Source organism: Pseudomonas medicaginis (assembly GCF_965119365.1).
Classification (GTDB): domain Bacteria; phylum Pseudomonadota; class Gammaproteobacteria; order Pseudomonadales; family Pseudomonadaceae; genus Aquipseudomonas.
Genome location: NZ_OZ221631.1, coordinates 339,283 through 395,000, shown reverse-complemented (window position 1 = coordinate 395,000; position 55,718 = coordinate 339,283). Strand labels below are relative to the sequence as shown.

53 protein-coding genes and 2 pseudogenes (1 of these 55 running past the window's edge) are annotated in these 55,718 nt (G+C 58.2%); 30 read left to right on the top strand and 25 right to left on the bottom strand.

Annotated elements, in window-relative coordinates; genetic code table 11:
• Nucleotides 1-27: 27 nt before the first annotated feature.
• Together ACMTA2_RS01815 and ACMTA2_RS01810 are read right to left on the bottom strand one after the other, a co-directional pair.
• Nucleotides 28-1,248: a CaiB/BaiF CoA transferase family protein gene (locus tag ACMTA2_RS01815; protein WP_413795764.1), complete on the bottom strand. Its 1,221-nt coding sequence runs from the start codon at nucleotides 1,246-1,248 to the stop codon at nucleotides 28-30.
• Between the two features lie 13 nt (nucleotides 1,249-1,261).
• Nucleotides 1,262-2,443: an acyl-CoA dehydrogenase gene (locus tag ACMTA2_RS01810; RefSeq protein WP_014335919.1), complete on the bottom strand. Its 1,182-nt coding sequence runs from the start codon at nucleotides 2,441-2,443 to the stop codon at nucleotides 1,262-1,264.
• A gap of 156 nt (nucleotides 2,444-2,599) precedes the next feature.
• Here ACMTA2_RS01810 and ACMTA2_RS01805 point away from each other — a divergent pair, with 156 nt between their 5' ends.
• From ACMTA2_RS01805 to ACMTA2_RS01745, 13 genes are all read left to right on the top strand, one after another.
• Nucleotides 2,600-3,496 (top strand): LysR family transcriptional regulator, encoded by an 897-nt coding sequence (locus ACMTA2_RS01805; protein WP_413793467.1) that lies wholly within the window; start codon nucleotides 2,600-2,602, stop codon nucleotides 3,494-3,496.
• Between the two features lie 434 nt (nucleotides 3,497-3,930).
• A complete protein-coding gene (locus ACMTA2_RS01800; protein WP_413793466.1) occupies nucleotides 3,931-5,052 on the top strand; it encodes a Re/Si-specific NAD(P)(+) transhydrogenase subunit alpha in 1,122 nt (373 codons plus the stop codon).
• 15 nt (nucleotides 5,053-5,067) lie between these two features.
• Nucleotides 5,068-5,391 carry an NAD(P) transhydrogenase subunit alpha part 2 gene (locus tag ACMTA2_RS01795; protein WP_003187010.1) on the top strand — a complete coding sequence of 108 codons (324 nt, stop codon included), beginning with the start codon at nucleotides 5,068-5,070 and terminating at the stop codon, nucleotides 5,389-5,391.
• A complete protein-coding gene (locus ACMTA2_RS01790) occupies nucleotides 5,391-6,827 on the top strand; it encodes an NAD(P)(+) transhydrogenase (Re/Si-specific) subunit beta (protein WP_047230081.1) in 1,437 nt (478 codons plus the stop codon). Before ACMTA2_RS01795 ends, ACMTA2_RS01790 begins: the two co-directional genes overlap by 1 nt.
• A gap of 200 nt (nucleotides 6,828-7,027) precedes the next feature.
• Nucleotides 7,028-8,521 carry a succinyl-CoA:acetate CoA-transferase ScpC gene (gene scpC, locus ACMTA2_RS01785; protein WP_413793465.1) on the top strand — a complete coding sequence of 498 codons (1,494 nt, stop codon included), beginning with the start codon at nucleotides 7,028-7,030 and terminating at the stop codon, nucleotides 8,519-8,521.
• 319 nt (nucleotides 8,522-8,840) lie between these two features.
• A complete protein-coding gene (locus ACMTA2_RS01780) occupies nucleotides 8,841-9,056 on the top strand; it encodes a DUF1127 domain-containing protein (protein WP_003187014.1) in 216 nt (71 codons plus the stop codon).
• A 334-nt stretch (nucleotides 9,057-9,390) separates the two neighbouring features.
• Entirely contained in the window at nucleotides 9,391-9,708 is a 318-nt protein-coding gene (locus tag ACMTA2_RS01775; RefSeq protein WP_413793464.1) for a DUF2388 domain-containing protein, read from the top strand.
• A gap of 106 nt (nucleotides 9,709-9,814) precedes the next feature.
• Nucleotides 9,815-10,123, top strand: a complete 309-nt coding sequence (locus ACMTA2_RS01770; protein ID WP_413793463.1) for a DUF2388 domain-containing protein — start codon at nucleotides 9,815-9,817, stop codon at nucleotides 10,121-10,123.
• A 27-nt stretch (nucleotides 10,124-10,150) separates the two neighbouring features.
• Nucleotides 10,151-10,471 (top strand): DUF2388 domain-containing protein, encoded by a 321-nt coding sequence (locus ACMTA2_RS01765; RefSeq protein WP_003187020.1) that lies wholly within the window; start codon nucleotides 10,151-10,153, stop codon nucleotides 10,469-10,471.
• Complete coding sequence (locus ACMTA2_RS01760) at nucleotides 10,468-12,429, top strand: DUF7844 domain-containing protein (protein ID WP_413793462.1); 1,962 nt, start codon at nucleotides 10,468-10,470, stop codon at nucleotides 12,427-12,429. Before ACMTA2_RS01765 ends, ACMTA2_RS01760 begins: the two co-directional genes overlap by 4 nt.
• A 485-nt stretch (nucleotides 12,430-12,914) precedes the next feature.
• A complete protein-coding gene (locus ACMTA2_RS01755) occupies nucleotides 12,915-13,274 on the top strand; it encodes a DUF6124 family protein (RefSeq protein ID WP_413793461.1) in 360 nt (119 codons plus the stop codon).
• A gap of 294 nt (nucleotides 13,275-13,568) precedes the next feature.
• Nucleotides 13,569-14,285, top strand: a complete 717-nt coding sequence (locus tag ACMTA2_RS01750) for a hypothetical protein (RefSeq protein ID WP_413793460.1) — start codon at nucleotides 13,569-13,571, stop codon at nucleotides 14,283-14,285.
• Between the two features lie 410 nt (nucleotides 14,286-14,695).
• Nucleotides 14,696-15,469 (top strand): hypothetical protein, encoded by a 774-nt coding sequence (locus ACMTA2_RS01745; RefSeq protein ID WP_413793459.1) that lies wholly within the window; start codon nucleotides 14,696-14,698, stop codon nucleotides 15,467-15,469.
• A 284-nt stretch (nucleotides 15,470-15,753) separates the two neighbouring features.
• Here ACMTA2_RS01745 and ACMTA2_RS01740 read toward each other — a convergent pair whose 3' ends face one another.
• The 3 genes from ACMTA2_RS01740 to ACMTA2_RS01730 all read right to left on the bottom strand — a co-directional run bounded on the left by ACMTA2_RS01740 (nucleotide 15,754) and on the right by ACMTA2_RS01730 (nucleotide 17,264).
• Complete coding sequence (locus tag ACMTA2_RS01740; protein WP_413793458.1) at nucleotides 15,754-16,305, bottom strand: hypothetical protein; 552 nt, start codon at nucleotides 16,303-16,305, stop codon at nucleotides 15,754-15,756.
• 416 nt (nucleotides 16,306-16,721) lie between these two features.
• Complete coding sequence (locus tag ACMTA2_RS01735; RefSeq protein ID WP_413795763.1) at nucleotides 16,722-17,063, bottom strand: DUF1353 domain-containing protein; 342 nt, start codon at nucleotides 17,061-17,063, stop codon at nucleotides 16,722-16,724.
• Between the two features lie 57 nt (nucleotides 17,064-17,120).
• A complete protein-coding gene (locus tag ACMTA2_RS01730) occupies nucleotides 17,121-17,264 on the bottom strand; it encodes a hypothetical protein (protein ID WP_413793457.1) in 144 nt (47 codons plus the stop codon).
• Nucleotides 17,265-17,639: 375 nt separating this feature from the next.
• Between ACMTA2_RS01730 and ACMTA2_RS01725 the strand changes: the two genes are divergently transcribed.
• Nucleotides 17,640-18,416, top strand: coding sequence for a nucleotidyltransferase domain-containing protein (locus ACMTA2_RS01725; RefSeq protein ID WP_413793456.1), 777 nt, complete (start codon nucleotides 17,640-17,642; stop codon nucleotides 18,414-18,416).
• Nucleotides 18,417-18,469: 53 nt separating this feature from the next.
• Here the strand turns inward: ACMTA2_RS01725 and ACMTA2_RS01720 are convergent, their stop codons facing one another.
• Nucleotides 18,470-19,090 carry a tyrosine-type recombinase/integrase gene (locus tag ACMTA2_RS01720; RefSeq protein WP_413793455.1) on the bottom strand — a complete coding sequence of 207 codons (621 nt, stop codon included), beginning with the start codon at nucleotides 19,088-19,090 and terminating at the stop codon, nucleotides 18,470-18,472.
• 172 nt (nucleotides 19,091-19,262) lie between these two features.
• Here ACMTA2_RS01720 and ACMTA2_RS01715 point away from each other — a divergent pair.
• Nucleotides 19,263-20,692, top strand: a pseudogene (locus ACMTA2_RS01715) (IS1182 family transposase).
• Between the two features lie 318 nt (nucleotides 20,693-21,010).
• On the opposite strand, the gene ACMTA2_RS01710 reads toward ACMTA2_RS01715, so the two are convergent.
• Together ACMTA2_RS01710 and ACMTA2_RS01705 are read right to left on the bottom strand one after the other, a co-directional pair.
• Nucleotides 21,011-22,018, bottom strand: a complete 1,008-nt coding sequence (locus ACMTA2_RS01710; protein ID WP_413793454.1) for a hypothetical protein — start codon at nucleotides 22,016-22,018, stop codon at nucleotides 21,011-21,013.
• On the bottom strand, nucleotides 21,996-23,969 hold the full coding sequence (locus ACMTA2_RS01705) for an AAA family ATPase (protein ID WP_413793453.1): 1,974 nt from the start codon (nucleotides 23,967-23,969) through the stop codon (nucleotides 21,996-21,998). Before ACMTA2_RS01705 ends, ACMTA2_RS01710 begins: the two co-directional genes overlap by 23 nt.
• A 622-nt stretch (nucleotides 23,970-24,591) precedes the next feature.
• On the opposite strand from ACMTA2_RS01705, the gene ACMTA2_RS01700 reads away from it, so the two are divergent.
• Nucleotides 24,592-25,179, top strand: coding sequence for a DUF805 domain-containing protein (locus tag ACMTA2_RS01700; RefSeq protein WP_413793452.1), 588 nt, complete (start codon nucleotides 24,592-24,594; stop codon nucleotides 25,177-25,179).
• Between the two features lie 2 nt (nucleotides 25,180-25,181).
• Here ACMTA2_RS01700 and ACMTA2_RS01695 read toward each other — a convergent pair.
• From ACMTA2_RS01695 to zur, 6 genes and pseudogenes are all read right to left on the bottom strand, one after another.
• Nucleotides 25,182-25,523 (bottom strand): annotated as a pseudogene (locus ACMTA2_RS01695) (transposase); the annotation flags it as partial.
• A gap of 37 nt (nucleotides 25,524-25,560) precedes the next feature.
• Entirely contained in the window at nucleotides 25,561-25,872 is a 312-nt protein-coding gene (locus ACMTA2_RS01690; protein WP_413793451.1) for a tetratricopeptide repeat protein, read from the bottom strand.
• Between the two features lie 124 nt (nucleotides 25,873-25,996).
• Entirely contained in the window at nucleotides 25,997-26,710 is a 714-nt protein-coding gene (locus ACMTA2_RS01685) for a PA5502 family lipoprotein (protein WP_413793450.1), read from the bottom strand.
• A gap of 37 nt (nucleotides 26,711-26,747) precedes the next feature.
• Nucleotides 26,748-27,536 carry a zinc ABC transporter permease subunit ZnuB gene (znuB, locus tag ACMTA2_RS01680; RefSeq protein WP_003196213.1) on the bottom strand — a complete coding sequence of 263 codons (789 nt, stop codon included), beginning with the start codon at nucleotides 27,534-27,536 and terminating at the stop codon, nucleotides 26,748-26,750.
• Nucleotides 27,529-28,311: a zinc ABC transporter ATP-binding protein ZnuC gene (znuC, locus tag ACMTA2_RS01675; protein WP_060739886.1), complete on the bottom strand. Its 783-nt coding sequence runs from the start codon at nucleotides 28,309-28,311 to the stop codon at nucleotides 27,529-27,531. The genes znuB and znuC overlap by 8 nt, the downstream gene beginning before the upstream one ends.
• Nucleotides 28,311-28,793, bottom strand: a complete 483-nt coding sequence (zur, locus tag ACMTA2_RS01670) for a zinc uptake transcriptional repressor Zur (protein ID WP_042731209.1) — start codon at nucleotides 28,791-28,793, stop codon at nucleotides 28,311-28,313. The genes znuC and zur overlap by 1 nt, the downstream gene beginning before the upstream one ends.
• A gap of 66 nt (nucleotides 28,794-28,859) precedes the next feature.
• On the opposite strand from zur, the gene znuA reads away from it, so the two are divergent.
• A complete protein-coding gene (gene znuA / locus ACMTA2_RS01665; protein ID WP_413793449.1) occupies nucleotides 28,860-29,789 on the top strand; it encodes a zinc ABC transporter substrate-binding protein ZnuA in 930 nt (309 codons plus the stop codon).
• Between the two features lie 175 nt (nucleotides 29,790-29,964).
• Here the strand turns inward: znuA and ACMTA2_RS01660 are convergent, their stop codons facing one another.
• Together ACMTA2_RS01660 and ACMTA2_RS01655 are read right to left on the bottom strand one after the other, a co-directional pair.
• Nucleotides 29,965-30,915, bottom strand: a complete 951-nt coding sequence (locus ACMTA2_RS01660) for a homoserine kinase (RefSeq protein WP_413793448.1) — start codon at nucleotides 30,913-30,915, stop codon at nucleotides 29,965-29,967.
• Nucleotides 30,916-30,974: 59 nt separating this feature from the next.
• Entirely contained in the window at nucleotides 30,975-31,262 is a 288-nt protein-coding gene (locus tag ACMTA2_RS01655) for a DUF2782 domain-containing protein (protein ID WP_413793447.1), read from the bottom strand.
• A 74-nt stretch (nucleotides 31,263-31,336) separates the two neighbouring features.
• Between ACMTA2_RS01655 and polA the strand changes: the two genes are divergently transcribed.
• The gene (gene polA, locus ACMTA2_RS01650) at nucleotides 31,337-34,105 is read left to right on the top strand and encodes a DNA polymerase I (RefSeq protein WP_413793446.1); all 2,769 of its coding nucleotides are present in this window, start codon (nucleotides 31,337-31,339) and stop codon (nucleotides 34,103-34,105) included.
• A 422-nt stretch (nucleotides 34,106-34,527) separates the two neighbouring features.
• Here the strand turns inward: polA and yihA are convergent, their stop codons facing one another.
• Complete coding sequence (gene yihA, locus ACMTA2_RS01645) at nucleotides 34,528-35,169, bottom strand: ribosome biogenesis GTP-binding protein YihA/YsxC (RefSeq protein ID WP_186706429.1); 642 nt, start codon at nucleotides 35,167-35,169, stop codon at nucleotides 34,528-34,530.
• Nucleotides 35,170-35,360: 191 nt separating this feature from the next.
• Between yihA and ACMTA2_RS01640 the strand changes: the two genes are divergently transcribed.
• From ACMTA2_RS01640 to ACMTA2_RS01610, 7 genes are all read left to right on the top strand, one after another.
• Entirely contained in the window at nucleotides 35,361-35,651 is a 291-nt protein-coding gene (locus ACMTA2_RS01640; protein ID WP_003196231.1) for a c-type cytochrome, read from the top strand.
• 46 nt (nucleotides 35,652-35,697) lie between these two features.
• Nucleotides 35,698-36,309, top strand: a complete 612-nt coding sequence (locus ACMTA2_RS01635; protein WP_413793445.1) for a c-type cytochrome — start codon at nucleotides 35,698-35,700, stop codon at nucleotides 36,307-36,309.
• 187 nt (nucleotides 36,310-36,496) lie between these two features.
• Nucleotides 36,497-37,138 (top strand): thiol:disulfide interchange protein DsbA/DsbL, encoded by a 642-nt coding sequence (locus tag ACMTA2_RS01630; RefSeq protein ID WP_413793444.1) that lies wholly within the window; start codon nucleotides 36,497-36,499, stop codon nucleotides 37,136-37,138.
• A 14-nt stretch (nucleotides 37,139-37,152) separates the two neighbouring features.
• Nucleotides 37,153-38,031 (top strand): endonuclease/exonuclease/phosphatase family protein, encoded by an 879-nt coding sequence (locus ACMTA2_RS01625; RefSeq protein ID WP_413793443.1) that lies wholly within the window; start codon nucleotides 37,153-37,155, stop codon nucleotides 38,029-38,031.
• Entirely contained in the window at nucleotides 38,028-40,079 is a 2,052-nt protein-coding gene (locus tag ACMTA2_RS01620; protein ID WP_413793442.1) for a GGDEF domain-containing protein, read from the top strand. Before ACMTA2_RS01625 ends, ACMTA2_RS01620 begins: the two co-directional genes overlap by 4 nt.
• Before the next feature lie 104 nt (nucleotides 40,080-40,183).
• A complete protein-coding gene (locus ACMTA2_RS01615; RefSeq protein ID WP_413793441.1) occupies nucleotides 40,184-40,963 on the top strand; it encodes an N-acetylmuramoyl-L-alanine amidase in 780 nt (259 codons plus the stop codon).
• A 75-nt stretch (nucleotides 40,964-41,038) separates the two neighbouring features.
• The gene (locus ACMTA2_RS01610) at nucleotides 41,039-42,652 is read left to right on the top strand and encodes an EAL domain-containing protein (RefSeq protein WP_413795762.1); all 1,614 of its coding nucleotides are present in this window, start codon (nucleotides 41,039-41,041) and stop codon (nucleotides 42,650-42,652) included.
• A 6-nt stretch (nucleotides 42,653-42,658) separates the two neighbouring features.
• Here ACMTA2_RS01610 and ACMTA2_RS01605 read toward each other — a convergent pair whose 3' ends face one another.
• Both ACMTA2_RS01605 and algB read right to left on the bottom strand, forming a co-directional pair.
• The gene (locus ACMTA2_RS01605) at nucleotides 42,659-44,449 is read right to left on the bottom strand and encodes an ATP-binding protein (RefSeq protein ID WP_413793440.1); all 1,791 of its coding nucleotides are present in this window, start codon (nucleotides 44,447-44,449) and stop codon (nucleotides 42,659-42,661) included.
• 10 nt (nucleotides 44,450-44,459) lie between these two features.
• Nucleotides 44,460-45,806 (bottom strand): sigma-54-dependent response regulator transcription factor AlgB, encoded by a 1,347-nt coding sequence (algB, locus tag ACMTA2_RS01600; RefSeq protein WP_053126909.1) that lies wholly within the window; start codon nucleotides 45,804-45,806, stop codon nucleotides 44,460-44,462.
• A gap of 437 nt (nucleotides 45,807-46,243) precedes the next feature.
• Here algB and ACMTA2_RS01595 point away from each other — a divergent pair, with 437 nt between their 5' ends.
• The 5 genes from ACMTA2_RS01595 to ACMTA2_RS01575 all read left to right on the top strand — a co-directional run bounded on the left by ACMTA2_RS01595 (nucleotide 46,244) and on the right by ACMTA2_RS01575 (nucleotide 50,733).
• On the top strand, nucleotides 46,244-46,549 hold the full coding sequence (locus tag ACMTA2_RS01595) for a hypothetical protein (protein ID WP_413793439.1): 306 nt from the start codon (nucleotides 46,244-46,246) through the stop codon (nucleotides 46,547-46,549).
• An 80-nt stretch (nucleotides 46,550-46,629) separates the two neighbouring features.
• Nucleotides 46,630-46,794, top strand: a complete 165-nt coding sequence (locus ACMTA2_RS01590) for a DUF1328 domain-containing protein (protein WP_003177151.1) — start codon at nucleotides 46,630-46,632, stop codon at nucleotides 46,792-46,794.
• A gap of 2 nt (nucleotides 46,795-46,796) precedes the next feature.
• Nucleotides 46,797-47,261 (top strand): inhibitor of vertebrate lysozyme family protein, encoded by a 465-nt coding sequence (locus ACMTA2_RS01585; RefSeq protein WP_413793438.1) that lies wholly within the window; start codon nucleotides 46,797-46,799, stop codon nucleotides 47,259-47,261.
• A gap of 702 nt (nucleotides 47,262-47,963) precedes the next feature.
• Entirely contained in the window at nucleotides 47,964-49,295 is a 1,332-nt protein-coding gene (gltP, locus tag ACMTA2_RS01580) for a glutamate/aspartate:proton symporter GltP (protein WP_122567720.1), read from the top strand.
• A 208-nt stretch (nucleotides 49,296-49,503) separates the two neighbouring features.
• Nucleotides 49,504-50,733, top strand: coding sequence for a nucleoside recognition domain-containing protein (locus ACMTA2_RS01575; protein WP_413793437.1), 1,230 nt, complete (start codon nucleotides 49,504-49,506; stop codon nucleotides 50,731-50,733).
• Between the two features lie 20 nt (nucleotides 50,734-50,753).
• Here the strand turns inward: ACMTA2_RS01575 and ACMTA2_RS01570 are convergent, their stop codons facing one another.
• From ACMTA2_RS01570 to ACMTA2_RS01545, 6 genes are all read right to left on the bottom strand, one after another.
• A complete protein-coding gene (locus ACMTA2_RS01570) occupies nucleotides 50,754-51,389 on the bottom strand; it encodes an ABC-type transport auxiliary lipoprotein family protein (protein ID WP_413793436.1) in 636 nt (211 codons plus the stop codon).
• Complete coding sequence (locus ACMTA2_RS01565) at nucleotides 51,386-52,324, bottom strand: MlaD family protein (RefSeq protein ID WP_336072936.1); 939 nt, start codon at nucleotides 52,322-52,324, stop codon at nucleotides 51,386-51,388. Before ACMTA2_RS01565 ends, ACMTA2_RS01570 begins: the two co-directional genes overlap by 4 nt.
• A gap of 1 nt (nucleotide 52,325) precedes the next feature.
• Nucleotides 52,326-53,129: an ABC transporter ATP-binding protein gene (locus ACMTA2_RS01560; protein ID WP_413793435.1), complete on the bottom strand. Its 804-nt coding sequence runs from the start codon at nucleotides 53,127-53,129 to the stop codon at nucleotides 52,326-52,328.
• Nucleotides 53,126-54,274, bottom strand: a complete 1,149-nt coding sequence (locus tag ACMTA2_RS01555; protein WP_413793434.1) for an ABC transporter permease — start codon at nucleotides 54,272-54,274, stop codon at nucleotides 53,126-53,128. The genes ACMTA2_RS01560 and ACMTA2_RS01555 overlap by 4 nt, the downstream gene beginning before the upstream one ends.
• A 52-nt stretch (nucleotides 54,275-54,326) precedes the next feature.
• Entirely contained in the window at nucleotides 54,327-55,352 is a 1,026-nt protein-coding gene (locus tag ACMTA2_RS01550) for a DUF5924 family protein (protein ID WP_413793433.1), read from the bottom strand.
• Nucleotides 55,353-55,513: 161 nt separating this feature from the next.
• Nucleotides 55,514-55,718, bottom strand: partial view of a M16 family metallopeptidase gene (locus tag ACMTA2_RS01545; protein WP_413793432.1) — the end only. 1,187 nt of this gene lie beyond the right edge of the window; only the last 205 of its 1,392 coding nucleotides appear in the window; its start codon lies off the right edge, out of view — the gene reads right to left on this strand; the stop codon is at nucleotides 55,514-55,516.

Genomic DNA, 55,718 nt, shown 5'->3' with positions numbered 1-55,718 from the left:
AGTCTTCTTCTATATAGAAGAGAGCACTCAAAGAACCCCTGCTTCCTTGAGCCTCGCCACCGCTGCTTCATCCAGCCCCAACAATCGCTGCAGCACCTCCAGCGTATGCTCTCCTAATAAAGGGGGAGCATTGCGATATTCCACCGGTGTCTCGGACAGCCGAATCGGGCTCGCGACCTGCGGCACCTTACCGGCCAGCAGGTGAGGCAACTCCATCGCCAACCCACGCGCCTTTACCTGAGGATCGGCAAACACCTCACCCAAGTCGTTGATAGGCCCACACGGCACCCCCGCCTGCTCCAACCGGGCCACCCACTCGGCGGTCGTCTTGAACACCGTCGCCTGGCGAATCAACGGAATCAACACCGCCCGGTTCGCTACCCGCATCTTATTAGTGGCAAAACGCGGATCATCAGCCCACTGCGGTTGATCGGCAACCTCAGCGAACTTCCGGAACTGGCTGTCATTACCCACCGTCAGGATGAAATCACCATCAGCCGTAGGAAAATCCTGATAAGGCACGATGTTCGGATGCGCATTGCCCAGCCGCTTCGGCGCATTGCCCGTGGTCAGGTAGTTCATCGCCTGGTTGGCCAGGCAAGCCACTTGAACATCCAGCAAGGCCATATCGATGTGCTGCCCGCCGCCAGCATGATCACGATGCGCCAACGCCGCCAGAATGGCAGCGGTCGAATACAGCCCCGTGAGGATATCCGTCAACGCGACACCCACCTTCACCGGCCCCGCACCCTCATCGCCTTCAGGGCGACCGGTCAGACTCATCAAGCCCCCCAGCCCCTGAATCATGAAGTCATACCCGGCGCGCTTGGCATAAGGACCGGTCTGACCAAACCCGGTTATCGAGCAATAGATCAATTGCGGATTGATCGCCTTCAGCGAGTCATAGTCCAGGCCATACGCCGCCAGGCCACCCACCTTGAAATTCTCGATCAGGATATCGGACTTGGCCGCCAACTCTCGCACCAGCCGCTGCCCCTCTGGCCGCGTAAAGTCGATGGTCACCGACTGCTTGTTGCGATTGGCCGACAGATAATAAGCGGCCTCGGTCGTGTTCTCGCCACGGGCATCCTTCAGGAAGGGCGGCCCCCAGGCACGCGTGTCGTCACCGTTGCCGGGACGCTCGACCTTGATGACATCAGCCCCCAGGTCCGCCAGGATCTGTCCGGCCCACGGCCCGGCCAAGACCCTCGATAAATCCAATACCCGCAGATGCGAAAGCGCGCCCATGACCGTTCTCCTATTAATAGAACGCCTGGATACCGGTTTGCGCACGCCCCAGGATCAACGCATGAACGTCATGCGTACCTTCATAAGTGTTCACGACTTCCAGGTTCACGAGATGGCGAGCGATACCGAACTCATCAGAGATACCGTTGCCGCCCAGCATGTCCCGCGCCATGCGAGCAATATCCAGGGACTTACCGCAAGAGTTGCGCTTCATGATCGAGGTAATCTCAACCGCCGCCGTGCCTTCATCCTTCATGCGCCCCAGGCGCAGGCATCCCTGCAAGGCAAGCGTGATTTCAGTCTGCATGTCGGCCAGCTTCTTCTGGATCAACTGATTGGCAGCCAGTGGACGACCGAACTGCTGGCGGTCCAGCGTGTACTGGCGAGCGGTGTGCCAGCAGAATTCAGCCGCGCCCAGGGCGCCCCACGAGATGCCATAGCGTGCCGAGTTCAGGCACGTAAACGGCCCCTTCAGACCACGGACATCGGGAAAAATGTTCTCCTCCGGGACGAATACGTTGTCCATGACAATTTCGCCGGTAATCGAAGCGCGCAGCCCGACCTTGCCATGGATCGCCGGCGCACTCAGCCCCTTCCAGCCTTTTTCGAGAACGAAGCCACGGATATCACCGGCGTCGTCCTTGCCCCAGACGACAAATACGTCAGCGATCGGGCTGTTGGTGATCCACATCTTGCTGCCCGTCAGGCTATAGCCACCTTCGACTTTGCGCGCACGAGTAATCATCGCGCCCGGGTCAGAACCATGGTTCGGCTCAGTCAGGCCAAAGCAACCGATCCATTCACCAGACGCCAACTTCGGCAAATATTTCTGTTTTTGCGCCTCCGTCCCAAACTCATTGATCGGCACCATGACCAGCGAGGACTGCACGCTCATCATCGAGCGATAGCCAGAGTCAACGCGCTCCACTTCGCGAGCGATCAAACCATAGCTGACGTAGTTCAGCCCACTGCCACCGTACTGCTCAGGGATGGTGGCTCCCAAGAGCCCCACTTCACCCATCTCACGGAAAATCGCCGGGTCAGTCTTCTCATGGCGGAACGCTTCCAGCACCCGTGGCGCGAGCTTCTGCTGGGCGAACTGCTCGGCAGTGTCGCGGATCATGCGTTCTTCTTCAGTGAGTTGCTGATCCAGCAACAATGGATCGATCCAGTTGAAGCTCGCTTTACCGGCCATGAAAAAGTCCTCGCCAATTAAATGAAAATCGTGGATTGATCCTAGGCGCGGTTTCCTACAAGGGCAAACGAGGATTACGCACTATCCTGTGCTAATTTCTCACTCCGTAAACGCCATAAACCCCGTTTGCGCAATCATTGAGTGAGACTTACGTACATGCGCCGTAAAATCCCCAGCACCGCCGCCCTAGTCAGCTTCGAGGCTGCTGCGCGCCATGAAAGCTTCACCAAGGCCGCGCAGGAGCTTTCTCTCACGCAAGGCGCTATATGCCGACAGATCGCCAGCCTGGAGGACTTCCTCAGCGTGGAGCTCTTCCGACGCTCGCGTCGCGGCGTCAAACTGACCGAAGCAGGACTTTCGTACAGCCGTCGGGTTGCCACCCAACTGGATGCCGTTGAGCGCGACACGCTTTCCGTGATGGGGCACACCGGCGCAAACGTGATCGAGTTGGCCGTGGTTCCGACTTTCGGCACCCAATGGCTGCTGCCACGCCTCAAGGATTTCCAGCGCCAGCATCCGGAAGTCACCGTCAACCTGACCAACCGCACACGCCCTTTCCTCTTCGCGGACACGGACTTTGACGCCGCCATCTATTTTGGTGATGCGGACTGGTCCGGTACCGAATCCCACAAGCTGATGGGCGAAAATCCGATGCCGGTATGCAGCCCCGCCTTGCTGGGCAATCGCAAGAGCCTGACACCGGAGGCCATCGCGCAACTGCCCCTGCTCCAGCAGACCACTCGCCCGTATGCGTGGCGCCAGTGGTTCAACGCGCAGAACCTGAATATTGCACGGGACCTGACAGGGCCGCGTTATGAACTATTCTCCATGCTCGCCCAAGCAGCCATGCACGACATGGGCATTGCGCTGATTCCACCCTTTTTGATTCAAAGGGAGCTAGCAGAGCAACGACTGGTCGTGGCCAACCGTCACACGCTATCGAGCATCAAGGCCTACTACCTGATGATTCCGGAGCGAAAGGTCGAATCCGCCTCTCTCCGAGCATTTCGAGATTGGCTGGTGACACAAGCGACGAACTATCTTCTTGATTAATAAGGACAAGCTAATTTCCTACTTAGGTAGTCAACTAACAAAAGTCGCTACAGATGTAAGTTTATGTCGCATTCAGTCAATCTGTTATGAAACCCGTGCAGTAGTCTCCAAAGCGTTTAAATACATGGCTTGGAGCCATATCGCGTAGCGCATCAGGGCTCATTCATCTGGCCGATGGGAAAAATTGTCAATTTGGACCTGAATCCTTGGAAAGCACGGCCCACAAGGGCTGTCGATCGATAATTGCGACATTCGGTCACAGGGTGACTTGTAGTTAATTTTCCGTCACCCGTCATAATCCCTTGAAGGGCTGAATTTTCGCCTGCAAAATGCCGCGCCCCGCCTGGTTTGGCGGGATCGTGCTGATCGGCCGCCCCAGCCGCACCATCCGAAGTGCCTGGGTTTACTCAATAAGATCACGCAGGAGATTTGACGTGCACATTGGTGTTCCCCTCGAAACCCAAACGGGTGAAACACGGGTTGCTGCTACCCCGGAAACCATCAAGAAGTTGATCGGCCAAGGCCATAAAGTCACTGTCCAAAGCGGCGCCGGTATCAAGGCCAGCGTCATTGACAGTGCCTATGAGGCAGCGGGTGCAACCATTGGCAGCGCCAGTGATGCATTCGGGGCCGAGCTCATCCTCAAGGTGGTGGCCCCCAGCGACAGCGAGCTGACGCTGATCAAGAGCGGCACCGTTCTGGTGGGCATGCTCAATCCGTTCAACAACGAAACCATCGCCAAGTTGGCCGAACGCGGCATTACCGCTTTCGCCCTTGAGGCCGCACCACGTACCTCCCGTGCCCAGAGCCTGGATGTGCTGTCGTCTCAAGCGAACATTGCGGGCTACAAGGCCGTGCTGCTGGCCGCTCATCACTATCCACGCTTCATGCCGATGCTGATGACCGCCGCGGGCACCGTGAAAGCGGCGCGTGTGCTGATTCTCGGCGCGGGCGTGGCGGGGTTGCAGGCGATTGCCACCGCCAAGCGCCTGGGCGCTGTGATCGAGGCCTCGGATGTGCGTCCGGCGGTCAAGGAGCAAATCGAGTCCCTCGGCGCCAAGTTCGTCGATGTGCCTTACGAGACCGACGAAGAGCGTGAATGCGCGGTTGGCGTCGGCGGTTACGCCCGACCAATGCCAGCCAGCTGGATGCAGCGCCAGGCCCAAGCGGTGCACGAGCGCGCCAAACAGGCTGACATCGTCATCACCACCGCATTGATTCCGGGCCGCAAGGCACCGACATTGCTGAGCGCCGAAACCGTCGCGCAGATGAAGCCCGGCTCGGTGGTCATCGACCTCGCGGCAGCCCAGGGCGGTAACTGTCCGCTGACCGTGGCCGATCAGGTAGTGGTCGAGAACGGCGTCACCATCGTCGGCCCGACCAACCTGGCCGGCGAAGTCGCGGCTGATGCTTCGGCGCTGTACGCCCGCAACCTGCTGGACTTCCTGAAGCTGGTCTTCACCAAGGAAGGTCAGTTCGACGTGAACCTGGAAGACGACATCGTCGCCGCGTGCCTGATGTGCCGCGACGGCCAAGTCATCCGCAAAAACGCCTAAGCAGGGATTCAGACAATGGAAGAGCTTATCTCCCCCGGTATCTACAACCTGATCATCTTCGTGCTGGCGATTTATGTCGGTTACCACGTGGTCTGGAACGTAACGCCCGCGCTGCACACGCCGTTGATGGCAGTGACCAACGCCATTTCGGCGATCGTGATCGTCGGCGCCATGCTCGCCGCCGCCCTGACCGTGACTCCTTTGGGCAAGACCATGGGCACCCTCGCCGTGGCCCTGGCCGCGGTGAACGTGTTCGGTGGCTTCCTCGTGACGCGCCGCATGCTTGAGATGTTCAAGAAAAAAGCCCCGAAAGCCGTAAAAGAAGAGGCGCCCAAGTAATGAGCATGAACCTGGTAACGACGCTCTACCTGATCGCGTCGATCTGCTTCATCCAGGCCCTCAAAGGCCTGTCGCACCCCACCACCTCCCGCCGCGGCAACCTGTTCGGCATGCTCGGCATGGCGCTGGCGGTGCTCACCACCGTGGGTCTCATCTATAAGCTCGGGGCAGAGCTGGCCACCGCCGGCATTGGCTACGTCATCGTCGGCCTGCTGGTTGGCGGCACTGCCGGCTCGATCATGGCCAAGCGCGTCGAGATGACCAAGATGCCGGAGCTGGTGGCGTTCATGCATAGCATGATCGGCCTGGCGGCGGTGTTCATTGCCATCGCGGCCGTCGTCGAGCCGCAATCCCTGGGCATCGTCAAGCAACTGGGTGATTCGATTCCGGCCGGTAACCGCCTGGAGCTGTTCCTCGGCGCCGCCATTGGTGCAATCACCTTCTCCGGGTCGGTGATCGCGTTTGGCAAGCTCTCGGGCAAGTACAAGTTCCGCCTGTTCCAGGGCGCACCAGTACAGTTTGGTGGCCAGCACAAGCTCAACCTGATCCTGGGTCTGGCGACGCTGGGTCTGGGCCTGATGTTCATGTTCACCGGCAACCTCGGCGCGTTCGCCTTGATGTTGGCCCTGGCCTTTGTCCTGGGCGTGCTGATCATCATCCCGATTGGCGGTGCCGACATGCCGGTCGTTGTATCGATGCTCAACAGTTATTCGGGCTGGGCTGCAGCGGGTATCGGCTTCTCGCTGAACAACTCGATGCTGATCATCGCCGGTTCGTTGGTGGGTTCGAGCGGCGCAATCCTTTCGTACATCATGTGCAAGGCGATGAACCGTTCATTCTTCAACGTGCTGCTCGGCGGTTTCGGCAACACCGCGGATGCTGCTGGCCCGGCCGGTTCGAAAGAAGCCCGTCCGGTGAAATCCGGCTCGGCTGACGACGCCACCTTCCTGCTGACCAACGCCGATACCGTGATCATCGTGCCGGGCTATGGCCTGGCGGTGGCCCGGGCGCAGCACGCGCTGAAAGAACTGACCGAGAAGCTGACCCACCATGGCGTGACCGTTAAATACGCGATCCACCCGGTGGCCGGTCGCATGCCCGGGCACATGAACGTTCTGCTGGCCGAGGCCGAAGTGCCTTACGACCAGGTGTTCGAGATGGAAGACATCAACTCCGAGTTCGGCCAAGCCGACGTGGTGCTGGTCCTGGGCGCCAACGATGTGGTCAACCCGGCGGCGAAGAACGATCCGAAGTCGCCAATCGCCGGCATGCCGATCCTCGAGGCCTTCAAGGCCAAGACAATCATCGTCAACAAGCGCTCGATGGCCAGCGGCTATGCAGGCCTGGACAACGAGTTGTTCTATCTCGACAAGACCATGATGGTGTTCGGTGACGCCAAGAAAGTCATCGAAGACATGGTCAAAGCGGTGGAATGATCCATCACGGTCTCATCCAAAACGCCCCGACTTGTCGGGGCGTTTTGATTTGTATCAAGGCAAAATATTACCGATCCGGTAATGATGTTTTGCCTGAAACGCCCGTAATAGAGGCCTTAAATGCGACCTTTGTAGCGGGTCGGGCACCGCGCTAATTCACTAGACTGCGCATCTTGCTTTCCAGCCCGAGATAACCACCTATGTACCGTGATCGCATCCGCTTGCCTTCGTTATTGAATAAAGTGATGAGCGCTGCCGACGCAGCCTTGTTGATTCAGGACGGCATGACCGTCGGCATGAGCGGCTTTACCCGCGCCGGAGAAGCGAAAGCAGTGCCCCACGCCCTGGCTGAGCGCGCGAAGGTCACCCCGCTGAAAATCAGCCTGATGACCGGCGCGAGCCTGGGCAACGACCTCGACAAGGAGCTCACCGAAGCCGGTGTACTGGCCCGACGCATGCCATTCCAGGTCGATAGCACGCTGCGCAAGGCGATCAACGCAGGCGAAGTGATGTTCATCGACCAGCATCTCTCGGAAACCGTCGAGCAACTGCGCAACGGCCAGCTCAAGCTGCCCGATATTGCCGTGATCGAAGCAGTGGCCATCACCGAGCAAGGGCATATCGTACCGACGACGTCGGTAGGCAACTCGGCCAGTTTCGCCATCTTCGCCCGACAAGTGATCATCGAGATCAATCTGGCTCATAACCCGAACCTGGAGGGGTTGCACGACATTTATATCCCGACCTATCGCCCTACCCGGACACCCATCCCCCTGGTGAAAGTCGACGACCGTATTGGCAGCCCCGCCATCCCGATCCCACCGGAAAAAATCGCCGCCATTGTCATTACCAACCAAGGAGACTCGCCCTCGACCGTCGCGCCACCGGACAGCGACACCCAAGCCATTGCCGACCACCTGATCGACTTCTTCAAGCAGGAAGTTGCGGCCGGGCGCATGACCAACAAACTCGGGCCGTTGCAGGCCGGGATTGGCAACATCGCCAACGCCGTGATGTGCGGGCTGATCGATTCCCCGTTTGAAGACCTGACCATGTATTCCGAGGTCCTGCAGGACTCGACATTTGACTTGATCGACGCCGGCAAGCTGAGCTTCGCCTCCGGCAGCTCGATCACCCTGTCGGGTCGACGCAATGCCGATGTCTTCGGAAACCTGGAAAAATACAAGGACAAACTGGTCCTGCGCCCGCAGGAGATCTCCAACCATCCCGAGGTCGTACGCCGCCTGGGCATCATTGGCATCAACACCGCGCTGGAATTCGACCTATACGGCAACGTCAACTCTACCCATGTCTGCGGCACACGGATGATGAATGGCATCGGCGGCTCCGGCGATTTCGCCCGCAATGCTCACCTGGCGATTTTCGTCACCAAGTCAATTGCCAAGGGCGGTGCCATTTCCAGTGTCGTCCCCATGGTCAGCCATGTTGACCATACCGAGCACGATGTCGACATCCTGGTGACCGAGATCGGCCTGGCCGACCTGCGGGGCCTGGCGCCAAGGGAACGGGCGCGAGCGGTCATCGACAACTGTGTGCACCCGTCCTACCGCCAAGCGTTGAATGATTATTTCGAAGCAGCGTGTGTCCTGGGTGGGCATACCCCGCATATCCTGCGCGATGCACTGAATTGGCACGTCAACCTCGAAGAAACCGGGCGCATGTTGGCCGTCTGATACAGCTGGATCACCGCTATCGCAAATACAGTTTTGATTGAAGGCCGTCACTCGAGCCGGATACGACAAAAACTGTACTGCTGTACCGGTGTTTTCTTACAGCCTTTTCCCACAAAACATCAGACAACCACCAAAAACGCACCAATATCGAGCAGACAGGTACAGTTGCCTCAATATCGACCAGTACACCACTCTTTAACAGTTAACTGGTCTCTCACAATACAGGTGAACTGTATCTAGAGAGACTGGCCAAACGAGAGGATCATGGGCACCAGTTAAACCACTACCTAATCCCGCCACAAGCGGAAGGATGTCAACCATGGAACGTACACTCAGTTCCGAGCTGTTTTTCGAAGACAAAGCTGAAAAAAACCAGGCTTCCCTGCCTCTTCGCGTTATTGCCAACCTGATGTTGTGGCAGCGCCGCATTGCCAGCCGTCACCAACTGGCTCGTCTGGATTCGCGCCTGCTGGCTGACGCCGGTATCAGCGAAGCACAACGCTACGAAGAGCTGAGCAAGCCGTTCTGGCGCTAACTCAGCGTCGCTGGCCCTGACCCACCGGGTCCACCGCCAGCACCGAATTGAACAGACAAGACCCGTCGCGGGTAACCGCGACGGGTCTTGTCGTTTTCGGGGTTCGTTTTTTCAAGGAAATAACAGTTTTCAAACAAACAAAAACATACCAGTACAGTTATGCTTGAACCATAACGTCCAATGCAAGCCGCCTGCAGCCAATGATGGACGCAAGGGCTGTCAGCCAACGCGTTCCTGCCCTAATATCGAGGCCAACGTGGCGAAGCGAGTCGAGCATGCGTCTCCTCTTCCAGCTACACGCACCGGCATCACTCATCATTCAAGGAGTTTCATCATGATCCGTCTTCGCCTGCTCAGCGCAGCTGCCCTGATGGCCGTCGCCGCCCATTCCAATGCCAGCAGCTTCATCGTCACCACCGATTCCCTCGTCGGTGCACTCAAGGCCACGTCCGACGTGACTTCCGATGCAACCTCATCGCTACGTGACAACAAGATCGTTCAAGCCGCCCGTGATGACGCCGCCAGCTTCGTAGCCAGCGAAGGCGCCATTCGTGGTGTGAAACTGGAAAGTGCCCTGGATTACATCCGCCAGCAGGCACCGCAACTCAACGCCACCGATGCACAGCTGGCCCAGGCCATCCTGGTGATCTGATGCCACATGAAACATCGGGCACCAAATGGTGTTCCGGTGTTTCAGCGCTGGCTCTGGCCCGCAGGTTTGCGCTAGCCTTCAGGCTCGCCATCAACCGTCGAGTCCTATGCGTTTTTACTCAGATCTGTTCATCGCGTCTTTCTTCATCGTTTTCTGCTGGTCCGTACCGGCCCATGCCTTCGATGTGTCCACCCAGCAAGTGGTGGTCAGCGGCTATGCCACGAGCATGGTGACCTCTGCGCCCTTCGACCATAAACTGATCGTCGCCGCTCACGATGACGCTGCGGCATTTGTCGCCAGCAACGGGCAGTTGCGAGGTGCACAACTGGAGTCGGCCCTGGAATACCTGCGCCGGGCCCAGCCAAAACTTCACGTCAGCGACCTTGAACTGGCACAGGCAATTCTCGTCCAATAGTCACCTTCATTTTTCCGGAGTCATTCCATGCGTAGCCCGCTGATTGCTGCCGCCCTAGGCCTGCTGGTGTTGGCCGATGTGGCCCAGGCACATACCCTGGTAGCCACCAGTAACATCATCGTTCGCGCTTCCCAGCGCACGATTGATTTCACTTCCGACACCACCACCTCCATCCGTGATTCGAAAATCGTCCGCGAAGCCCATGACGATGCGGCCAGTTTTGTCGCCAGCAATGGTGAAATTCGCGGAGCCCATCTCGAAGCGGCCTTCGATACCCTGCGCACCCGCGTGCCGGAAGCCCGCGACGCCAGTGACCAGGTTCTCGCCGAAGCCATCCTCGCATTGTGAGGCGGTTCGCCGCCTGGCTGGCGGCGGGGGTCTTGTTGCTCACGGGCAGCATGGCCCACGCCGGCCTGCAACTGCACCTCAACGTCGAAGGACTGAGCCCGGCGCAACAGCAGGCCAGCCAGGCGCTGCTCAATGAAGCCATGCAGGCGCTACCGCCGCGTTTCATCGAGCGGCTGGACCGACGCATAAATGTCGGTTGGACCGACCAGATGCCGGCCAACGCCTACGGCCAGGCCTCCCTGGTGTCGCAACTGGACCTCAATAGCAACCTGCTCGACAGCCTTGTGGACGGCAGCGCTGCAACGCAAAAGACCCATCGCCCCCACGGCACCGTACGCCGGGAAATGCTCGCCACGGTCCTGCACGAACTGACCCACATTTATGACCGCTCGCGTCTATGGCCAGATGCCGAGCGTACGCTGATCCAGCGCTGCACTCGACGCAACGACAGCGCTGGCTTGATCGGCCTCCCCGACGAATGCCGGGGCCAGAACGGCCGTCGTTTCACCCTCAGCGATGACCCTCGCTTGCTGGACCTCGCCGGCTGGCCGCAATACGTCGGTCGTCGCGGTGAACGGGAACAGCACAACCGCCAAGTCGCCCGCAGCCCGGATCTCTATGAAACGAGCAGCCCCAAGGAGTTCGTCGCGGTCAATATGGAGTATTTTCTCCTGGACCCCAGCTACGCCTGCCGGCGCCCCGCCCTGTATCGCTATTATCAGGAACACTTCGGTTGGGCACCCGCCACCAAGGACACCTGCGCCAAATCGTTCGCCTTCCTCAACGCCGGAAACGACTTCGCCAAGACGCCCCTGGGAAAGGTCGATCCAGAGCGGGTCTACGCCATTGATTACCTGCTGGCCGAAGCCAATCAGAACTGGGTGAGCCGCTGGGGCCACAGCATGCTCCGCCTGGTGATCTGCGCTCCGGGTCGCCCGCGCGGCCCCGACTGCCGCCTGGATCTGGATCAACACCTGGTGCTGTCCTACCGCGCCTTCGTCGGCGATGTACAGTTGTCGAGCTGGGACGGGCTGGTCGGCAAATACCCCTCGCGCCTGTTCGTATTGCCATTGGCCCAGGTAATCGATGAATACACCAAGACCGAACTGCGCAGCCTGGCATCGGTGCCACTGAACCTGTCGCGTACCGAGATAGAAGAAACGGTCGAACACGCCGCTGAAATGCACTGGAGCTACGACGGCAACTATTACTTCCTGTCCAATAATTGCGCCGTAGAAAGCTTGAAGCTGCTGCGCAGCGGTAGCAATAACGAGCAACTCAAGGGCCTGGACAGCATCATGCCCAACGGCCTGTTGGAAGTACTCAAGGGCCGCGGCCTGGCGGACACCAGCGTGCTGGATGACCCCAAGGAAGCCTTGCGCCTGGGCTATCGCTTCGACTCATTCCGCGAGCGTTACCAGGCAATGTTCGATGTGCTGAAGAAGTACCTGCCTATCAAGCAACAAACGGTGGAAGACTGGCTGGCCCTGGACGCCGCCCAACGCCGCGTCTGGTTCGAACAGGCCGACCTGCGCACCAGCGCGGCGTTGTTGCTGCTTGAACAGGCCAGCTTTCGTCGGCAACTGCTATTGGCACAGGATGAAGTCAAACAGCGTTATCTCGGAGCCCGTGAGTTGCAGAACGGCGGTATGGAAAGGGCGAACGCGACACTGCAGCAGATCCTCGCCAACAGCGGTTTCCTGAGCCGTCCGGCCGAATTGCTGGGCAGCAGCGGCTACGGCTTGCCGCAACCCAGCGAGTGGCAACGCCTCGAATCGGAAAGCAGCTTGCGGCAAAAACAACTGCAAACGCTGACAGGCGACCTGGACAAGGAAGTCCGGGCCTTGCTCGAGCCAAGCCGCGCGGCTGAAATTGCTGCGAGCGAGGCGAATGTGAAAGCGATTGGCGAGCATTTGCGCAAGCTGCACAAGGCTGGGGGCGGGTTGGAGTTGCCCTGACGCACAGCGCCACTGGTGACGAGGGCGCTTGCTCCCGATGGTTGGTGCAGCCGCCCCAAAAAAGCCGGCGCATTCCTACAGAAAAACGCTGCACCACCGAGCGGGAGCAAGCGCCCTCGCTCCGAATTCCAGAGCATTACGAATGCGTGTTTATTCTCCTTCCGTAACGCTTCCGCCGAGCTACGAATCCTTGCGCCATTGCCTACAACTACGCCAGAATCCGCCCGCTTGTGCACCTTATCCCCGGGCTCTATCGTTTCCTTGCCACTGCCCATCAGTGGTCGGGTTTAGTAGCCCGGGGTTGTGTCAGTACGATGCATAAGCTCTCCATCCACGCAGGTTCCTACCTGTTTTTGATGGTGGCTGTGCGCAGGGCGCTTCGGCGCGCCGGCAATGCTGATCTCCCCGGTCTACTAACCTGCGTACAGCCGCCACCCTTCTTTTAGTAGGGAAGAGGTTGCGGCTTAACCATGGAGTATCAGCACATGTTCAAGCCTACACCGAATCCCCCAGAGACAGACCGCACTCCCCCGCACACCAAATCCGAGGCCAAAAAGCAGGACGAAGCCACCAAACGCGCCTTGGATTACTACCTGCTACCGAAACCGGAAAAGTCCGAAGATGCATCCAAACCGGACCAACTATTCACCGTGGCAAAAAACGCCGACAACGAATGCCTGCTCGCCAACCTTAGCGAAAACCTGGCATCCGCTGACGCGATGATCAGCAACCTGGCCTTCGACCTGGAAGGCCCCCGCCGCCACATCGCTCTCGGCGTCCAGCAACTGATTGAATTGAGTTCATTGCTGGCGAACCGAGTGCTCGATAACGTCGACCCGCGCTAGCAACCAGGACCTAGAAAAAAGGCATATCGGTTCAATCGATATGCCTTTTTCTATTCCGATCTTCCGAAGTCGCTCTCATAGGAAACTAGTGATAAGCAATTACTAGGTAGCATTCAACCGAAATGCTTTAAGGCTACGCGGCGAGTTTGCCTGAAACCACAGACAGCATCCGGCCAATATCGGCCCGTTTGCGGCGCATCCAACCTGGTGCCGCCTCGTCCCCCAGCGCTGCTGCTTGGTTAACGATGAGATATCGGGTATCTCTACTCCATCGGCCCCCGAATGGAGCTTCATATGGACAAGATCGACAACGAGCTAATCGACCCTATCGTTGAGCCAAGTGGCGAGAAAGCTCACCGCGTCGCCAGAATCATGATTGGTGCTGTGCCCATACTGGGCGGTGCTGGGGTCGAAATTTTCAACTCAATCATCGACACACCGATGAATGAGCGAAAGGTGCAATGGATGAATCAAGTCGGCAACGCGTTGAACGATCTGATTGAAAAGCGTGTGCTGACCGAGCAAGGCTTGCAGCACAACGAAACCTTCATCACCACAGTGTCCCAAGCCTCGATGTTAGCAATACGGAGTCATCAGCAAGAGAAGCTGGAGGCTCTCCGCAACACAGTGCTGAACGTTGCAATAGGCCATGCTCCAGAAGAAGACCTGAGACAACTGTTCCTTAATTTTATCGATGTCTGCACTGTAACCCACATTCGCCTGCTCAGCCTCATGAGCGGCCCTGAAGATTGGGGGCAGAAGCATGGAGTGGAGTTCCCGAGTGGCTGGAGCATGGGCGGCATCACTCAGGCCATTGAGCATGCCTTTCCAGATCTCCGAGGCAAAGAGCAGATTTACAAGGTCATCTGGGGTGACCTGTACCAGCGAGGCCTTATCAACACAGAAGGTCTTGGCACAACCATGTCGCGCCAAGGCATTCTGGCCCGCAGGACTACCGAGTTAGGGTCAAAGCTCATCGACTTCCTGAGCGAGCCCGTGGAGCTGAAGTGAGCGTCAGCTTCTAGTCGGACGAGTATTGTTTTGGCTAAAGCTAGCGTCTGCTTTTTGCCTCCTTTTGCGGAGTAAGGCTATGAGTCGAAAACAGCCCTTGCTGCCATTGTGCTGGGGTATGTTCTGGATTTGGGGCTGAGCCCCGTGTTTCCGGCTATAGCGACCACGTTGGTCCACTGCATAATGGGAATGGAATGGAATGGCTTGGTTTGGCGTACGGCTTTCCCATTTTTGCCCCACGAAGATCGCTGACAGTCTCAAGTCGCTTAGCGCACGAAACAATCTAAGTGGGTTGATTTATACCGCCCTGATGTAAATTTAAACTCTCAAGGGATACCCGAGAGAGATGGGCCATTAGCAATGTACATGATCAATGAGCTAACAGATTGGAGGGGTGAATGGAAGTAGGCATGCTGCAGAACATCGACGTTTTATTTGCAGCTGCGCTCGGCAGCTTAGTTACTTTATTGATAAAAAACTATTTGCCGAGCTATGCGCGGGAAAAAGGGAAAAACCTAGCCACCAAAGAAGATATTGAATGCATCACACAAAAAATCGAATCTATAAAAGTTGAATATTCAAAGCAAATAGAAACCTACAAAGTTGAATTGTGGGAGCATCAACAACGATACCTTTGGGCTCAAGAGGAAACAAAATTAAAAATCGACGCCTTTAAGAAAACAATAATAGATGTAGCTAGGCTAATTAACCTAGTAAAAAAATACCAATTCTACCTCTCTGAGCGAGAGTTAGCGCTGGCGGCGTCCGGGATATCGAAAGCCGCCGCAAATCAAGAGTTTCACAAGCTATACCTAGATAAATACGAACAATACGCAGAACTAACAGCTAAAACATACTCGGAATTTCGAGATATTCTTGCAGAAATGGGGGGAATACATGCATTATTTTCAGTTTATTTTAGCCAGGATTTATCCAAAGCCCTTATTGATATCCTCAACCTTGGAAATCAAGAGGCAGAGCAAAAGATGAGCTTTGAGGAAATTTCTGAGTGTTTACTTAAGGAGCACAAAGCTTGTGGCAGTTTAGAGTCAGCTCGATTAAAGATTGGGTCGCACTATGACAAATTATGTTCTACAAACGCTCTCAGTCTGAAATCTCAACATCTCTTCGATCTATTGAAGGCTCACGTTAACAGCGTGGCAAATCCAAAACCTCAAAAATAGCGGCGGTTGAAGAATGCCATTCTGTACTCCGTAGCGATGCGCTTGCCCCAATAATGGGTTGGGCGTAGTGTACCTTCAACGTGATCAAGCAAGGCTCGGCTCGGCTAAAAGAAATTAGACCCTAATGAGCGACAATATCCGGTCCAAAGCTGCCGGGCAACAAAGGCAAAAAACGAACGCAGAAGCGAATACCTAGCTTCTGCCAAACCGGGGTGACTTAGGCGCGGGCTCCAGACTGTCCCGTTAAGTAAAGTGAATAGCTTAAACTATTTGTTAGGCTGCCGTTACCCAGTGCCGCTTGCTTTCACTAGTAAGTAATCCTGTTTTTTCTCGCACCATTTAAATGAAGCACTAATTATCGCAGATGACTCTTTACTGAATGCGCCAAAGAAACTCAAAAGAGGGTCGATTCTAATTTCGTATGCCCACTTATGCCGCTGGTAGTCTGAGAACACGAGCATTGATGCAAAGGATGTACCTTCAATAATTGTTTGCATCCAGTAGTAATGAATTAGCTGGTTACACACCTCAAGTGCGGAGAGAGTGTGAGGCTCCGGATGCTCCATTTCGAATCGATCTTCAGGCCAACCCGCACCTGTGATGGTGAATGGTCGATCTCCGATCTTTTTGTAACGTAGCACCTGCAAGCAAGTTTCGCGAGTTTCATCATTTACTTTTGACCGTTCCAGGAGTGAGCGAACTTGGAAGGCAACTATCATCAATTTTCTCTCGAAGAGAACTTGCTGCTTTTCAGACCATCGTTGGTACTTACTTCTCTTGCGGAGCCAAATGAGATCACTTCTAAGCTCTGCGCGCCAGTAACAGGATTCGATCATATTTATCGCCTAATTATAAATGGACAAAAAATTGGTGCATAACTCCCTGAGTGAAGTTGTTATAGAAAATTCCTTGCTCCTCTTCTCTCCTCTCCCGTCCCTGTCTAGTTAGAGCATTTTCAAAGCGCCTTAACTCATCAGAAATAGCAGCACGTCTTGGGCCTAGAGCCCGATCTTAGGCCATCTCTAGGAGTTAGAGTAAGGAATATCCGGCGAGCCTCTGAGCAAGTATCTCAAAGGTCCACGCTATCTGGTTTTGCTCAGCTCGGTGACTTGGATATCTTCGATCTCTGCGAGACTCAGGTCCTTTTGTTCAATTTCAACCTTCATACGCTCAAACTCAGCCTCTGATGATGGGGGTTGGACCACTCGCACCTCGAAGACCGCTCCAACGACTTCTTCAACCTTCTCGCGCTTCAGCAGACCTGTAGAAATTGTCCTCGAAACGATCCTGCCGTCGTTTGCGAGAACGGCCTCCGTTCTGCTTTCAGCTTGGGCGCAATTAAAGCAGCCTCAGTGCGAGGTAGCATTATGCTTTTCGGCTCCGCCCATCGCGGGCCGAAGTGGTACACCGCGGCGTACATAATCTTTGCCTGAGTTTCACCACCCCCAGCAGCCCGCATTCCGGTATAGAACGCCCGATGTGTGGCTAGCCAACTCCTGGTTCGCTCCACACAGGCGACATCATGGATGATGGCGGCTTTTCGATACTGACCTTCGAACGGCGCCCCTATTACGCTCCAAGCAACTCGAGGGATAGAGCTCCGTCAGTGATAGTGTCCTTAGGCGCCAATCAGAAAAGCTCCTCCGGCCCCTTATACGTGAAGTCCATCAAGAGCCTGGCATGATTTTTCTCGTTCAAAAGCTCCAAATTCAGTGGCTCCGAGAATCTTCCCCCAGTCTTGTGCTTGCACACTGGCAGCAAGCAGGATCGTAGCTGCCGCAATGGTTGTCTTCATTGGCCCCTCCTTGAACACGGTCGTTGCCAGAGATCACGTTTTAAGTACTGACAGTAGTAAATGGCTATCATCTTGTCCAAGGCCGCATGTCCACGGCGAGAAAATCACCTAGAGCAATGACAGATTACGGCCGATTCTGTTGAAAAAGTCGGTTCTTCCAGACCGCCCACATACTGACCGCTGGAAAAGCGTTTTTTGCGCGCCGCTACGCGAAATCTGAACCCAGAATCCTCTGCTCAATGTAAAGATTTCAATCTCAAGTGCGTACTTTTCTACCGTGGAAATCAGGGGCGACTTTTTCAACAGAATCGGCCAAAAGCAGCCACTATCGTCTCTGTTAAAGTACCTCCCTGAACACAACTCTCGGACGGCTTCATGGAACGATTCCATCCTCGTGGCATTGATGCAGACGGTTATATCCTCACCGTGCCCAACGTCGAGGTGCAGCCACAGTTTCAGGCTTTGTTGGCGGACGTTTGCATGACGCTCGCCCAGTCGGAACCTCTGCTGGATGGGATTTATCTTTATGGCAGCGTCGCTAGAGGAGACGCCGTACCGGGAGTTTCCGACCTAGACCTAACCCTTGTTCTGCACAGCTCTCCTGCATCGCAGGATCTGGAAATGCTCGAGTCGAAAAAGCGCACGCTGGAAAGTCGGCATACCGAAGTCACCAAGATCGATTTCGACATCGGTAGTCGTTCTGAAGTATTGGCGGCCAATAATCGATTGAGCTGGGGTTATTGGCTCAAGCATCACTGTCGTTGCTTATGGGGGAATGATCTGGCCAAGCGCTTCGACCGGTTCAAGCCGTCGCGTGATATCGCCATTGCCGTGAATGGTGATTTTGAATCCGTACTGACCCGGTATGCCGATCTTATCGATCAGGCGACCACACCGACGCAATCCCTACGCCTGCAACGCGAAGCCTCGCGCAAACTCATCCGGTCAACTCAAGTACTTCGCTCTGACCAGGACCTGATGTGGCCGCAAACACTGGAGGAGCATGTCGAGCTATTTGTTCAGCATTACCCGTGCATGAGAATGCAGATCTCTTTTTTCTTGTCCCTGGCAAGGAACCCATACGCGAAGCCAAAAGAGTTTACGACTCAGGTCCATGATTTTTTGACCTGGATGGCTTCAGAAACCGGTTAGGTCTGCTTTGGGTCGGATAGCGACGGTCTGGTATTGACCGTCGCAGTGGATAGTCAGACTTCTGTCTGCTCTGCCATTTCCAAGGCATCATCGACCTCGATGCCCAAGTACCTGACGGTGCTTTCAAGCTTCGTATGCCCCAGCAAGAGTTGAACCGCTCTCAGATTCTTTGTCCTGCGATAGATCAACGATGCCTTTGTTCGCCGTAGCGTGTGAGTACCGTACATGGTTGGGTCAAGTCCAATGGCGGTCACCCACGCTTTGACTATTCGAGCGTACTGTCTGGTGGAGAGATGGTCTGAGTCGTGCAAACGGCTCGGGAACAAAAAATCCTCGCTGCGGAGGTGAGCTTGATGCATCCAGGCCTCCAGAACCGTTCTGGTTTGCTCAGTGATTTCAAATTGCACTGGGTGGTGGGTTTTCTGCTGCATCACGATGGCCCGAGACGATACATGTTCCCCATGGGCTATGTCTCGAACTCGCAGCTGGGTTAAGTCACAGGCACGCAGTTTGCTGTCGATAGCCAAGTTGAAGAGCGCCAGATCCCGTGTCTTCTCAGCAAGCTGAAGCCTTACGCGGATGGCCCAGATATCTCTGACTCGGAGCGGCGCCTTTTGCCCGACGAGCTTTCCTTTGTTCCAAGGCTGGTGGCGATGTTTATCAATTGAGTTCATGGCTCGTCCTCCAGGTTGAGGGAGGACAAGGGTGGTTCCGTCACGTTGCGTTGTGGTCATTATTCGACCCAAAGCTGCCGCTTATGAAGGGCAGCTACCGGCCCAGAGTGTGTAAAAACGCCTTCGCGAACCCTTGCTATGATTTCTGAGGATTTCATCGCAGGGATCGCCCATGAAGCGCTTTATCCAAGGTGAACATCGAGGCCAAGGCACCTTACTTCCCGAGAGCCTCGACGACTATGTCAGCGATACCAACCCGGTGCGCGTAGTCGATGTCTTTGTCGATGAACTCGACCTGGTCTCTTTGGGTTTTGACGGTGCTATCCCAGCCGACACAGGCCGGCCTGCTTACCACCCAGCGATCCTGCTGAAGATCTACATTTACGGCTATCTCAACCGCATCCAGTCGAGTCGACGCCTGGAACGAGAAGTCCAACGCAACGTCGAGCTGATGTGGCTGACCGGGCGGTTGATGCCCGACTTCAAGACCATCGCTAACTTCCGAAAAGACAACAGCAAGGCCATCCGGGGCGTCTGTCGCCAGTTCGTCGTGCTGTGTCAGCAACTGGGACTATTCGGAGAAAATCTGGTCGCCATCGACGGCAGTAAGTTCAAGGCAGTCAACAATCGCGACCGCAATTTCACCAGCGCCAAACTGAAGCGGCGAACGGAAGAAATCGAATCGAGTATCAACCGTTACCTGACGGCACTCGATGCTGCCGATCGGCAAGAACCCACAGCTTCAGAGTCCAGTGCCATGCGGCTGGAAGAGAAAATCGCCAAGCTCAAAACTCAAATGAAGGAGCTTCAGGCGATCGAAATCCAGCTCAATGAATCGCCGGATAAACAGGTCTCACTGACCGATCCAGACGCCCGCTCCATGATGACGCGCGGCACGGGAATCGTCGGCTACAACGTGCAGACAGCGGTCGATACGCAGCACCATTTGATCGTTGCACATGAGGTTTCCAACGTCGGTTCCGACCGCGATCAACTCAGCTCAATGGCCAAGCAGGCCCGCGAGGCCATAGCGTCAGAAACGTTGTCGGTAGTGGCTGACCGAGGTTACTTCAAAAGCGAACAAATCCTGGCTGTCACGATGCTGGCATCACCCCCTACGTGCCCAAGCCGATGACCTCTGGAGCCAAGGCTGACGGGCGTTTCAATAACGATGCGTTCATCTATGACACGGCAAAAAACCAATACATTTGCCCGGCTGGAGAGGCGCTGATCTGGCGCTATTCCAACGTTGAAAAAGGCCTGAAGTTGCATCGCTACTGGAGTTCGAAATGCCAGGGCTGCGCGTTAAAAGCACAGTGCACACCAAGCACAGAGCGACGAGTTCGACGTTGGGAGCATGAAGCCGTATTGGAGGAAATGCAGCTTCGGCTGAGCAAAGCACCAGAGATGATGCGAGTCCGAAAACGGACGGTTGAGCATCCCTTCGGGACGCTCAAACAATGGATGGGTGCAACGCACTTCCTAACGCGAAAGTTAGCTGGGGTGAGCGCGGAGATGAGCTTGAATGTGCTCGCCTACAACTTGAAACGGGTTATGAAAATCATCGGTGCCAACGGTTTGATAAAAGCGCTGACGGCCTGAAAAAGGTTGATTTTGGCCCATCCCAGAGGCTGTAAAAACAGCGTTGACGTGTTCCAGGTCGCGACCGATGCGACACGCAGCATTGACCGTGCGATCGCTCAGCCAACGAAGGTCGATGATCCAAAACGATGAGGTCAAAGCGTTTTTACACACTCTGGGCCAAAAGCTGACGTTCGACTGGTGCAGTTTCAACATAGATCGAACCATTAATAAGCTCGTATGAATGACTACTAACGCAGCGAGTCGCTAGGTTAAGACCGGCTTGTCTAAACTGGTAGATACTAGCGTGCGTTAGTGGCATTAAGGTCGTGGATTGCGTTAAGCTATCTCGCACTCCCACTTATTACCTACATTAGCTAACTCAATTACGCCATTGTCATGCTTCCAGAACATAAGGCGTAATGCGCGAGCTCCCCCCGTGACATGAGTTCTCCATGCTGAACGACCGTTCTTAACCAGCTGTATTCCAGACTTATCTGAAGTATCAAATGTGCTGATAGGTTTTTTAGGCTGGCCAGCCAAAACCCGAACTACTGTCTCAAACAGAGTGCAGCTGAAAGCACTATTTCCAGCACATTCATTGTCTAATGTGGATGATCTAAACCCTTCCCCGAGAACAAAGCAATTTTCATCAAAGCTTTTGGGATCTCTGCCATTCTGCAAAAAAAACTGTACAACTCCAAAATAAAGTGCTCTTTTCACGTCATTATCATCTCCAGCAAGCTGGTAACACTTTTCCGCATTAATGCTTTTTATATAATCTAACAAGTCATCAGAGATTGGAATTTTGTGCTCAATTGACTTGGGTACAGGGAATTGATTAGGTACAACGCTTGTAATGGTTCCCGTAACTAAGGCCGCGCGCGGAAAACAGGGTAGATGATGGTGAAATACAATATGATCATAACCGAAGCCTGCATTCTCTAAGCTTAAGTCCACCATCAACTCAGCTAAATGATTATCTCTTTCCTCATCACTATGTAGATCTGAATCCACTTCCAGTTCAAGATCGTGCCATTCTGCCAAGATGTCGTCGTCGACTTTAAGCTGTGCAACATTACTGAGAAGGTAAATCACCACTTTGGTGATTTGCTCTGCACCAAAGGTAAGGTCGTGTTTTGTAGGGAAATTTTTCTTGAATAGATCAAGGCTCGGGTAGTGACCGTTGCTTTGCAGCTTGAGCAACGCATTAGGCTCTAAAAATACTGGATGGCCAGCTTCGTGCTCGTTCTTTAATCTTGTGAGCCCCGAATAATAATGATGAATGTCGCTTTGAGCGCAAAAGGCACTTGCGAGCAAATAGTCAGCGCTGATCAGAATTCGCATCCCTGCGCTTCCTTATAATTGTAGGTTTTGACTTGGCTTCTGTATTCTCGGCCCGCTCATTGAATTCTTTGCGTGCGGCCGCAAACAAAATTTTCTCGACCTCACGATCGCTCTGATCGAAGAAATCTTCAGGCCAGTCTTGAATCACTCCAAATCTATTTATTTCAACTTTTCGAATTGTTGATGCGCTATCATTTTTTTCAATGAAATAGATAGGTGACTCCGTAGCAATCTTCTCTTGAGTACCTTGGGCGATGCGTAGTCTCAATCTATTTATCATGTACTCACTGTGAGTTTCCACAAGACATTGCCGATTAGATCCAGACATTGCAATAAAAAAGTCGCAAAGTTTTGATTGTACTTTTGGGTGGAGGTGAAGTTCAGGTTGCTCTAAAACCAAAATATTGTCAGGCTCTGCCAGCAAGCACATGACGAGAATTGGCAAAATTTGACTCACGCCAACCCCTACGTGAGTTAGGTCTTGGGGGCGATCTCCGTCTGCGATCTTGACTTGAAGCTCGTAACCCAACTTACCTTTGTCCGCAGTCTCTACTTTTTTAACCACGCCAAGATATGAAAGCCAGTCATGACAAGCTTCCTGTAGCGTAGCGCTACTTATGGCCCAACTGAACTCATGCTCTTTGTCTAAACTAGGCTTGGGATAGCGGATGCGCTTATTCTTATTAGAGTGAAGGACTGCAGCGGTGTACTCACCCTTCAAGCCGATATTTGTACCTATTTCTTGATCCATGAAGGGGTATACTGCAGACGGCTCATTTCGGAGTGGTCGTAGGTATTTAATGCTTTTAGGGAAATCAACTCGGAGTTGATGGGAGGCAAGCGAAATAAGTTTTAGTAAATGAACTTCTACACGTTCTTCTTCGAATGCGACAGTGCTATACCAGATTTCCTGTAAAGCGCCACGATGCTTGTCGATGAACTCAACTAATGGGCGCCTAATGTTATCATCAAGAACTTGTAAAAATGAAACCCACTCGCGAATGGTAGATGTTCGCTCTAAAAACTCTTTAGGAATAATTCTGCTTGATAGGTTAAAAGTAGTGTTGACCAGATCATCCTGGATCGAAGATATTTCTTCATTGCCACGTATTCTCTTGTTTTGAGATAGGCTCAGGAATTTCTTGTATGCTATTGAGTTTATCAGTGCCGCCTTGAAAACCTTTCGCTCATCATCAATTCGAGTGTTTATTTCTTTGAACAACTCTGGCGGCAACTCTATATCAAGTGGATTGTCGACAAAGTGCCTGGCTAAAGCAGCTATATTTTTTCCGCAAACAGCGCTTATTACATGAGCTGAAATCTTCTTAGTATAGTTATACTTAACTAAAAGCTCGCGAGGCAATAGAGGGCCCAAGCATCCTATGATTTGATAATCAGGATATTCTTTCTCCAAAGATTCGCGGTCTTTTGAGTTCAAGCTAACTATGTCGTAGTCGTAGGAATAGGTCCTCAGACCCAATGTAAATGAACTCTTGGAAGGCATCACCTCGATAGACTCTTCGAGGCTCGACTCGCCAAACGCATTACTAATGCGCATTTTGATATTTTGTATTGGGGGGTGAAGGCTTTCTTCTGATCCTGCTGTCTTCTTCTTCGTGCCAAACGAGAGATCAAGCTCAATTAATTCTGGACCTTCATAATGCAGTCTTGAAGCTGCTTGGTTGAGCCTTAGCTTTATTTGTATGGAGTCTGACTCAGAATGGTGTGATTTGATATCCTCGAAAGCCCCAAGCCGAGCGAGATGTCCATTTAGCACAATCGAATTTGAAGACTGTCTCGCGCTAAATGTTTGACTCAGCATCAATAGTGCCTGAAGTATCGAGCTTTTTCCGCTACTGTTTGAACCGCAAAGTAGTGTCAGCTTCCCGAGAGCTATCTCTTCAGTTTCCGTAAAAGACTTTAAGTTTGTAAGTTTCAAAGTTTCGATCATTACTTCCTATCCATTATTTAGTTGATCGATTTTTAGCTACAAATCAAGTGATTCGGTTCGCAATATCCCAGCTCACCTACTTTTCGATAATGTCATACTGCCACAACTGAATGCATTATTCATCAGCGATTTCAGGATAAACCTAGCTTCGAATGATGAGCATATTGGCCTATTCGCGCCGATCTTCAACATTGATGATCTTGAGCCACAGTTGCGTGCACAGCCATCGACGTTCGGGCAAGCAGGGTTGCTAGACATGCTGGTCAGCTCTACAGCGCGATGATTGAGCGAGATGAAGGGGTACGCGGAGATGAATGTTTCCTCACGGGTAGCTCCCTATCACGAATGGGAGCTAATGGCCGATTGTGGCCCTTGGGGTAGGCAGCAATCGGCCAGATGCCGTCGTTCAGAGTAGGAACACGCCCCGCCTTCTTACTAGCGGCAAAACACTTCATCAGGTGTACTGCGCGCTCCATGCGACAGACCCAAACATGCTGTGGTGCACACAGCCCCCCTTACACGATAGCGTTTTCTCTTGAGTTTGATGCCGCCCTTCGATTAGATACGATGCGTAAACGTTGTAACGTGAATAGGACCATCAAACACGAGGAAATAGCACTAAATGGCAAGGATAGAACCCGTTTTCGGCGGCATCAGCAGCGAAATCGAAAACCCATACAAACCGGGCGATGCTCAACTGATTGACGACGAGGTTGTCACGTTTTCAAAGCCCAGGATTCTTGATTTTTCCGGGCGTATTTCTCTGGCGCGCTTCTGGCTGATTCGTTTGCCCTTGGTGCTGGTTCTTCCGTGCATTTTGCTGGCGTTCTTTATGGTGGGGTTGCGCCATCAACTGGTGGTTTTGCTGATAGTTGGTGTCACCGTTGTCGTTCCTGCCATCCTGCTCGACGTGTCTCTACTGGTACGCAGGGCACGTGATATAGGCTGGAATCCGATAATATGGGGAATTTTCAGCGTGTTCCCTGTTATCGGCTTTGTGATAACGCTTCCGCTCGTCATGCTTCCGGGGCGTAAAGCGATTAATAAATACGGCCCGCCCAATCCACCTCTCTCGACCTTGGTAAAGCTGCTTACGGCGCTGTTGGTGGTGCTGGTGCTTGTAACTTCAACCGTGCTAGTTGCATATTTTCCCCAATACCACCCAGAGGCACTCTACAAGTGGTTCTTTAACGCACTGGTTCAGGCATAACGTTAGGCTCCGTACGAAAAGAGATGTAGCAAACACCGCATGGAACAAGCTAGCGAGACCATGGCGGCGTAGCTTTTCGCGAGCTTGTCGAAGCGTGTCACGATCCGGCGGTTTTCTTTCAGCCAGCCAAACATGCGCTCGATGAGGTTGCGTTCTCGGTATTTGGGCCGATCAAACAGTCTTGGTAAGCCAGGCTTGAGCTTGCACTTCATCGAGCGCAGCGGGATTAGAGGCTGCATTCGATATGGGTCGCAGTAGCGGCGCAGCGCTTCGGCGTCGTAACCCTTGTCGGCAAGCAACCATTTACAGCGCTTACGCGGGCGGCCACGTTGGCTCGATGGGATGGTTTGAGGGGCGAGCCTTCAGGACTTGCGCCAACCGTCAGGGATGGCGCTCCAGTTTTTTGAGGAACACGGTCATTTCCTTTTCGGCCTGTTTATCGCCATGGGCGCGGGCGGCTTCCAGGCCTTGTTCCCAGGCTTGGCGGGCGGCCGGTAGGTCGCCTTGGCCTTGGTGGGCCTTGCCCAACAGTTTCCAGGCGGCCGAATACTTGGGGTCGAGTTCAACGCAGCGTAAGAGGTGTTCGGCGGCGCGGGGGAATTCGCCGAGGTCCAGGTAGCCTTTGCCCAGGCCGAAGCGCAGCAGTGGGTTGTCCACACCTTTGGCGAGCATTTTTTCCAGGGAGTCGAGCATGGGGGCCGGCCCTTTTTGGCTGTTCCAGTGACTGATCTGTTTAATGTTAGAGGGCTTTCGCGAGCAGGCTCGCCCCCACAGGTTTCACAAGACCCTGTGGGAGCGAGCCTGCTCGCGAAGCTTTTTAGGATTTACGCGGTGTAAGAACCACTTGCGCCGGTACGCTGCGCAGGATTTGCTTGCGTAGCTTCAAGTCGAAGCCGGGATTGAGTTTCTTGACCCGCTTGCTCAGCAGCGTCGCCAACCACGGATAATCATCAGTGCGCGGCGCCTGGATGGTGACGTCACACTGGTAACTCACCACATCGGCGGCAATCGCATCCAGTTGCCGACGCATTTGCTGTATATCGCCGAGGTTTAGCGCAACAGTGGTGCTGGGCGCGCTCGGGTCGATCACTTTGGCGACCGGTTTGGCTTCGGCGGCCTTGAGGTCGGCCTCGGCTTTTTCCAGGTCGGCCTTGCGGGCTTCGGCAATGGCGCTGTTGACCTCGCCAGTGAGGGCCGGGGCCTTGGGCATCAATGCTCGAGCACGGCTCAGGGCAGTGGCGGCGGCATTGACGTCGCCTTTTTGCAGGTCGATCTGGCTGCGGCGCAAATACGCCTCGGCCAGTTGCCGCTGGTAGGGTTCCAGCGACGGGTCTTCGGGCGACCGGGCTTGCAAGGCGGCCAACTGGCCTTCGGCGGTGGCCAGCTCATTGCTGGCCAGGCTTTGTTCCAGTTGCGCGATGGCCGGGCCCCGCGTATCGGGAGCCTGGGTGACCGGCGGTGTACTCTGGCACGCGCCCAGCAGCAGGGAAAATGCGACAAGGAGCAGATAACGGGAGGCGAACGGCTTCATTCCTGCGACTCTCTATTTGCGCAAAAAGCGAGCAAGTCTACACCCCTCGACGGGGCAGGACAAAACTCAGCAGAAACAACGCCGCGGCGCTGACCACGATTGACGGGCCGGCCGGGGTGTCCTTGAACCAGGAAAGTGCCAAGCCGCCACACACCGCGAGCATGCCCAGCAGGCTCGCGCCGAGGGCCATCTGCTCGGGCGAGCGGGCGTGACGCTGCGCCGCAGCCGCCGGAATGATCAGCAATGAGGTAATCAGCAACACACCGACGATTTTCATCGCCACGGCGATGACCACCGCAATCAGCAGCATCAGCGCCAACCGCAAACCCAGCACGGGCAGACCTTCAACCCGCGCCAGCTCCTCGTGGACGGTGACGGCCAGCAAGGGCCGCCAGAGCGCCACCAGCAACAGCAACACCGCCGCGCTACCGCCCAGGATCCACGACAGGTCCGTCGGGCTTATCGCCAGCAGGTCGCCGAACAGATAGGCCATCAGATCGATGCGCACGTCATGCATGAAGCTCAGTACCACCAGCCCGAGGGACAAGGTGCTCGGTGCGAGAATGCCCAGCAGCGTATCGGACGCCAGCGGTTGACGGTGTTGCAAGGTCACCAGGACCACCGCCAGCAACAGGCAACCGACGGTCACCGCAACCGCCGGGCTGACATCCAACAGAAATCCCAAGGCCACGCCGAGCAGCGCCGCGTGGGACAAGGTGTCGCCGAAATAGGCCATGCGCCGCCAGACCACGAACGAACCCAGGGGGCCGGCGACCAGGGCGAGTGCCAAGCCTGCGAGCAGGGCGTACAACAGAAAATCAGCCATGCTTGCAGCCATCTCCATGAACATGATTGGAAGCGGAAGGGGCGCTGACCACCGAGCCATGCAGGTCATGGGCGTGGTCATGGTGGTGGTGATAAATCGCCAGGCTTTGTGCGTTCTTTCCGAACAGCTCGACGAAGGCCGGATCGCCGCTGACTTGCTCGGGATGCCCGGAACAGCAGACGTGGCGGTTGAGGCAGACCACTTGGTCGGTGGTGCTCATCACCAGATGCAAATCGTGGGACACCATCAGCACGCCGCAGCCATGCCGATCGCGCAGCCGTGTGATCAAGCTGTACAGCTCGGCCTGGCCCGCCACGTCGACGCCTTGCACCGGCTCATCGAGCACCAGCAGCTCAGGTTCGCGCAACAGGGCGCGGGCCAGCAGCACGCGTTGCATCTCGCCACCGGACACACTTTGCACCGGGCTGTCGATCACCTGTTCGGCGCCGACTTCGTTGAGCGCGGCCAAGGCCCGTGCGCGATCCACGCCAGGCACCAGGCGCAGGAAGCGCAGCACGGACAGCGGCAATGTGGGGTCTACGTGAAGTTTTTGCGGCATGTAGCCGACGCGCAACCTGGGCTTGCGCCAGACGCTGCCGCTGTCGGGCTTGAGCAAGCCCAGCACGGCGCGCACCAGGGTGGTCTTGCCGGCGCCGTTGGGGCCGATCAAGGTCACGATCTGCCCCGGCTCGACGCTCAGGTGAATGTTGTCCAGTACGTTCTGCCCGGCGAACGTCACGGCCACCTGCTCGAGGCGGATCAGCGCATTGCTCATCAGGCCCCCTGGCAGCCGGAGCAGAGACCCACCACTTCGACGGTCTGGGTGTCGACCACGAAGCCAACGTCCTGGGCGCTAGCGATGATGGCATCGCTGATGGATTTCTGTTCCAGCTCGATGGCGGCGTGGCATTCGCGGCAGATCAGGAACTGGCCTTGGTGGGCGTGCTCCGGGTGGTTGCAGCCGACGAAGGCGTTCAGCGACGAAATGCGATGCACCAGGCCGTTTTCCAAGAGGAAATCCAGCGCTCGATAGACGGTTGGCGGCGCGGCGCGGCGGCCGTCCTGCTCGCTGAGCACGGCGAGGATGTCGTAGGCGCCCAGCGGTTTGTGGCTTTGCCAGACCAATTCCAGCACGCGCCGACGCAGGGCAGTCAGGCGCAACCCTTGGCGCGCGCAGATCGCGTCGGCCTCGGACAGCGCGCTGTGCACGCAGTGGGAGTGATCGTGGGGACGACTGGCAAGGGGTGTAATAGGCATGGGCAGCGACGAGTTTAGTGAGAGACGTTATTATGTTACCCGTTCTCGCCTCTACGAGTGGTCATCGTGTCCCGATTTTTTTCGCTCTTTGTCGCTTTTGTCGCAAGTTTTCTACTGATTGGCTCGGCCCAGGCCGACGTCAAGGTGCTCACCAGCATCAAGCCGCTGCAATTGATTGCCGCGGCCGTGCAGGACGGCGTAGCCGTTCCGGAAGTGTTGCTGCCCCCAGGGGCTTCTCCACACCACTATGCGTTGCGGCCATCGGATGTTCGCAAGGTGCAGTCGGTGGACCTGTTGTATTGGATCGGCCCCGATATGGAAGGCTTTCTGCCACGGGTGCTCAACGGTCGTACGCAACCTTCTGTCGCCGTGCAGGATTTGCCAGGGCTCAAATTGCGTCACTTCGCCCAGGACAGCGCATCCCATGAGGATGAGGACCATGACGGCGATGAGCACGATCACGACCATCGCCCCGGCACTGTGGATGCCCACCTGTGGCTATCGCCGCACAATGCCCGGGTGATTGCCGCCAAAATGGCGGCTGACCTGAGTGCTGCGGATCCGGCGAACGCGGCCCGCTATCAAAGCAACCTCACGGGCTTCAACCAGCGTCTCGATGCCTTGGATGCGCGCCTCAAGACGCGTCTGGCCGGGGTCGCGGGCAAGCCGTATTTCGTGTTCCACGAAGCGTTCGACTATTTCGAAGACAACTACGGCCTCAAGCACGCCGGTGTGTTTGCCGTGGCCGCTGAAGTCCAGCCTGGCGCCCAGCATGTGGCGGCGATGCGCACGCGCTTGCAGACGGTGGGCAAGACCTGCGTCTTCAGCGAACCGCCCCTGCGCCCGCGCCTGGCCGAAACCCTGGTGGCCGGGTTGCCGGTCAAACTGGCGGAACTGGATGCATTGGGCGGCTATACCCCGGCGACGGCGCAGGGGTATGAGCAGTTGTTGGAGAAGTTGGGGAATGACCTGGCGGGGTGCCTGGAGTCGCTATAACCCCGTCGCTGCACAAACCTGTGGCGAGGGGATTTATCCCCGCTGGGGCGCGCAGCGGCGCCCAAGAAATATCTTCCGCCGCGGCCCGTCAGATCCAAAGCATGGGGCTGCTTCGCAGCCCAACGGGGATAAATCCCCTCGCCACAAGAGCATTTCACTTCGCGCTTGCCGGCTGTTACAGGGCGAAAGGCAGCAACGCGTGAACCGTCTGCCGCTGCGCCAAGCGCTGCTGGAACTCCATCGGATCGTGAATCAACACATCCTGCCCGGCGAACGACTCGGCGGCGATCAGCCGCGACAGCCAGAACCGCACACACGCCACGCGCAGCAGGGTCGGCCATAGCTCGGCCTCGGCGGCAGTGAACGGCCGCAGCGCCGCATAGGCACCCAGCAACGCTCGCGCCCGGGGGCCATCGAGCACGCCGTCGTCGTTCGAGCACCAATCATTCAAGGCAATGGCGACGTCATACAGCATCGGTCCGGAGCAGGCGTTGTAGAAGTCGATCAAGCCGGTCAGGTGCGTGCCTTCGAACATTGCATTGTCGCGGAACAAATCGGCATGGATGTTGGCGCGCGGCAGCGCCAGGATGCCGACTTTCTGCAACGAGATTTCATCCAGCGCCGCCTCGAGCAGCCGACGCGGCTCGGCGTCGAGGTGCGAGAGCAGTTTGGCGCCCTCCTCCTGCATCCAGTCCAGGCCACGGTCGGTCTTGCGCTTGATCATGTTGTCGCGGGTCGCCAGATGCAGATGGGCCAGCAACTCGCCCACCTGGGCACAGTGCTGGGCATTGGCCTGCTTGATGTGCTTGCCCGCCAGGCGCGGTTGCAATAGCGCCGGCTTGCCGGCCAGTTCCCGCAACGCAACGCCGTCGGTGGTGCGCAAGGCGTAAGGTACCGGCAGGTCGGCGTCGTGTAGCACGTCCAGCAGCTCGATGAAGAACGGCATTTCCTGCACCGGGCCGCGTTCGACCAGGGTCAGGACGAATTCGCCCTGCTCCAGGCTGATAAAGAAATTGGTGTTTTCGCTGCCGGCTGCGATCCCCTGGAAATCAAGCAGGCGGCCGAGCCCATAAGGGGCGAGAAAGGTTTCCAGCTCGGGCCGAGCCAGGGGCGTGAACACAGACATGGTTAAAACTGCCAGTACGGGCGCCCTTCAGCGGGCGCCGGTTGAAGTGCAGAGCGGTACTACCACTCAAAGATTTTCCACGAAGGGATCAGCATATCCGGCTGGTCCGAGCGGATGAAGTTTGCATCAGTGCCGTCGGCACGCACCAGGAAATAAGGCTTGCCGTGCTTGGGCGTGACCTTGATCGCGTACAAGAAGCCGTTTTGCCGATACTCCTGAATGGTCCTGTCACCTTCGGTGCGGATGGTGACGTCCGGGTCCGCCGAGGGCGCGTCGTCCGCCGCCATGACGGCCAACGGGGTGAGTGCAAACAAGCCAGCTAGTAACAGGCGATTTAGTGTACGCATGATAACCTTGTCCCTTTGTCGTCAACGGTCCCGCTATTCTAGCCCCGGACCCGCCGAAAAGGTTGATCCTGCTCATGAGCCAAGCCCCCCTCGTCCTGGTGGACGGTTCTTCTTATCTGTACCGCGCCTTTCATGCGCTGCCACCGCTGACCACGTCCAAAGGCCTGCCGACCGGTGCGGTCAAGGGCGTGCTGAACATGCTCAAGAGCTTGCGCAAGCAGTATCCAGACAGTCCGTTTGCCGTGGTTTTCGACGCCAAGGGTGGGACTTTTCGCGATGAGCTGTACGCCGAATACAAGGCCAACCGCCCGAGCATGCCCGACGACATGCGCGTGCAGATCGAGCCGCTACATGCCAGCGTCAAGGCCCTGGGCTTCCCGCTGCTGTGCGTGGACAACGTCGAAGCCGATGACGTGATCGGCACCCTGGCCCGCAGCAGCGCGGCGGCCGACCGTCCGGTGGTGATCTCCACCGGCGACAAAGACATGGCGCAACTGGTCGACGGGCACATTACCTTGGTCAATACCATGACCGGTAGCGCCCTGGACGTGGCTGGCGTGAAGGAGAAGTTTGGCGTCGCTCCCGAGCAGATCATCGATTACCTGGCGTTGATGGGCGACTCTTCCGACAACATCCCGGGCGTTCCGGGTATCGGACCGAAGACTGCTTCCGGCCTGCTGGTGGGCGTCAATGGCGGCCTGACCGAGCTGTACGCGCAACTGGACATCGTCGCCACCTTGCCGATCCGTGGCGCCAAGACCCTGGCCGCCAAGCTCGAAGAGCACAAGGAAATGGCGTTGCTTTCCTACGAGTTGGCCACCATCAAGACCGACGTACCGTTGGATGTCGGCCTCGACGACCTGCAAATGGGCCAACCGGATCACGAGAAACTCGCCGAGCTGTACACGCTGTTGGAATTCAAGAGCTGGTTCGAAGAAAACCAGCGGGACGCCAAGCGTGCCGGCCAGGAGATCGTCGAAGTTGCCGAAGAACAGCCCGGCGCGGCCGAGGCCAAGTACGAGGTCATCCTCGATCAGGCGCGCTTCGACGCGTGGCTGGCCAAACTGGACAAAGCGCCGCTGTTTGCCTTCGTCACCGAAACCAACGGTGGCGATGCCCAGCATTCGCAACTCGTCGGCTTGTCGTTCGCCGTGGCCCCTTTCGAGGCGGCCTACATCCCGCTGACCCATTCCTACATGGGCGTGCCGGAGCAACTGGACCGCGACACGGTGCTCAAGGCGCTCAAGCCACTGCTGGAAAACCCGAACAAGCCCAAGGTCGGCCAGCACGCCAAGTTCGAAACCAACATCCTGGCCAACTGCGCCATCGGTGGCGATCAGAACAACGGCATCCTGGTCCAGGGCATCGCTTTCGACACCATGCTTGAATCCTACGTGCTGGACTCCACCGCGACCCGCCACGACATGGACAGCCTGGCGCTCAAGTACCTGGGCCAGAGCAAGACCGATTTCCAGGACATCGCGGGCAAAGGGGTCAAGCAACTGACCTTCGACCAGATATCCCTGGAACTGGCCGGCCCTTACGCCGCCGAAGACGCCGACGTGACCTTCCGCCTGCACCTGGCCCTGCAGGAAAAGCTGGCCGCCACGCCAAGCCTGGGCACGGTGCTCAACGACATCGAAATGCCGCTGATGCCGGTCCTGGCGCGCATCGAGCGCCAGGGCGCGTTGGTCGATGCCAACCTGCTGGGCGTACAAAGTGTCGAGTTGGGCGAGAAACTGGTGGCGCTGGAGCGTGAGGCGTTTGCCATCGCCGGCGAGGAATTCAACCTGGGCTCGCCGAAGCAATTGGGCGTGATCCTGTACGAAAAACTTGGCTTGCCGGTGCTCAGCAAAACCGCCAAGGGCCAGGCATCCACCGCCGAAGCGGTGCTCGCCGAACTGGCCGAGCAGGATTACCCGCTGCCCAAGGTGCTGATGCAGTACCGATCCCTGAGCAAGCTCAAGAGCACCTACACCGATCGCCTGCCGGAACAGATCAACAGCCGCACCGGCCGCGTCCATACCAATTACCAGCAGGCCGTCGCGGCGACTGGACGCCTGTCGTCCATCGACCCGAACCTGCAGAACATTCCGATTCGCACGGCTGAAGGTCGACGCATCCGCCAGGCCTTCATCGCACCGAAAGGCTACAAGCTGCTGGCGGCGGACTACTCGCAGATCGAACTGCGGATCATGGCGCACCTGGCCAAGGACGAAGGCCTGCTTTATGCGTTTCGCCATAACCTGGATGTGCACCGGGCCACGGCGGCCGAGGTTTTCGGCGTTGAGCTGGAAGCCGTCACCCAGGACCAGCGCCGTAGCGCCAAGGCGATCAACTTCGGCTTGATCTACGGCATGAGCGCGTTCGGCCTGGCCAAGCAGATCGGTGTCGATCGCAAGCAATCCCAGGCTTACATCGATCGGTACTTCGCCCGCTACCCGGGAGTGCTGGCGTACATGGAACGCACCCGCGCCCAAGCGGCCGAGCAAGGTTTTGTCGAAACCATTTTCGGTCGTCGCCTGTACCTGCCGGACATCAACGCGAAAAACCCGGCCTTGCGCAAAGGCGCCGAGCGCACCGCCATCAACGCGCCGATGCAGGGCACGGCGGCCGATATCATCAAGAAAGCCATGGTCGCCGTGGATGGTTGGCTGACGGCGTCCGGGCTGGATGCGAAGGTTATTCTGCAGGTCCACGACGAACTGGTGCTGGAGGTGCGTGAAGACCTGGTCGATCAGGTGCGCGAGGAAATTCGCCAGCACATGAGCGCCGCCGCCACGCTGGATGTACCGCTGCTGGTGGAAGTGGGCGTGGGGAATAACTGGGATGAGGCGCACTGAGTTGTAACAACTGGAGTTGGAGGGACCTGTCTGGAGCGGGGACAGGTTGAGCCCTGTGGCGAGGGGTTTTATCCCCGCTGGGCTGCGCAGCAGCCCAAGACCTGTTGCCGTGGGGTGTCAGGCTGATTGCGTTCAGCCTTTTGGAGGTTGCTGCGCAACCCGCCGGGGATAAATCCCCTCGCCACATCGAGTCCACGGCTTGCTAGTTCGGAAAATTCCTAAGGTTATTTCCAAAAATAATCTGAACTAAACCCGTGAATTGCCACTCAGAGATTTTGAATGGCTGGTGAAGCCCTTCAATGCTCCTATGTTGTGTTAAGTGTTGGCAGATATCTGGACCCCGCCCTAGCGGTCCGGAACTTGGACCCCGAACTTCCCCCTCCCCATAAGAAGTCCGGGGTTTTTTTTGCCTGCGATTTGGCTTATTCGGCCTCTTCGCTGCCCTTGTCCGCCAATTCCATCCAGTCGGCCAGCACCGTGTAGGCTTCTTCCAGGCCCATGCGCTTGGGCGCCGAGAACAATTGGATAGTGATCGCGTCGCCCCAGCCTTTGCGAATGTCCGACTGCACTTTGAGCAGGGTGTTTTTTGCCGCGCCGTAGGTGAGCTTGTCGGCCTTGGTCAGCAGGATGTGCATCGGCATGCCGCTGGCGACCGCCCAATCGAGCATCAACAGGTCGAAGTCGGTCATGGGGTGGCGGATGTCCATCATCAGGATCAGGCCTTTCAAGCTTTCGCGACTGCCCAGGTACGCTTCCAAGTGGCGCTGCCAGTGTTGCTTGAGCGGGATCGGTACCTTGGCGTAGCCGTAGCCGGGCAGGTCGACCAAACGCCGTTCATCGTCTAGCTTGAAGAAGTTCAAGAGCTGCGTGCGCCCCGGGGTTTTCGAGGTACGTGCCAGGCTCGCATGGGTCAAGGTGTTCAGCGCGCTGGATTTACCGGCGTTGGAACGTCCGGCAAAAGCCACTTCGAAGCCTTCGTCGTCCGGGCATTGATCGACTTTGGCGGCGCTGAGCATGAAGGTGGACTGTTGGCACAGGCCGAGGATGGGGTTCTTCAGTTGCATGGGATTTCCGATGTGGGCGGCGTCGGGAATGGACGCGGCAAGCTGTGTCGTTTCCGTTTCAGTGACGCCAGTATATAATGCCGCAGATTTTGTGTGCGCTTTGTCCCAGCGTAGGATGAAGCTCACGGGAGCGATCGACCGAAATTGCGCATTAGAACGCAGCTCGTTCCCAACCCTGAAAAGGTCGTTTTATGACGAAATGGCTGCTAGCTGCCGGTGTCTTGATGCCGCTTTACAGCGCTCAGGCTACACAGGATCCGGAAGCTGTGTACAACCGTGTGTGTGGTGCCTGTCATTCCGGCCAACTCCCCATGGCGCCCCGCAAGGGCGATCAGGAAGCTTGGACGCCGAGGTTGGCGAAAGGTATGGAGACGCTGGTGCAACACGTGACCCAGGGTTTCAAGGCGATGCCGCCGCGTGGTTTGTGCATGGACTGCAGTGCCGAGGATTACCGAGCCATCATCCAGTGGATGAGCGAGTGAACCCGGCCCATAACTCTTTAACCCTTAGCCGTAGTTGGATTAGCTGATGAACAAACTGATCGTGAGTCTGCTGTTGACCTTGGGGATATCCGGCGTAGCCCACGCCGCTGGCGATGCCGCTGCCGGTCAGGCGAAAGCGGCCGTATGCGGGGCCTGCCACGGCCCGGATGGCAATAGCATGGCGCCCAACTTTCCGAAACTGGCGGGCCAGGGCGAGCGTTACCTGAACAAGCAACTGCACGACATCAAGTCCGGCAAGCGCACGGTGCTGGAAATGACCGGCCTGCTGACCAACCTGAGCGATCAGGACCTGGCGGACATCGCGGCGTATTTCGCCAGCCAGAAGGGCAGCGTCGGCGCCGCCGATCCGAAGCTTGTGGCCCGTGGTGAAGCGCTCTTTCGCGGTGGCAACCTGGACAAAGGGCTTCCAGCCTGCACCGGCTGCCACTCGCCTGACGGCAAAGGCAACGCTGCAGCCGGCTTCCCGCACCTGGGCGGTCAGCATGCCCAGTACATCAGCAAGCAACTGACCGATTTCCGCAAGGAAGAAGGTGGCCGTGCCAATGATGGCGACGCGATGACCATGCGCACCATTGCTCGCAAGCTGAGCGACGAAGATATCGCGGCCGTCTCCAGCTACATCCAGGGCCTGCACTAAGGTCGTTGCGAGGGGATACACCTCTTGCAACGTTAACGCTCGATTAATCTGTCGATGCGAGCATCAAAAGGGTGGCTTTGGCCGCCCTTTTTTGTGGCCGCTGCCGTTACACTAGAGAACTTGAACCCGCCACGGCCTGTCTTAGAAACAGGCCTCGCGAGGCCCCCTCATTGTCCAGGAGTAAAGCATGCGTAATCTGATCATCAGCGCCGCGCTCGTCGCCGCCAGCCTGTTCGGCATGACTGCCCAAGCGGCTGAAAAGCCCGTCGCACCCTATGTCGAATTGACCAACCCCGTTGCGGTGGCAGCGCCTGGCAAGATCGAAGTCGTGGAGCTGTTCTGGTACGGCTGCCCGCATTGCTACGCTTTTGAACCGGTCATCAACCCATGGGTCGAGAAGCTGCCTTCGGACGTCAACTTCGTCCGCATCCCCGCCATGTTCGGCGGCCCATGGGATGCCCACGGCCAGATGTTCCTGACCCTCGAAGCCATGGGCGTCGAGCACCAGGTTCACGCCGCGGTATTCAACGCGATCCAGAAAGAAGGCAAGAAACTGGTCAAGAAAGAAGAGATGGCCGATTTCCTCGCCACCCAGGGCGTCGACAAGGACAAGTTCCTCGCCACGTTCGACTCCTTTGCCATCCAGGGCCAGATCAAGAAGGCCCGCGAGCTGGCGAAGAAATACGAGATCACCGGCGTACCGACCATGGTCGTCAACGGCAAATACCGCTTTGACATCGGCTCCGCCGGGGGCGCAAATGAAGCGCTGCAACTGGCCGACAAGTTGATCGCCAAAGAGCGAGCGGCCACCAAGGCTGTCGCCAACTAAGCGCGGCCACGCCTATGGCCCGCTGGAGTACCGAACGCATCGTTGGCCTGCATGAACCACGGGTCAACGAGCATCATGTCTCGTCCACGGGCCTGCCTGGCGACAGCCGCTTGCGGCTGCTCAGCTTCAATATCCAGGTGGGCATCAGCACCGAGCGCTACCGGCACTACCTGACCCGCGGCTGGCAACATTTGCTGCCGCACACCGGGCGTGCCGGCAACCTGCAGAAAATCGGCGACCTGCTCAAGGACTTCGACCTGGTGGCCCTGCAAGAGGCCGACGGCGGAAGCTTGCGCTCAGGCTACGTCAATCAGGTGGAACACCTGGCCCAATTGGGTGCCTTTCCCTACTGGTACCAGCAACTCAATCGCAACCTCGGACGTCTCGGCCAGCACAGCAATGGCGTGTTGAGTCGCTTGCGCCCATGGGCGATCGAAGATCATCCCCTGCCCGGCCCCAAGGGGCGCGGGGCGATCCTTGCGCGTTTCGGCGAAGGGCCGGAAGCGCTGATCGTGGTCATGATGCACCTGGCGCTCGGGGCGCGCACCCGGACGATGCAACTGGCGTACATTCGCGAGCTGATCGGCGGGTACAAGCACCAGATACTGATGGGCGACATGAACACCCACGCCACCGACTTGTTGCAGACTTCGCCCTTGCGCGACCTCGGCTTGCTCGCGCCACAACTGGAAGCGACATTCCCCAGCTGGCGCCCCCAGCGCTGCCTGGACCATATCCTGTTGAGCCCGACCCTGACCCTCGAACGTGTCGAGGTGCTGGCCCAACCCATTTCCGACCACCTGCCGGTCGCGGTAGAAATTCGTTTGCCGGGTTCGCTCACGGCCGATGCATTTCCCGCGCTGAGTACTGCCCCTCGCGGATCCGATGAATGAGCGACGACGCCGAACGCTGGAGAGAGAAATACTTCAAGAGTATCGAACAGCAGGAAAAGCTCGAGCGCCGCTGGGATGCTCGACTGGACTTGCTGCGTCGTGGCCTTGTGCGCAGCACCCTGGCCGCCGAGGGCACTGACCGGGCTGTCGACCAGTGCATGAAAGAGATGCGCGAGGTGGTGCGCACCGATGACATGGACGCCGGGCTCGCCGCCCTGTTGCCGCGCCTGGAGAAAGCCGTGCTCGATTCCGAGCAGCGCCGCGAAACCCGGGTCGAGCAGATGAGCACTGCGTTGACAGCCTTGGTGACCCAGTTGCAGAGCCTGCCACTGCCAAAGGAAGTCAGCCGGCCACTGAAGAAATTTTCCAAGCAGTTGGAGGATCGGGTCGGCCAGGCCCGGGAGATTCCACTGTTGCTCAGCGAATTGAGCGGCTTGCAAGGCAAGGCTTTGAACGCCCTGGACGCCCCTGTCGAACCGAGTCGCCCTGGCCTGCTGCACCGGCTGTTTGGTAGCCAAGGCCCTGAGGACACGACACCTCAGCCCCACGGGCCTGTCCAGGCCAGCGAGACGCCCCAGCCAGAAACGTCCCTGCCAGTAGCCGTTGAGCCGGTCACTGACAGAACATCTGCAGCACCAGCACCAGCACCGTCGGTAGCGGAGCAAGTACCCACGTCGCAGGCAGTGCCTGAACCGGCCCGTCTGGTTACGCCGCCCATTGAATCCGCCTCGGCGCCTGCTCCGACTCCAGCAGCCGACGTGGTTGAGCCGTTCAGCGAACCGGACGTAGCCGCCGAACCGACGCCATTGCAAGCGGCAGTGGCCGACGAACGCCCGGCAGTGGCGCCCGCCCTGGAGAATCCCGACGAACTGATGCCCGAGGAGGAGCCGCAGGCCCTCCCCGACTCCTCGCCGCCTCCAGCAGACGCCGAACTCGACGAGCCCCTGGCAACCGTCGATGAAGCTGACGCCCAATACGCCCTACCGGACTCGCCGGAGCCGTCCTACAGCTCGGTCGCCAAGCACATCGAAGACACCTTGTTGGGCCTGTTGGGTGACCTGACCTTGCCCGAGCGCCATCGCCCCCAAGCCGAAGCCATGGGGGAGCGGCTGCGAAATGGCTTGAACTGGTATGAACTGCTGCCGATCCTCGATGATCTGGCGGTGCTGATGCTGGCCATTACCGACACCGGCCAGCATGAGTTCGAAGCGTACCTGCAACGCCTCAATGATCGGCTGGAGTCATTCCAGAGCAGCCTTCAAGCCGCCAGCGAAGACCACGCCGACAATCTGTCGGCCTCCCGGCAAATGGACACCCAGATTCGCGAACAGGTGGACGGCCTGCAAAGCAGCGTGAAACAAGCCGATGACCTGGAAGGCCTCAAGCAGGTGCTGGAGAATCACCTCGAAGGCTTGCTCGGGACGATGGACCAGCACCGCCAGCAACGGGATCAGCGCGAACAGGAGGTCTCGGCGCGCCTGAAAAGCCTGGCCGATCGCGTCGCACTGATGGAGCAGGACGCCCAGGTCGTGCGGGAGAATCTCGAGGAACAGCGGCAAAAAGCGCTGGTCGATCCACTCACCGGGCTGCCCAATCGCGCCGCCTGGTCCGAGCGTCTGGAGCATGAAGTCGTCCAGTGGCAGCAGCACGGCAACAGTTTGCTGCTGGCCATGCTCGATCTCGATCATTTCAAACGCATCAATGACAACTACGGCCATCTGGCGGGTGACCGGGTGTTGAAACTGATCGCCTCGGTCCTGCGTAAACGCCTGCGTGGCGGCGATTTCATTGCGCGTTTTGGTGGCGAGGAGTTTGTCCTGTTGGTGCCCGATACTCCTCTGGCAGCCGGCGCCAAGCTGGCCGAGGCACTGCGCCTGGCCATCGAAGCCTGCCCGTTTCATTTCAAGGGCGAGCCGGTGACGGTGACGGTGTCCATTGGACTGACCGCCTTCAAGGCGGGGGAACACAGCGATTCGGTGCTCAAAAGAGCGGATCAGGCGCTCTATAGGGCAAAAAATGCCGGGCGCAACCGCGTGGAACTGGGCTGAGGGACTAATTGTTCCAATTTGTTTAATATCGCCCCGCGCACCGGATCATCGCGGGGCGATACGTTACACTGTTGCATTATTTCCAGCGCGTAATGCCTTCCGCCATGAAATTTCTCTCCCTCATTGTTGCTTTATTTCTCCTGGCTGGCTGCTCCAGCGGCCCGCGGTTCGACACGAGTCACCCTTCCGTCAATCACGACAACCGCATCCAATTCGTGGTGGTGCATTACACGTCGGCTTCCCTGGAGCGTTCACTGGCCCTGTTGACCCATGGCGAAGTCAGCGCCCATTACCTGATTGGCGATGATAAAGACGCGACCCTCTACAAGCTGGTGGACGAGAGCCGGCGCGCCTGGCACGCCGGTGAAAGCGAATGGGAAGGCCGGACCTGGCTCAATTCCAGTTCCATTGGCATCGAAATCGTCAATCCGGGTTTCGTCGACACGCCCACCGGGCGCCTTTGGTATCCCTACAGCGAAGCCCAGGTCCAGGCCTTGATCGTCTTGCTCAAGGACATCGTCCAGCGCAACGGGATCAACCCGCGCAACATCATCGGGCACAGCGACATCGCGCCCCTGCGCAAGCTCGATCCGGGGCCACTGTTCCCCTGGAAGCGCCTGGCGCAAGCGGGCTTGGGGGTGTGGCCGGACGAACAGGCCGTTGCACGCCAGCAGGTGCTCTTCGCAACGCAGTTGCCGCCGGCCAGTTGGTTCCAGGCCGAGCTGGCCCGCCTGGGCTACCCGACGCCCCAGACCGGCGAATGGGACGTGGCCACTCACCATGTACTGGCCGCTTTCCAGATGCACTACCGTCCGACCCGCTTCGACGGCACGCCGGACGCGCAAAGCGCGGCCATCCTGCAGGTGCTCAACCAGACAAAATAATGACGCCCGTCTGACGAAACAGGCCAAATCCAAATCAGAAGCTATAACTCATTGGTAACTTTCGGATTACCGATGATGACGGCTGCCCGCGAAAGCCTACAGAGCTGGCTCCATCGCCCCCTGTTCCTGGCGATGATGGCGGCTGCCCTGAGTACCGTCCTGCTGTTGGCGGGGAGTCTGTTTGTGGTCGTGCAGCAGATACAGCAGCGTGAAAGCGACCAGATGAATGCCCAGGGCGAGCGCTTCCTGCAGCGGCTGGAACAACTCTTCGGGCAGTTGCGTGAAAGCCTGGACGACCTCCAAAACCAACCGTTGCGCGGCTGCAACGATGACATGATCGCGACCTTGCGAGAGGTCAGTTTCAATTACCGTTTCGTTTATGAGGCGGAGTATATCGATGGCAGTGGCGTTTGCTCCAATCGTCCGCGCCGAGAGGGGGAAGCAGTGACCCGCCCGCCCGACATCCGCGGGCCCACCTACAGTTACTGGCTCAACACCACTACTGAACCCGACGAAGACCGCGCAGCATTGATGTTGGGACGCGGCAACTTTCGGGTGGCCACGTCCCGAGGGCATTTGACCGATATGGTGGATTTGCCACCGGGCAGCAGCCTGCTGGTCGTTCTGGATAACGGTGAGCGGGCCATTCCCGTGCTCGGGACAGACCAATACTGGCCGCCGGCCGAGCCCTGGCCTCCGAAAAGCAAGCATGCCTTGCAAGTGACGCAGAACCGGTTGATCTATCGGATGCCGACCGACAGTCCGGTCTATCAACTGGTGCTGATCGCACGGCGCAATGGTTTTCAGGTCCCGGGCAATGCCTGGTGGCTGCTGCCCATCAGTCTGATGCTGGGCCTGGGCATCGGGTTCCAGGTATTTCTGCTGGCGCGCCAGCGCCAGTCCATGGACGCCGAACTGCACGGGGCCATCCGGCGTGGTGAATTGCAGGTGCTGTACCAGCCGATTTTCGACCTGGACAGCCGCAACTGCGTGGGTGCCGAAGCCTTGCTACGCTGGCGACGGCCGGACGGTACCCTGACCAGTCCGGACCTGTTTATCCCGATGGCGGAAGACACCGGGCAGATCCGCCAGATCACCGATTTCGTGCTGCAGCGACTGTTCGATCAATTAGGCCAGTTGCTGCGGGCCAATCCGCAGCTGTATATCTCGGTGAACCTGGCGGCCTGCGATGTGATGGTGCCGCGTATTGGCGAAGTGATCGCTCGCCTGCTGGCGCTGCATCGGGTCTCGGCGCACCAGATCGCCTTCGAAGTGACCGAGCGCGGGCTGATCGATGTGTTGGTCGCTCGGGATAACCTGCAAGCGCTGCGCGACGTTGGGCATCAGGTGTTGATCGACGATTTCGGCACCGGCTATTGCAGCCTGGCGTACCTGCAAACCCTGCCGGTGGACTGCCTGAAAATCGACAAGGCCTTCATCGACGCCTTGGGCCATGATGCCGCCAGCAGCGGTGTGGCGCCGCATATCATTCGCATGGCCCACGCCCTGGAACTCAAGGTCATCGCCGAAGGCATCGAGCATGAGACTCAGGCGTCCTATTTGAGCAGCGAAGGGGTGAAGTTCGGTCAGGGCTGGCTGTTCGCCCATGCCCTCAGCGCGGTGCAGCTCATCGAATTGATCACCCGTGGCCGACGCCTGCGTGGACGTCGCCTCGATGATGAAGCCTGAGTCTGCTCAGACCGTTAGCGCCATGTAGAACTGCGTGCCCTGCCCCGGTCTTGAATAAACCCCCATGCGTCCGCCGTGGAGCTGGACGATTTCCTTGCACAGGGCCAGGCCCAGGCCCGCGCCACCCTTCTTGCGTCCGACCTGGACGAACGGTTCGAAGATCCGTCCTTGCTGGCCGTAGGCAATGCCTTCACCGTTGTCTTCGACGCTGATGATCACGCGCTCGCCGTGACGTCGGGCTTGCAAGCGGATCTGGCCTTCTTCACTGGTGTGGCGCATGGCGTTGTCGATCAGGTTATCGAGCACGCGATCCAGTTGCGCGGCGTCGGCATGCAGCCGCGGCAGCGGGCCCTGAATCGCCACGAGCAGCTCGATACCCTTGGCTTTGGCCTGTTCAGCGAACCGCAGTCGGGCGGCTTCCAACAGATCGTCGATGGAGCAAGGTGCCAGGGTCAGCTTTTGCAGGCCGTTCTGGTAGCGAGAGAAATTCAACAGATCATTGATCAGTTGCATCAGCCGCTGCATTTCTTCCGTGACGGTGTTGAGCAGGTCCGCCTCGCGGGACTCCGGCGGGAAGTGCAGGCGTTCCTGCAACAGGCCGAACGCCATGTGCATGCCCGTCACCGGTGTGCGCAGTTCATGGGAAGCCCGCAGGACGAACTCGCTGCGCACCCGTTCGAAGGCGCGTTGCTCGGTGACGTCATGCAACACCATGACCGCACCGAGGATGTGGCCCTGGGTGTGGCTGACCGGCGTGAGGCTGTAGGTCAGCACCCGCGACTCGCCGTCGACCTCAATGCTCAAATCTTCCGGTGCACGCTCCAGGCTTCCACCGCGCAGTACCAGATGCAGTTCTTCATCCAGTTCAAGGCGTCCCAGCGCCTCGCCGAGCCCTTGGCCCAGCCGCGCCTCATCCCAGCCCAATTGACGCTGGGCCACCGGGTTGAGGTGCTCCAACCGGCCCTGGCGGTCAATCATCAGCAAGCCGTCGTCGATGCTGTCGAGCACGGCTTGCAAGCGTTGTTGTCCGGCCAGCAGCTCATCGACATTGGTGGCCTGGTGTTCACGCAAGGCTTGGGCCATGACCCCGAAGCGGCGGGTCAGGAGGTTCAACTCGGCGGCGGAAGAGATGGGCAGCATGATCTCGAAGTTGCCTTGGCCGATGTCATCCGCCGCCGCCGCCAGCGCCTCGATCGGCGCACCGAAACGCCGGGCAATACCATGGGCCGTGATAAAACCGATGATCAGCACCGCCAGCCCCACCAGCCCCAGCAGTGCGGCAATCCACATTGCGCGTTCACGGGCGCGGTCCTGGGTTTCACTGATGTTGGTCAAGGCCTCTCGATAGCCCTCGATCAGTCCGTTACGCAGCACGTTGAATTTTTCGGTGAGTGCCTCGATGCCGGGGGGCTGGTTCGCCTGCTGGCGAGACGCGGTGAAGGCCTCGAAAAATTCGACATAGTCGGTCTTGGCTCTGCTGAAGCTGACGGCAGCATCGTCCAGTTCCCTTTCGTGGGCAATCCCCTCATCGATCAGCGCCAGGTATTGCTCTTTGGAGGCTTCCAGCGCTGCCAGGTCGGGCTTGTCCTCGAGCATGATCATCAATTGATCGCCAAGGCTCTGGCGCAGCTTGAGGCCCAGGTCCAGCAGGATGAAGTTGTCGCGTACCGATTGTTCCTGGGTAGTGGCCATCTGCATGACGCTGACCAGGCCAAGCACCAGTCCCAGCAAGGCCACGGTGATCAGGGCCGAGATACTGAGAAACAGTCGGGTGCGCAGCTTCATCGCCAGTTTCATAAGGTGTCGCTCACAGGTTGTACTGCTTGCGTTTGCGATACAGCGTGGAGGCGTCGATACCCAGCGTCTTGGCCGCCTGGTCGAGGGTGTCGGCCGTGGCCAGCACCGCGCCGATGTGGGCTTTCTCCAGTTCGTCGAGGCTCAATGCGGCACCGATGCGCGGCGCGTTGTTGACGGGCTGCTCGGCCATGCCCAGGTGACTGATTTCGACTTTTTCCTGCGGGCAGATGATGCTGGCGCGCTCGACCACGTTGCGCAGTTCGCGGATGTTGCCGGGCCAGCGATAGCCTAGCAGCGCTTCGCGAGCTTCGTCGCTGAAGCCTCGGGCCGGGCGCGCGTACTCCTTGACGAAGCGGGCCAGGAAGCGGTCGGCCAGGGTCAGGATGTCTTCGGCGCGCTCACGCAGCGGCGGCAGGTGCAGGGTGATGACGTTCAGGCGATACAGCAGATCCTCGCGAAAACGTCCATCGCGCACCATGTCCTCGAGGTTGAGGTTGGTGGCCGCGAGAATCCGCACATCAGCGCGACGGGTGACCGGGTCCCCTACCCGCTCATATTCCTTGTCTTGAATGAAGCGCAGCAACTTGGGTTGTAACGTCAGGGGAAAATCACCGATCTCGTCGAGAAAAAGCGTACCGCCGTCGGCTTGGTTGACGCGCCCCAGCGTACTTTCGCTGGCGCCGGTGAAGGCCCCACGACTATGGCCGAACAATTCGCTTTCCATCAATTCGGCGGTCAGCGACGGGCAGTTGATGGTGACGCAGGATTTCTTCGCGCGCTTGCTCCAGCCGTGGATCGCCCGAGCCAACTCGCCTTTACCGGTGCCGGATTCGCCGAGGATCAGGATGTTGGCGTCGGTGCTGGCAACCTGGCGCGCGGTCTCCAGCACGACTTTCATCGCCGGGCTGTGGGAATCGAGGCCGTCCTTGGGTTTTCGCACTTCCCCTTCCAGGGCCTCGAGCCTTGCCGACAGTTGGCGTACTTCCAGTTGCTTGGCGGTGGCCAGGCGCAATTGATCCGGGCTGCATGGCTTGACCAGATAGTCGGCAGCGCCGGCCTGGATTGCATCGACTGCCGTGTCGACGGCCGAGTGGGCGGTGACGATCACCACCCGCATCCAGGGTGCCTGGATACGCATTTGCGCCAGGACATCCAGGCCGTTGTCTTCCCCCAGTCGCAGGTCGAGAAAACACAGGTCGAACACCTGGCGTTGCAGCAGTGTATCGGCTTGGGCAGCGCTGTTGGCGGTGGCGACGGTATAGCCTTCGTCTTCCAGGCAGTAACGGAACGTACGCAGGATGGCGGACTCATCGTCTACCAGCAGAATGCGGCCTTGGTGCTCAGTGGCGGATTCCATTTTTCCTACGCTCCTTTAATGAATGATGTTGGTTAGTGTCAGAAAAATCGGGCAAGTTGCATGGTCGTTTCTGAGGGGATATTACCCACCGAACAGGCCTCTGTGGACGTCTGACTCCTAAAAGGCTGATTTGAGTTCCTTTTTTTACGGTTCTTCCGGATCAGACGGTCCCATCGCCCATTCCGACGGCTGTGTCTGACAGGCAATTCCAAAACACCCTAGCGCCTTTTTCCTGCGATTCGTGCAATACGCACGACGTGCGCGTAGGTCATCGTGCAGGATGCGTTCCCAACCCCCGACAATGATTTCATAACATGTTGATTTTAAAGACTTTTAAGTCGATAAAAATTCTGGCATGCAGGCTGCAATAGTCTGGTCAACGTGGCGCAACAGCGCCTCAACCAGATCACCACACCCGGGTGGGGAGGAATTTCAGGATGAATCGTCAAAGTGCCGCCCAACTTAAAAGCGCAGCCCAATTTCGCCTCTCTTCCCTGCATATCCAGCAGGGCTTGTGGGCTGCCGTGGCACTGCTGGTCACGCTCGTGATTGGCCAGCAATGGTTGCTCTGGCACGAACGTCAACAGCCAGAAGCACCCCAGGTGTCGATTCAGCGTGCCCCCCAAACCCATTTCAGCGCCGTCAGCAGTCTTCAAGAAGCTGCCGCTTCCATGCGCATGATGGATGTCGATCAGGCTCAGTCAGTGGCCGACCTGCCACGTGAAGAGCGCTGGGTGTTTTAACCCGATGCACCGGTCGTCCATCGCGCCGGAACCATCACCGCCAGACCCTCACTAAATAGAAAAGCGTAAGGAGAATCACCATGTTGAGCTGGGCAATTACTTTCCTGATCATTGCCATCATCGCCGCCGTACTGGGCTTCGGTGGTATCGCAGGCACCGCCACGGGCATCGCCAAGATTCTCTTTGTCGTATTCCTGGTGATGTTCATCGCTTCCTTCTTCTTTGGCCGTCGTGGCCGAGGCTGACCATGAGCGTTTCATTCAAAGGACTGGCCGCCGCCCTGTTGCTGGGCGGCAGTGCCATGGCAATGGCTGCCAATGACGGACAGATGCGCGTCAACCAACTGCTGCAGGCGGACCCGCAATACCGCGACACTTGGCAGCATGTGGTGAAAAAAGAAGAGCGCCTGCCGGAATGGGTGATGAACCTGTCAGGCGATTCGGAACAAATGAATGCTGTCGAGGAAGATGGCGACAAGTACTTGGTGGGACCGCTCTGTGAAACCCAGGCGACGTGTCGCAACAAGCGCCTGATCGTCGCCTTCAGTTTCGACAAGGATGAGGCCTACGCGATGTTGGTTGAGGTACCTGCCGGGCTGCCCTCCGACAAATCGCCGACCCGTCATGCCGACTACCGTTTCCTCGGTAATCCCAATGAAGGTATGCAAGAACTGTTAATGGAACAACTCAAGAAAGATCCGAACTGGTACTGATTCTGAAAACGGGAAAAGCAGCCCTGCTTTTCTCTGCTGCACAGCCCGAGGAGGGCCGGTGCATGACCAGGGGGCCGGGACGTTCTGACGGATGAGCGTCGGAGTGACCTACGGGCACAAGGGGTGCCTGCGAAAGGGCCGGGTCAGGTAAAAGCTGCGACGCAGGTTCGCACGGCCCATACGGCTTGGCGAACTTGCGTAGAGCTTGATGTCGCAAAATGGGTGGACCAGAGCGCTGGGTTGAGCGAGCGCCACCCTGGGACCCGCGATGCGGCATTTTGTCTGCTACAGCCAATTTATTCCCCTTTGTCTGACCGTGTATCGGAGAATAGCGAGACAATTTGTCTCGTGGCGCGCACCTCTGCGCGATGGCATTCCAGGGGTTTTCCCGTTCTGGAGGATCACCCCAAGCTACGCTGAAACGGCCGGTTCACGGCGGTTATGCCTGCAAAAATGGCGCATTCGAACCGCGTGTCATGCGGGTTCTGCTTGGAAAATCTCATGCCGATTCGGCATAGGGTAGGCGTTTACGGCATTAGACGGCCCCCCTTGGCATCGCAATAGTTGCGCCTTTTTTCGCCTGCCAGTAAGCCGCTCGCGCGCTCGGGGTGACCTTATACGGGGGCAGGGCGCGAATGTTTTTTCGTCATCGACGAGCCATTCGCGCCATTGCCCGAGTCCAACTGAAGTAAGGGTAACGATATGAAGAAGGCACGACTAAGCCTCGCCTGGCAGATCCTCATCGGTCTGGTGCTGGGGATTGCATTGGGCGCGCTGCTCAACCATTTCAGTGCCGAGAAGGCCTGGTGGATCAGCAACGTGCTGCAACCGGCGGGCGACATCTTTATCCGTCTGATCAAGATGATCGTGATTCCGATCGTGATCTCCTCGCTGATCGTCGGCATTGCCGGGGTCGGCGATGCCAAGAAGCTCGGGCGTATCGGTCTCAAGACCATCCTTTACTTTGAAATCGTCACCACCATCGCCATCGTCGTCGGCCTGTTGCTGGCCAACTTCTTCCAGCCGGGCAGTGGCATCGACATGAGCACCCTGGGCACGGTGGATATTTCCAAGTACCAGGCCACGGCGGCGGAAGTCCAGCATGAACATGCATTCATCCAGACCATCCTCAACCTGATCCCGTCGAACATCTTTGCCGCCGTCGCCCGTGGCGAGATGCTGCCGATCATTTTCTTCTCCGTATTGTTCGGCCTGGGGCTGTCCAGCCTGCAATCGGACCTGCGCGAACCTCTGGTGAAAATGTTCCAGGGCGTCTCGGAAAGCATGTTCAAGGTCACCCACATGATCATGCAATACGCGCCGATCGGTGTGTTCGCATTGATCGCGGTGACCGTCGCCAACTTCGGCTTCGCGTCCCTGCTGCCCCTGGCGAAACTGGTGATCCTGGTTTACGTCGCCATCGCCTTCTTCGCCTTCGTGGTGCTGGGCCTGATCGCCCGTCTGTTCGGCTTCTCGGTGCTCAAGCTGATGCGCATCTTCAAGGATGAGCTGGTCCTGGCCTACTCCACCGCAAGCTCCGAAACCGTGCTGCCGCGCGTGATCGAGAAGATGGAAGCCTACGGCGCGCCGAAAGCCATCTGCAGCTTCGTGGTGCCCACCGGGTATTCGTTCAACCTCGACGGTTCGACCCTGTACCAGAGCATCGCGGCGATTTTCATCGCCCAGTTGTACGGCATCGACCTGTCCATCAGCCAGCAGTTGCTGCTGGTGCTGACCCTGATGGTCACCTCCAAAGGCATCGCCGGCGTACCGGGCGTGTCGTTCGTGGTGCTGCTGGCCACCTTGGGCAGCGTGGGCATTCCGCTGGAAGGCCTGGCCTTCATCGCCGGTGTCGACCGCATCATGGACATGGCCCGTACCGCGCTGAACGTCATCGGCAATGCCCTGGCCGTGCTGGTCATCGCCCGTTGGGAAGGCATGTACGACGATGCCAAGGGCCAGCGCTACTGGAACTCACTGCCGCACTGGCGCAGCAAGGAGCCGTTGCCGGCGGGTGAAACCTCCAGCCGTTGAGATCCATTGTGGGAGTTTGGGCCAGCAGCAAAGAGCCTGAACAACCCCGGCTCCCACAGGAATTTTTGTCAGGCGCAAAGATTCTGAAATCCGCCATAGGACTTTTTGTAGTCCCTGCGCAGTGCCAAACAAACCCCGGAGAAATCCGGGGTTTGTCGTTTCTGCCAGCCCCGCTATCATTCGCGGCATCTTCCGGGGGACTTAACCGATGCTCAATGGCCTTTGGCTTGGCTTCTTTATCGTGGCTGCCGTGTCGGCGCTGGCGCAGTGGTTGATCGGCGGCAACGCCGGGATCTTCGCCGCCATGGTGGAAAGCATTTTCGCCATGGCCAAGCTGTCGGTGGAGGTGATGGTCCTGCTGTTCGGCACCTTGACCCTGTGGCTGGGCTTTTTGCGGATCGCTGAAAAGGCCGGCATCGTCGACTGGCTGGCCAAGGCCCTCGGCCCGCTGTTCTTGCGCTTGATGCCGGAAGTGCCCGCCGGCCATCCGGCGATCGGCCTGATCACCCTCAACTTCGCCGCCAACGGTCTGGGGCTGGACAACGCGGCCACCCCCATCGGCCTCAAGGCCATGCGGGCCCTGCAGGACCTCAACCCCAGCCCGACCATCGCCAGCAATGCGCAGATCCTGTTCCTGGTGCTCAACGCCTCGTCGCTGACCTTGTTGCCGGTGACCATCTTCATGTACCGCGCCCAGCAAGGCGCGCCGGACCCGACCCTGGTGTTCCTGCCGATCCTGCTCGCTACCAGCGCCTCGACCCTGATGGGGCTTCTGTCGGTGGCGTTCATGCAGCGCCTGCGCCTGTGGGACCCGGTGGTACTGGCTTACCTGATTCCGGGCGCGCTGGCGCTGGGCGGCTTCATGGCGCTGCTGGGGACGCTCTCGGCCACGGCGCTGGCCGGGCTCTCATCGATCCTCGGCAACTTGACGCTGTTTGGCCTGATCATCCTGTTCCTGGTGGTGGGCGCACTGCGCAAGGTCAAGGTGTATGAAGCCTTTGTCGAAGGTGCGAAAGAAGGGTTCGACGTTGCCAAGAGCCTGCTGCCGTACCTGGTGGCGATGCTCTGCGCCGTCGGCGTGCTGCGGGCTTCGGGAGCGCTGGATTTCGGCCTGGACGGCATCCGGCACCTGGTGCAGTGGGCCGGCCTGGACACGCGCTTCGTCGATGCTCTGCCGACCGCCATGGTCAAGCCGTTCTCCGGCAGCGCCGCCCGGGCGATGCTGATCGAGACCATGAAGACCTCCGGCGTCGACAGCTTCCCGGCCCTGGTGGCGGCGACCATCCAGGGCAGCACCGAGACCACGTTCTACGTGCTGGCGGTCTATTTCGGCGCCGTGGGCATCCAGCGGGCACGCCATGCCGTGGGGTGCGCGCTGCTGGCGGAGTTGGCCGGGGTCGTGGCGGCGATCAGCGTTTGCTACTGGTTCTTCGGTTGACCTGAGTCTTCCCGCGGCCTCTAGGGTTGAGTCGGCGTTGCGAAACGCTGGCCTTGCTCCAATGTCCAGGCCACCACTTCGGCCGTCAGCCGGTCGCTGGCCCGGCCAAAGCCATCCACCACCGCCGGCACTTTCACATCGCTCAACGGCTGGCGTACTTCAAAACGGCGACTGGCCAGGATCCGCTGGTCGAAGCCGCGTACCAGCAGCGCGTCCAGGCGAATCACCACGCTGGCCGCTGCGCCCTGGTATTCGGTCTGGAACGCCTGCAATTGCCCGCCCAGCTCCAGATCCGCTTGCAGGTTGCTGTCGGCGACGCTCAACAACCTGACGCGTCCATCCTGGGCGAAGCCATCGAGCAGGCGGTTGCGCAACAGCACGGGGGCTGGGTCGCTCCAGCGCGAGGCGGCGTAGCTGCTGAACAGATTGCCTTGGGGGATCACCGCGATTTTCGGGCTGTTGAGCACCTCGCTGGCCTGGGGGCTGGCCAGGCGCAGCGACCAGCCCACCGCCGCGCCCGCAGACGCCGGGACCTGGGTGGCGGGCAAGCGATACACATCCGAGGGTTCGGCCTTGGGCAAAATCGAGCAACCGCCCACCAGGAGCAAGCCTGCCAGTAAGAGAATAGGGCGGATAAACCGGTTGGACGGCTTCATGGCGTGAACTCCTTGTCCTTGTCATTGCCCAGCAAATAACCGCTGGGGTTGGCATCCAGGCGCCGGGAGATTCCCCGCAGGGCGCTCAGGGTTTCGCGAAGTTCACGCACGGCTGGCGCCAGGGCATTGAGGCCCTGCATGCCGTTATTCAACGAATCGCGGTTGTCGTTCAGCAGCTTGTCGAGGGTCGCGGTGCTGCGAGCCAGGGACTGCATGGCCTGGCCGGCGTTGCCGAACGCCTGTTTACCCTGGTCGTTGAGCAAACCGTTGGCGTTGCGCATCAACGCCGTGGTCTGTTCCAGCGTGGCGCTGGCCTGTTTGCCGATGGACGCCAGTTGCTGCATGGCCTGGCGAATATCGCCGCGCTGCTCGGCAATGACCCCGGTGGTTTGTTCCAGATGCTCGAGCGTCTTGCCCAGGCTTTGGACGTTGTCCGAGGAAAACACCTCATTGGCGTTGTGCAGCAGCAGGTTGATGCTGGTCATCAAGTCATCGCTGTTGTTGAGCAGGCGGGCAATAGGCGAGGGCGCGGCGATGATCACTGGCGGTTCGCCGTCGTGCCCGGTCAGTGCCGGACTCTGGGGCGTACCGCCACTGAGCTGGATAATCGAGGTGCCGGTGATGCCGGTCAGTGCCAGCTTGGCCTGGGTGTCTTGCTTGATTGGCGTTTCCCCGCTCAAGCGCACCCGCGCCAGAACCCGGCGCGGGTCGTTCGGGTCCAGGCGCAGGTTGACGACGTCGCCGACCTTGATCCCGCTGTATTCCACCGAGCTGCCCCGGGACAACCCGCTGACCGCCTCATTGAACACCACTTCGTAATCCTTGAACTCGCTGTCCACGCTGGACTTGGCCAGCCAGAGGCCGAACAGCAGGGCGCCAGCCACCACAATGACGGTGAACAGGCCGATCAGCACATGATGGGCTCGGGTTTCCATGTCAAATCTCGTTCGATTGTGTAGCGGCCGATAACGCCGCGCGGCCGCGAGGGCCATGGAAGTATTCGTGAATCCAGGCGTCGTCGGTTTCCGACACCTTGTCGATGACATCGGCCACCAGTACTTTTTTCTGCGCCAGTACCGCCACCCGGTCGGTGATGGTGTAGAGGGTGTCCAGGTCGTGGGTGACCAGGAACACGCTCAGGCCCAGGGCATCGCGCAGTGTCAGGATCAATTGGTCGAACGCCGCCGCACCGATGGGATCGAGGCCTGCGGTGGGTTCGTCGAGAAACAGGATGTCCGGGTCCAGGGCCAGCGCACGGGCCAGGGCGGCGCGCTTGATCATGCCGCCGGACAGCGAGGCGGGGTACTTGTCGGCGGCCGATAACGGCAGGCCGGCCAAGGCCAGCTTCACAGCCGCCAAGTGCTCGGCGTCGGCCCGGCTGAGCCCGGCGTGTTCGATCAGTGGCAGGGCGACGTTTTCTGTCACGGTCAATGATGAGAACAGCGCGCCTTTCTGGAACAACACGCCAAAGCGCCGCTCCACCCGCGAACGTTGTTCCGGGGGCAGGCTCGGCAAGTCCTCGCCGAACACCCGCACAGAACCTTCGCTGGGGCGGTTCAGGCCGACGATGCTGCGCAGCAGCACCGATTTTCCGCTGCCGGAGCCGCCGACCACGGCAAGGATCTCCCCCTTGTACACGTCCAGGTCGAGGTTTTCATGCACGCTCTGGCGGCCAAAGCGATTGCACAGGCCGCGCACTTGAATCACCGCCTCGGTGGGCGGTCGCAAGGGTTGGCTCACCAGTTCATCTCCATGAAAAACAGCGCGGCCACGGCATCGAGCACAATCACCACGAAAATCGACTGCACCACGCTGGAGGTGGTGTGAGCCCCGACCGATTCGGCACTGCCACTGACCTTGAAACCTTCCAGACAGCCCACGGCAGCGATCAGGAAGGCAAAGACCGGCGCCTTGACCATCCCCACCAGGAAATGCTGAACGCCAATGTCCGACTGCAACAGCGTCAGGAACATGGCCGGTGAAATACCCAGCGACAAAGCGCAGACCACGCCGCCACCGATAATGCCCGAGAGCATGGCCAGGAAGGTCAGCATCGGCAGCGCCACCAACAGCGCCAGCACCCGTGGAATCACCAGCAATTCGACCGGATCGAGGCCCAGGGTGCGGATCGCGTCGATTTCTTCGTTGGCCTTCATCGAGCCAATCTGCGCGGTGAACGCGCTGGCGGTGCGGCCCGCCATGAGGATCGCCGTCAGCAACACGCCGAATTCACGCAGGAACGAGAACGCCACCAGGTCCACGGTAAAGATGCTGGCGCCGAAATCGGCCAGCACCGTTGCGCCGAGAAAGGCCACCACTGCGCCCACCAGGAACGTCAGCAGGGCGACGATGGGGGCTGCGTCCAGGCCGGTCTGTTCGATGTGAACGACCATTGGTGTCATGCGCCAGCGCCTGGGGCGAAACAGGTTGCGGGCCAGGGTTTCCAGAATCAGGCCGACAAAACCCAGCAGTTGCAGGGTGTCTTGCCAGACTTTTTCCACGGCGCGGCCGATACGCGTCAGCAGTTGTGTCAGCACGCTGACCTGCGGCTCTTTCACCGGCACGCAGAAGTCCGTCAGCGAGCAATAGACCGTCTGCAACAGCGCTCGCTCGGCGGCTGGCAAGCTGCAATCGGGGTGCTCGGTGGTCTTGCCCAGCCGTTCGGAGCCCAGCAGTTCCACCAGCAACGAAGCCCCGGCGGTGTCGAGGGCGCCGAGGCCGTTGAGGTCGATCAGGGTGTTCTCGTCGTATTTACCGCGCAAGGATTCGCTCAAGCGCTTGAGCTGCGCGTAATGGGCCAGCGTCCAGTCGCCGCCGACCCAGAGCTGCGCCGGAGAGCGAGACGTGTCCAGCCGGGCTGTGCCAGTGTGGGATCCGGGGGTCATAAGCTCCATGCTCGTTCGACTTGAACAGCGCTACCTAATAGCACGACCGCCGTCATTTTGCCGCGGGTGCGTCAGGGCTCACATTGAAACGCAACACGCCGATCATCTGACCATTTTCCGTCAGCACCCGCACTTGCCATTTGCCCGTCGGGTCTTGCGGGAAGTTCTGCTTGTGGGTCCAGGCGCGATAGCCTTCCTTGCGCCCGCCGTGGATGTCCAGGGCGATGCGGTCGACTTCTTTACCGTTGAACTGCCAGACGTGATAAATCCGCTCATCAAGCCCTCGCGGTGCGTTGATGGCGGTGTAGGCGTACAGGCCGTTGCCGCGAATCTGGGCCGCGCTGACCTCCTTGAGACTGGCGCCCGGCGTGCGGTCTTCCAGTTGGGTGCTGATCGCCACTTCGGTCATCCACAAGGTGGCCGGTGGCACCCAGGAGCGCAGCACCCAACCGGCGGCGCCAATCCCCACGGTGATGCAGAGGATCGCCAGGGCGTTGCGCAGGGTGCGGATCGGGAAAATCGAGGCCAGGCTGGGAAACGACAGCAGCATGGCAATGCCCAGCGCCAACTTGAAACTCTGGTCGGTGGTCAGGTGCAGGATCACCGGCAACGCGGTGAGCAGGGCGGCGAACAGCGTCAATGTGTGCAACGCCAGGAACGCCCAGCGCCGGGGTGCCAGCCATTTGTAGTACAGCGGGTCGGTGATCGAGATCAACGCCGCGAGGGACAGCAGGCCGGTGAAAATCAGTTGGCTGCTGTTCCAGGTGGTGGTGATGAAGAAAAACGGCAGGACAAAAAACAGGCTTTCCTGGTGAATCATCTGCGTGGCGTAGCGCAACAGCGGCTGGGGAATTTCCCGTTTGAAAATCCGCGTGAACAGCCGGGTCATGTTGTTCTCGACCATCAGCCAGAGCCAGCTCACCAGCATCATGATAGCGATCCAGGTCGCCAGGCCCTGCTGGCGATCCACCAGCATGAAACTGCCGACCCCGGAAACGAAGCCACCTAGCGCAATGACCCCGGGATAGCGCTTCATCAGTTCAAGGATGCGCTGGATATAGACCGTTGGGTTTTGCATTCAGTGGTTTCACAGTAAGTCGTAGGAAATATCCCTGATAGAGTATCGTCAGGACATCGATGTGACGAGTGCTCTGTGGCAAGTGGGATTTGCTGTGGGAGCAAAGCTTGCTCCCACACAGCAGACAGATGCCCTCGCCACAAATGTGTGCCGCCACGAGATCACGCTTCGTTCGTTCGGGCCCGCCGTCGCACTTGCCACACCACGAACCCAAGCAACAGCAACCCCAGCAGACCGCCCCCCCCCCAAACGAGCTCATCGTCACTGAGCAACGGCTTCTCGATGCGCAGGTAACCCGGGTCCTTGAGCAGTTCGCGCAACGCCAGGTTGGCCTGTTCCAGGCTCACCTCTTGCAGGCGCAGGGCC

Excerpts from the sequence above, each read along its gene's own strand:
- ACMTA2_RS01815 (WP_413795764.1), bottom strand. The coding sequence starts at position 1,248 with ATGGGCGCGCTTTCGCATCTGCGGGTATTGGATTTATCGAGGGTCTTG.
- ACMTA2_RS01810 (WP_014335919.1), bottom strand. The coding sequence starts at position 2,443 with ATGGCCGGTAAAGCGAGCTTCAACTGGATCGATCCATTGTTGCTGGAT.
- ACMTA2_RS01805 (WP_413793467.1), top strand. The coding sequence starts at position 2,600 with ATGCGCCGTAAAATCCCCAGCACCGCCGCCCTAGTCAGCTTCGAGGCT.
- ACMTA2_RS01795 (WP_003187010.1), top strand. The coding sequence starts at position 5,068 with ATGGAAGAGCTTATCTCCCCCGGTATCTACAACCTGATCATCTTCGTG.
- ACMTA2_RS01790 (WP_047230081.1), top strand. The coding sequence starts at position 5,391 with ATGAGCATGAACCTGGTAACGACGCTCTACCTGATCGCGTCGATCTGC.
- scpC (WP_413793465.1), top strand. The coding sequence starts at position 7,028 with ATGTACCGTGATCGCATCCGCTTGCCTTCGTTATTGAATAAAGTGATG.
- ACMTA2_RS01780 (WP_003187014.1), top strand. The coding sequence starts at position 8,841 with ATGGAACGTACACTCAGTTCCGAGCTGTTTTTCGAAGACAAAGCTGAA.
- ACMTA2_RS01775 (WP_413793464.1), top strand. The coding sequence starts at position 9,391 with ATGATCCGTCTTCGCCTGCTCAGCGCAGCTGCCCTGATGGCCGTCGCC.
- ACMTA2_RS01770 (WP_413793463.1), top strand. The coding sequence starts at position 9,815 with ATGCGTTTTTACTCAGATCTGTTCATCGCGTCTTTCTTCATCGTTTTC.
- ACMTA2_RS01765 (WP_003187020.1), top strand. The coding sequence starts at position 10,151 with ATGCGTAGCCCGCTGATTGCTGCCGCCCTAGGCCTGCTGGTGTTGGCC.
- ACMTA2_RS01755 (WP_413793461.1), top strand. The coding sequence starts at position 12,915 with ATGTTCAAGCCTACACCGAATCCCCCAGAGACAGACCGCACTCCCCCG.
- ACMTA2_RS01750 (WP_413793460.1), top strand. The coding sequence starts at position 13,569 with ATGGACAAGATCGACAACGAGCTAATCGACCCTATCGTTGAGCCAAGT.
- ACMTA2_RS01745 (WP_413793459.1), top strand. The coding sequence starts at position 14,696 with ATGCTGCAGAACATCGACGTTTTATTTGCAGCTGCGCTCGGCAGCTTA.
- ACMTA2_RS01740 (WP_413793458.1), bottom strand. The coding sequence starts at position 16,305 with ATGATCGAATCCTGTTACTGGCGCGCAGAGCTTAGAAGTGATCTCATT.
- ACMTA2_RS01730 (WP_413793457.1), bottom strand. The coding sequence starts at position 17,264 with ATGAAGACAACCATTGCGGCAGCTACGATCCTGCTTGCTGCCAGTGTG.
- ACMTA2_RS01725 (WP_413793456.1), top strand. The coding sequence starts at position 17,640 with ATGGAACGATTCCATCCTCGTGGCATTGATGCAGACGGTTATATCCTC.
- ACMTA2_RS01720 (WP_413793455.1), bottom strand. The coding sequence starts at position 19,090 with ATGAACTCAATTGATAAACATCGCCACCAGCCTTGGAACAAAGGAAAG.
- ACMTA2_RS01710 (WP_413793454.1), bottom strand. The coding sequence starts at position 22,018 with ATGCGAATTCTGATCAGCGCTGACTATTTGCTCGCAAGTGCCTTTTGC.
- ACMTA2_RS01705 (WP_413793453.1), bottom strand. The coding sequence starts at position 23,969 with ATGATCGAAACTTTGAAACTTACAAACTTAAAGTCTTTTACGGAAACT.
- ACMTA2_RS01700 (WP_413793452.1), top strand. The coding sequence starts at position 24,592 with ATGGCAAGGATAGAACCCGTTTTCGGCGGCATCAGCAGCGAAATCGAA.
- ACMTA2_RS01690 (WP_413793451.1), bottom strand. The coding sequence starts at position 25,872 with ATGCTCGACTCCCTGGAAAAAATGCTCGCCAAAGGTGTGGACAACCCA.
- ACMTA2_RS01685 (WP_413793450.1), bottom strand. The coding sequence starts at position 26,710 with ATGAAGCCGTTCGCCTCCCGTTATCTGCTCCTTGTCGCATTTTCCCTG.
- znuB (WP_003196213.1), bottom strand. The coding sequence starts at position 27,536 with ATGGCTGATTTTCTGTTGTACGCCCTGCTCGCAGGCTTGGCACTCGCC.
- znuC (WP_060739886.1), bottom strand. The coding sequence starts at position 28,311 with ATGAGCAATGCGCTGATCCGCCTCGAGCAGGTGGCCGTGACGTTCGCC.
- zur (WP_042731209.1), bottom strand. The coding sequence starts at position 28,793 with ATGCCTATTACACCCCTTGCCAGTCGTCCCCACGATCACTCCCACTGC.
- ACMTA2_RS01660 (WP_413793448.1), bottom strand. The coding sequence starts at position 30,915 with ATGTCTGTGTTCACGCCCCTGGCTCGGCCCGAGCTGGAAACCTTTCTC.
- ACMTA2_RS01655 (WP_413793447.1), bottom strand. The coding sequence starts at position 31,262 with ATGCGTACACTAAATCGCCTGTTACTAGCTGGCTTGTTTGCACTCACC.
- polA (WP_413793446.1), top strand. The coding sequence starts at position 31,337 with ATGAGCCAAGCCCCCCTCGTCCTGGTGGACGGTTCTTCTTATCTGTAC.
- yihA (WP_186706429.1), bottom strand. The coding sequence starts at position 35,169 with ATGCAACTGAAGAACCCCATCCTCGGCCTGTGCCAACAGTCCACCTTC.
- ACMTA2_RS01640 (WP_003196231.1), top strand. The coding sequence starts at position 35,361 with ATGACGAAATGGCTGCTAGCTGCCGGTGTCTTGATGCCGCTTTACAGC.
- ACMTA2_RS01635 (WP_413793445.1), top strand. The coding sequence starts at position 35,698 with ATGAACAAACTGATCGTGAGTCTGCTGTTGACCTTGGGGATATCCGGC.
- ACMTA2_RS01630 (WP_413793444.1), top strand. The coding sequence starts at position 36,497 with ATGCGTAATCTGATCATCAGCGCCGCGCTCGTCGCCGCCAGCCTGTTC.
- ACMTA2_RS01625 (WP_413793443.1), top strand. The coding sequence starts at position 37,153 with ATGGCCCGCTGGAGTACCGAACGCATCGTTGGCCTGCATGAACCACGG.
- ACMTA2_RS01620 (WP_413793442.1), top strand. The coding sequence starts at position 38,028 with ATGAGCGACGACGCCGAACGCTGGAGAGAGAAATACTTCAAGAGTATC.
- ACMTA2_RS01615 (WP_413793441.1), top strand. The coding sequence starts at position 40,184 with ATGAAATTTCTCTCCCTCATTGTTGCTTTATTTCTCCTGGCTGGCTGC.
- ACMTA2_RS01610 (WP_413795762.1), top strand. The coding sequence starts at position 41,039 with ATGACGGCTGCCCGCGAAAGCCTACAGAGCTGGCTCCATCGCCCCCTG.
- ACMTA2_RS01605 (WP_413793440.1), bottom strand. The coding sequence starts at position 44,449 with ATGAAACTGGCGATGAAGCTGCGCACCCGACTGTTTCTCAGTATCTCG.
- algB (WP_053126909.1), bottom strand. The coding sequence starts at position 45,806 with ATGGAATCCGCCACTGAGCACCAAGGCCGCATTCTGCTGGTAGACGAT.
- ACMTA2_RS01595 (WP_413793439.1), top strand. The coding sequence starts at position 46,244 with ATGAATCGTCAAAGTGCCGCCCAACTTAAAAGCGCAGCCCAATTTCGC.
- ACMTA2_RS01590 (WP_003177151.1), top strand. The coding sequence starts at position 46,630 with ATGTTGAGCTGGGCAATTACTTTCCTGATCATTGCCATCATCGCCGCC.
- ACMTA2_RS01585 (WP_413793438.1), top strand. The coding sequence starts at position 46,797 with ATGAGCGTTTCATTCAAAGGACTGGCCGCCGCCCTGTTGCTGGGCGGC.
- gltP (WP_122567720.1), top strand. The coding sequence starts at position 47,964 with ATGAAGAAGGCACGACTAAGCCTCGCCTGGCAGATCCTCATCGGTCTG.
- ACMTA2_RS01575 (WP_413793437.1), top strand. The coding sequence starts at position 49,504 with ATGCTCAATGGCCTTTGGCTTGGCTTCTTTATCGTGGCTGCCGTGTCG.
- ACMTA2_RS01570 (WP_413793436.1), bottom strand. The coding sequence starts at position 51,389 with ATGAAGCCGTCCAACCGGTTTATCCGCCCTATTCTCTTACTGGCAGGC.
- ACMTA2_RS01565 (WP_336072936.1), bottom strand. The coding sequence starts at position 52,324 with ATGGAAACCCGAGCCCATCATGTGCTGATCGGCCTGTTCACCGTCATT.
- ACMTA2_RS01555 (WP_413793434.1), bottom strand. The coding sequence starts at position 54,274 with ATGACCCCCGGATCCCACACTGGCACAGCCCGGCTGGACACGTCTCGC.
- ACMTA2_RS01550 (WP_413793433.1), bottom strand. The coding sequence starts at position 55,352 with ATGCAAAACCCAACGGTCTATATCCAGCGCATCCTTGAACTGATGAAG.